This is a genomic window from Limnohabitans sp. TEGF004 (genome assembly GCF_027924965.1).
Lineage (GTDB): Bacteria > Pseudomonadota > Gammaproteobacteria > Burkholderiales > Burkholderiaceae_C > Limnohabitans.
The window spans coordinates 2,036,687-2,091,067 of the sequence record NZ_AP027056.1 but is presented as its reverse complement, the minus strand read 5'-3'; the positions used below and the strand labels follow the sequence as shown (position 1 = coordinate 2,091,067).

General features: G+C 56.3%; 67 protein-coding genes (2 of these 67 only partly in view). 52 read left to right on the top strand and 15 right to left on the bottom strand.

The features are described from left to right. On the bottom strand, positions 1–197 hold the start of the coding sequence (locus LINBF2_RS10205) for an Rne/Rng family ribonuclease (RefSeq protein WP_281888631.1). The gene continues 2,833 nt to the left of window position 1, outside the view; the window shows 197 of its 3,030 coding nt (coding positions 1–197); the start codon lies at positions 195–197; its stop codon lies beyond the left edge, outside the window. A 560-nt stretch (positions 198–757) separates the two neighbouring features. Here LINBF2_RS10205 and LINBF2_RS10200 point away from each other — a divergent pair. From LINBF2_RS10200 to LINBF2_RS10185, 4 genes are read left to right on the top strand one after another with little or no spacing between them, the layout of a single operon-like run. Further along, complete coding sequence (locus tag LINBF2_RS10200) at positions 758–1,771, top strand: RluA family pseudouridine synthase (protein WP_281888629.1); 1,014 nt, start codon at positions 758–760, stop codon at positions 1,769–1,771. Then, positions 1,768–2,433 (top strand): HAD-IA family hydrolase, encoded by a 666-nt coding sequence (locus tag LINBF2_RS10195; protein WP_281888627.1) that lies wholly within the window; start codon positions 1,768–1,770, stop codon positions 2,431–2,433. Before LINBF2_RS10200 ends, LINBF2_RS10195 begins: the two co-directional genes overlap by 4 nt. 5 nt (positions 2,434–2,438) lie before the next feature. After that, complete coding sequence (locus LINBF2_RS10190) at positions 2,439–2,822, top strand: Rieske 2Fe-2S domain-containing protein (RefSeq protein ID WP_104801350.1); 384 nt, start codon at positions 2,439–2,441, stop codon at positions 2,820–2,822. Between the two features lie 19 nt (positions 2,823–2,841). Continuing rightward, entirely contained in the window at positions 2,842–3,810 is a 969-nt protein-coding gene (locus LINBF2_RS10185; protein ID WP_104801351.1) for a S49 family peptidase, read from the top strand. A 109-nt stretch (positions 3,811–3,919) separates the two neighbouring features. Here LINBF2_RS10185 and LINBF2_RS10180 read toward each other — a convergent pair whose 3' ends face one another. Together LINBF2_RS10180 and LINBF2_RS10175 are read right to left on the bottom strand one after the other, a co-directional pair. Further along, positions 3,920–4,690 (bottom strand): SAM-dependent methyltransferase, encoded by a 771-nt coding sequence (locus tag LINBF2_RS10180; protein ID WP_281888625.1) that lies wholly within the window; start codon positions 4,688–4,690, stop codon positions 3,920–3,922. Then, entirely contained in the window at positions 4,687–5,292 is a 606-nt protein-coding gene (locus LINBF2_RS10175) for a Maf family nucleotide pyrophosphatase (RefSeq protein WP_281888624.1), read from the bottom strand. The genes LINBF2_RS10180 and LINBF2_RS10175 overlap by 4 nt, the downstream gene beginning before the upstream one ends. 26 nt (positions 5,293–5,318) lie before the next feature. On the opposite strand from LINBF2_RS10175, the gene LINBF2_RS10170 reads away from it, so the two are divergent. The 21 genes from LINBF2_RS10170 (at position 5,319) to LINBF2_RS10070 (ending at position 23,216) form a co-directional block, all read left to right on the top strand. Beyond that, positions 5,319–5,858: a YceD family protein gene (locus tag LINBF2_RS10170; RefSeq protein WP_281888622.1), complete on the top strand. Its 540-nt coding sequence runs from the start codon at positions 5,319–5,321 to the stop codon at positions 5,856–5,858. Positions 5,859–5,959: 101 nt separating this feature from the next. Next, on the top strand, positions 5,960–6,142 hold the full coding sequence (gene rpmF / locus LINBF2_RS10165) for a 50S ribosomal protein L32 (protein WP_100131470.1): 183 nt from the start codon (positions 5,960–5,962) through the stop codon (positions 6,140–6,142). Between the two features lie 75 nt (positions 6,143–6,217). Further along, positions 6,218–7,249, top strand: coding sequence for a phosphate acyltransferase PlsX (gene plsX / locus LINBF2_RS10160; RefSeq protein WP_104801355.1), 1,032 nt, complete (start codon positions 6,218–6,220; stop codon positions 7,247–7,249). Between the two features lie 12 nt (positions 7,250–7,261). Then, the gene (locus LINBF2_RS10155; RefSeq protein WP_281888621.1) at positions 7,262–8,263 is read left to right on the top strand and encodes a beta-ketoacyl-ACP synthase III; all 1,002 of its coding nucleotides are present in this window, start codon (positions 7,262–7,264) and stop codon (positions 8,261–8,263) included. Positions 8,264–8,304: 41 nt separating this feature from the next. Continuing rightward, positions 8,305–9,255 carry an ACP S-malonyltransferase gene (gene fabD, locus LINBF2_RS10150; protein WP_104801357.1) on the top strand — a complete coding sequence of 317 codons (951 nt, stop codon included), beginning with the start codon at positions 8,305–8,307 and terminating at the stop codon, positions 9,253–9,255. Positions 9,256–9,270: 15 nt separating this feature from the next. Next, a complete protein-coding gene (fabG, locus tag LINBF2_RS10145; RefSeq protein ID WP_108281955.1) occupies positions 9,271–10,014 on the top strand; it encodes a 3-oxoacyl-ACP reductase FabG in 744 nt (247 codons plus the stop codon). A gap of 91 nt (positions 10,015–10,105) precedes the next feature. Continuing rightward, positions 10,106–10,345, top strand: coding sequence for an acyl carrier protein (gene acpP, locus LINBF2_RS10140; RefSeq protein WP_104801359.1), 240 nt, complete (start codon positions 10,106–10,108; stop codon positions 10,343–10,345). A 17-nt stretch (positions 10,346–10,362) separates the two neighbouring features. Beyond that, positions 10,363–11,607, top strand: coding sequence for a beta-ketoacyl-ACP synthase II (fabF, locus tag LINBF2_RS10135; protein ID WP_281888617.1), 1,245 nt, complete (start codon positions 10,363–10,365; stop codon positions 11,605–11,607). Positions 11,608–11,617: 10 nt separating this feature from the next. Next, entirely contained in the window at positions 11,618–12,052 is a 435-nt protein-coding gene (locus tag LINBF2_RS10130; protein WP_281888615.1) for a hypothetical protein, read from the top strand. Positions 12,053–12,066: 14 nt separating this feature from the next. Next, positions 12,067–13,542, top strand: a complete 1,476-nt coding sequence (locus LINBF2_RS10125; RefSeq protein WP_281888613.1) for a DegQ family serine endoprotease — start codon at positions 12,067–12,069, stop codon at positions 13,540–13,542. Between the two features lie 459 nt (positions 13,543–14,001). Beyond that, complete coding sequence (gene lepA, locus LINBF2_RS10120) at positions 14,002–15,810, top strand: translation elongation factor 4 (protein ID WP_281888611.1); 1,809 nt, start codon at positions 14,002–14,004, stop codon at positions 15,808–15,810. Further along, positions 15,810–16,805, top strand: a complete 996-nt coding sequence (gene lepB / locus LINBF2_RS10115; RefSeq protein ID WP_281888609.1) for a signal peptidase I — start codon at positions 15,810–15,812, stop codon at positions 16,803–16,805. Before lepA ends, lepB begins: the two co-directional genes overlap by 1 nt. After that, positions 16,802–17,527 (top strand): ribonuclease III, encoded by a 726-nt coding sequence (rnc, locus tag LINBF2_RS10110; protein WP_281888607.1) that lies wholly within the window; start codon positions 16,802–16,804, stop codon positions 17,525–17,527. The genes lepB and rnc overlap by 4 nt, the downstream gene beginning before the upstream one ends. Then, positions 17,527–18,534, top strand: coding sequence for a GTPase Era (era, locus tag LINBF2_RS10105; protein ID WP_104801366.1), 1,008 nt, complete (start codon positions 17,527–17,529; stop codon positions 18,532–18,534). Before rnc ends, era begins: the two co-directional genes overlap by 1 nt. A gap of 16 nt (positions 18,535–18,550) precedes the next feature. Beyond that, a complete protein-coding gene (gene recO / locus LINBF2_RS10100) occupies positions 18,551–19,318 on the top strand; it encodes a DNA repair protein RecO (RefSeq protein ID WP_281891322.1) in 768 nt (255 codons plus the stop codon). Between the two features lie 8 nt (positions 19,319–19,326). Further along, complete coding sequence (locus tag LINBF2_RS10095; protein ID WP_281888605.1) at positions 19,327–20,076, top strand: pyridoxine 5'-phosphate synthase; 750 nt, start codon at positions 19,327–19,329, stop codon at positions 20,074–20,076. An 8-nt stretch (positions 20,077–20,084) separates the two neighbouring features. Continuing rightward, entirely contained in the window at positions 20,085–20,480 is a 396-nt protein-coding gene (gene acpS / locus LINBF2_RS10090; protein WP_281888603.1) for a holo-ACP synthase, read from the top strand. Positions 20,481–20,496: 16 nt separating this feature from the next. Continuing rightward, positions 20,497–21,594 carry a beta-N-acetylhexosaminidase gene (nagZ, locus tag LINBF2_RS10085; RefSeq protein ID WP_281888601.1) on the top strand — a complete coding sequence of 366 codons (1,098 nt, stop codon included), beginning with the start codon at positions 20,497–20,499 and terminating at the stop codon, positions 21,592–21,594. A gap of 37 nt (positions 21,595–21,631) precedes the next feature. Further along, positions 21,632–21,835: a hypothetical protein gene (locus LINBF2_RS10080; protein WP_281888599.1), complete on the top strand. Its 204-nt coding sequence runs from the start codon at positions 21,632–21,634 to the stop codon at positions 21,833–21,835. 29 nt (positions 21,836–21,864) lie between these two features. Next, the gene (locus tag LINBF2_RS10075; RefSeq protein ID WP_281888597.1) at positions 21,865–22,827 is read left to right on the top strand and encodes a Bug family tripartite tricarboxylate transporter substrate binding protein; all 963 of its coding nucleotides are present in this window, start codon (positions 21,865–21,867) and stop codon (positions 22,825–22,827) included. Between the two features lie 2 nt (positions 22,828–22,829). Further along, entirely contained in the window at positions 22,830–23,216 is a 387-nt protein-coding gene (locus LINBF2_RS10070) for a hypothetical protein (protein ID WP_104801373.1), read from the top strand. A 69-nt stretch (positions 23,217–23,285) separates the two neighbouring features. Here LINBF2_RS10070 and lysS read toward each other — a convergent pair whose 3' ends face one another. Beyond that, on the bottom strand, positions 23,286–24,827 hold the full coding sequence (gene lysS / locus LINBF2_RS10065; RefSeq protein ID WP_281888595.1) for a lysine--tRNA ligase: 1,542 nt from the start codon (positions 24,825–24,827) through the stop codon (positions 23,286–23,288). 109 nt (positions 24,828–24,936) lie between these two features. After that, positions 24,937–25,431, bottom strand: a complete 495-nt coding sequence (locus LINBF2_RS10060) for a YqaA family protein (protein ID WP_281888593.1) — start codon at positions 25,429–25,431, stop codon at positions 24,937–24,939. Between the two features lie 136 nt (positions 25,432–25,567). Here LINBF2_RS10060 and dusB point away from each other — a divergent pair, with 136 nt between their 5' ends. The 4 genes from dusB to LINBF2_RS10040 are packed head-to-tail and all read left to right on the top strand — an operon-like array spanning position 25,568 to position 29,766. Then, entirely contained in the window at positions 25,568–26,602 is a 1,035-nt protein-coding gene (gene dusB, locus LINBF2_RS10055) for a tRNA dihydrouridine synthase DusB (RefSeq protein WP_281888590.1), read from the top strand. Then, positions 26,595–26,831 carry a helix-turn-helix domain-containing protein gene (locus LINBF2_RS10050; RefSeq protein WP_104801377.1) on the top strand — a complete coding sequence of 79 codons (237 nt, stop codon included), beginning with the start codon at positions 26,595–26,597 and terminating at the stop codon, positions 26,829–26,831. Before dusB ends, LINBF2_RS10050 begins: the two co-directional genes overlap by 8 nt. A gap of 13 nt (positions 26,832–26,844) precedes the next feature. Beyond that, on the top strand, positions 26,845–28,431 hold the full coding sequence (gene purH, locus LINBF2_RS10045) for a bifunctional phosphoribosylaminoimidazolecarboxamide formyltransferase/IMP cyclohydrolase (protein WP_281888587.1): 1,587 nt from the start codon (positions 26,845–26,847) through the stop codon (positions 28,429–28,431). A 57-nt stretch (positions 28,432–28,488) separates the two neighbouring features. Next, positions 28,489–29,766 carry a DEAD/DEAH box helicase gene (locus LINBF2_RS10040; RefSeq protein ID WP_281891321.1) on the top strand — a complete coding sequence of 426 codons (1,278 nt, stop codon included), beginning with the start codon at positions 28,489–28,491 and terminating at the stop codon, positions 29,764–29,766. Between the two features lie 91 nt (positions 29,767–29,857). Here the strand turns inward: LINBF2_RS10040 and LINBF2_RS10035 are convergent, their stop codons facing one another. Genes LINBF2_RS10035 through LINBF2_RS10020 form a run of 4 tightly spaced genes read right to left on the bottom strand, consistent with a single transcriptional unit; the run spans position 29,858 to position 32,947 of the window. Continuing rightward, a complete protein-coding gene (locus LINBF2_RS10035; RefSeq protein WP_104801379.1) occupies positions 29,858–30,211 on the bottom strand; it encodes a DUF6172 family protein in 354 nt (117 codons plus the stop codon). A 51-nt stretch (positions 30,212–30,262) separates the two neighbouring features. Next, entirely contained in the window at positions 30,263–30,709 is a 447-nt protein-coding gene (locus tag LINBF2_RS10030) for a hypothetical protein (protein WP_281888584.1), read from the bottom strand. Next, the gene (gene hemL / locus LINBF2_RS10025; protein ID WP_281888582.1) at positions 30,706–32,001 is read right to left on the bottom strand and encodes a glutamate-1-semialdehyde 2,1-aminomutase; all 1,296 of its coding nucleotides are present in this window, start codon (positions 31,999–32,001) and stop codon (positions 30,706–30,708) included. The genes LINBF2_RS10030 and hemL overlap by 4 nt, the downstream gene beginning before the upstream one ends. A 13-nt stretch (positions 32,002–32,014) precedes the next feature. Further along, positions 32,015–32,947 carry a bifunctional hydroxymethylpyrimidine kinase/phosphomethylpyrimidine kinase gene (locus LINBF2_RS10020; RefSeq protein WP_281888580.1) on the bottom strand — a complete coding sequence of 311 codons (933 nt, stop codon included), beginning with the start codon at positions 32,945–32,947 and terminating at the stop codon, positions 32,015–32,017. A gap of 66 nt (positions 32,948–33,013) precedes the next feature. Between LINBF2_RS10020 and LINBF2_RS10015 the strand changes: the two genes are divergently transcribed. Together LINBF2_RS10015 and LINBF2_RS10010 are read left to right on the top strand one after the other, a co-directional pair. Then, the gene (locus LINBF2_RS10015; protein ID WP_281891320.1) at positions 33,014–33,166 is read left to right on the top strand and encodes a rubredoxin; all 153 of its coding nucleotides are present in this window, start codon (positions 33,014–33,016) and stop codon (positions 33,164–33,166) included. 5 nt (positions 33,167–33,171) lie between these two features. Continuing rightward, positions 33,172–33,819 carry a hypothetical protein gene (locus LINBF2_RS10010; RefSeq protein WP_281888578.1) on the top strand — a complete coding sequence of 216 codons (648 nt, stop codon included), beginning with the start codon at positions 33,172–33,174 and terminating at the stop codon, positions 33,817–33,819. A gap of 82 nt (positions 33,820–33,901) precedes the next feature. Here LINBF2_RS10010 and LINBF2_RS10005 read toward each other — a convergent pair whose 3' ends face one another. Then, entirely contained in the window at positions 33,902–35,344 is a 1,443-nt protein-coding gene (locus LINBF2_RS10005; protein WP_281888576.1) for a deoxyribodipyrimidine photo-lyase, read from the bottom strand. A gap of 67 nt (positions 35,345–35,411) precedes the next feature. On the opposite strand from LINBF2_RS10005, the gene LINBF2_RS10000 reads away from it, so the two are divergent. The 10 genes from LINBF2_RS10000 (at position 35,412) to LINBF2_RS09955 (ending at position 43,167) form a co-directional block, all read left to right on the top strand. Next, positions 35,412–36,131 (top strand): YqgE/AlgH family protein, encoded by a 720-nt coding sequence (locus LINBF2_RS10000; RefSeq protein ID WP_281888574.1) that lies wholly within the window; start codon positions 35,412–35,414, stop codon positions 36,129–36,131. Then, complete coding sequence (gene ruvX, locus LINBF2_RS09995) at positions 36,128–36,586, top strand: Holliday junction resolvase RuvX (RefSeq protein WP_281888572.1); 459 nt, start codon at positions 36,128–36,130, stop codon at positions 36,584–36,586. Before LINBF2_RS10000 ends, ruvX begins: the two co-directional genes overlap by 4 nt. Further along, the gene (gene pyrR, locus LINBF2_RS09990; RefSeq protein WP_281888571.1) at positions 36,583–37,086 is read left to right on the top strand and encodes a bifunctional pyr operon transcriptional regulator/uracil phosphoribosyltransferase PyrR; all 504 of its coding nucleotides are present in this window, start codon (positions 36,583–36,585) and stop codon (positions 37,084–37,086) included. The genes ruvX and pyrR overlap by 4 nt, the downstream gene beginning before the upstream one ends. Positions 37,087–37,092: 6 nt before the next feature. Then, positions 37,093–38,055 carry an aspartate carbamoyltransferase catalytic subunit gene (locus LINBF2_RS09985; RefSeq protein WP_281888569.1) on the top strand — a complete coding sequence of 321 codons (963 nt, stop codon included), beginning with the start codon at positions 37,093–37,095 and terminating at the stop codon, positions 38,053–38,055. Continuing rightward, positions 38,052–39,368, top strand: a complete 1,317-nt coding sequence (locus LINBF2_RS09980; RefSeq protein WP_281888567.1) for a dihydroorotase — start codon at positions 38,052–38,054, stop codon at positions 39,366–39,368. Before LINBF2_RS09985 ends, LINBF2_RS09980 begins: the two co-directional genes overlap by 4 nt. Then, on the top strand, positions 39,368–40,099 hold the full coding sequence (locus tag LINBF2_RS09975) for a lysophospholipid acyltransferase family protein (RefSeq protein WP_104801391.1): 732 nt from the start codon (positions 39,368–39,370) through the stop codon (positions 40,097–40,099). Before LINBF2_RS09980 ends, LINBF2_RS09975 begins: the two co-directional genes overlap by 1 nt. Positions 40,100–40,246: 147 nt before the next feature. Then, positions 40,247–40,534, top strand: a complete 288-nt coding sequence (locus tag LINBF2_RS09970) for a metalloregulator ArsR/SmtB family transcription factor (RefSeq protein ID WP_104801433.1) — start codon at positions 40,247–40,249, stop codon at positions 40,532–40,534. Positions 40,535–40,541: 7 nt separating this feature from the next. After that, entirely contained in the window at positions 40,542–42,119 is a 1,578-nt protein-coding gene (locus LINBF2_RS09965) for an ATP-binding protein (RefSeq protein WP_161499773.1), read from the top strand. Beyond that, the gene (locus LINBF2_RS09960; RefSeq protein WP_281888563.1) at positions 42,112–42,705 is read left to right on the top strand and encodes a response regulator; all 594 of its coding nucleotides are present in this window, start codon (positions 42,112–42,114) and stop codon (positions 42,703–42,705) included. Before LINBF2_RS09965 ends, LINBF2_RS09960 begins: the two co-directional genes overlap by 8 nt. Positions 42,706–42,783: 78 nt before the next feature. Next, entirely contained in the window at positions 42,784–43,167 is a 384-nt protein-coding gene (locus LINBF2_RS09955; protein ID WP_281888561.1) for a hypothetical protein, read from the top strand. A gap of 11 nt (positions 43,168–43,178) precedes the next feature. Here LINBF2_RS09955 and LINBF2_RS09950 read toward each other — a convergent pair whose 3' ends face one another. The 5 genes from LINBF2_RS09950 to LINBF2_RS09930 form a co-directional block, all read right to left on the bottom strand. Continuing rightward, a complete protein-coding gene (locus LINBF2_RS09950; protein WP_281888559.1) occupies positions 43,179–43,358 on the bottom strand; it encodes a hypothetical protein in 180 nt (59 codons plus the stop codon). 169 nt (positions 43,359–43,527) lie between these two features. Further along, complete coding sequence (locus tag LINBF2_RS09945; RefSeq protein ID WP_281888557.1) at positions 43,528–43,959, bottom strand: DsrE family protein; 432 nt, start codon at positions 43,957–43,959, stop codon at positions 43,528–43,530. Positions 43,960–43,967: 8 nt separating this feature from the next. Next, entirely contained in the window at positions 43,968–45,254 is a 1,287-nt protein-coding gene (locus LINBF2_RS09940) for an NAD(P)/FAD-dependent oxidoreductase (protein ID WP_281888555.1), read from the bottom strand. A gap of 13 nt (positions 45,255–45,267) precedes the next feature. Further along, entirely contained in the window at positions 45,268–45,603 is a 336-nt protein-coding gene (locus tag LINBF2_RS09935; RefSeq protein WP_236658019.1) for a c-type cytochrome, read from the bottom strand. Positions 45,604–45,749: 146 nt separating this feature from the next. Continuing rightward, positions 45,750–46,826 carry a YeeE/YedE family protein gene (locus LINBF2_RS09930; RefSeq protein ID WP_281888553.1) on the bottom strand — a complete coding sequence of 359 codons (1,077 nt, stop codon included), beginning with the start codon at positions 46,824–46,826 and terminating at the stop codon, positions 45,750–45,752. A 170-nt stretch (positions 46,827–46,996) separates the two neighbouring features. On the opposite strand from LINBF2_RS09930, the gene LINBF2_RS09925 reads away from it, so the two are divergent. The 11 genes from LINBF2_RS09925 to soxB all read left to right on the top strand — a co-directional run. Then, positions 46,997–47,914, top strand: coding sequence for an MBL fold metallo-hydrolase (locus LINBF2_RS09925; RefSeq protein WP_281891319.1), 918 nt, complete (start codon positions 46,997–46,999; stop codon positions 47,912–47,914). Beyond that, positions 47,914–48,399 carry a thioredoxin fold domain-containing protein gene (locus LINBF2_RS09920; protein ID WP_281888551.1) on the top strand — a complete coding sequence of 162 codons (486 nt, stop codon included), beginning with the start codon at positions 47,914–47,916 and terminating at the stop codon, positions 48,397–48,399. The genes LINBF2_RS09925 and LINBF2_RS09920 overlap by 1 nt, the downstream gene beginning before the upstream one ends. Further along, entirely contained in the window at positions 48,396–49,100 is a 705-nt protein-coding gene (locus LINBF2_RS09915; protein ID WP_281888549.1) for a Crp/Fnr family transcriptional regulator, read from the top strand. The genes LINBF2_RS09920 and LINBF2_RS09915 overlap by 4 nt, the downstream gene beginning before the upstream one ends. A 14-nt stretch (positions 49,101–49,114) precedes the next feature. Next, positions 49,115–49,429: a hypothetical protein gene (locus tag LINBF2_RS09910; RefSeq protein ID WP_281888547.1), complete on the top strand. Its 315-nt coding sequence runs from the start codon at positions 49,115–49,117 to the stop codon at positions 49,427–49,429. Between the two features lie 96 nt (positions 49,430–49,525). Then, positions 49,526–50,896 carry a sulfite dehydrogenase gene (soxC, locus tag LINBF2_RS09905; protein ID WP_281888545.1) on the top strand — a complete coding sequence of 457 codons (1,371 nt, stop codon included), beginning with the start codon at positions 49,526–49,528 and terminating at the stop codon, positions 50,894–50,896. Beyond that, the gene (locus LINBF2_RS09900) at positions 50,880–51,953 is read left to right on the top strand and encodes a c-type cytochrome (RefSeq protein WP_281888543.1); all 1,074 of its coding nucleotides are present in this window, start codon (positions 50,880–50,882) and stop codon (positions 51,951–51,953) included. Before soxC ends, LINBF2_RS09900 begins: the two co-directional genes overlap by 17 nt. A 26-nt stretch (positions 51,954–51,979) precedes the next feature. Continuing rightward, entirely contained in the window at positions 51,980–52,435 is a 456-nt protein-coding gene (soxY, locus tag LINBF2_RS09895) for a thiosulfate oxidation carrier protein SoxY (RefSeq protein ID WP_281888541.1), read from the top strand. 24 nt (positions 52,436–52,459) lie between these two features. Further along, the gene (gene soxZ / locus LINBF2_RS09890) at positions 52,460–52,771 is read left to right on the top strand and encodes a thiosulfate oxidation carrier complex protein SoxZ (protein WP_281888539.1); all 312 of its coding nucleotides are present in this window, start codon (positions 52,460–52,462) and stop codon (positions 52,769–52,771) included. 26 nt (positions 52,772–52,797) lie between these two features. After that, positions 52,798–53,592 (top strand): sulfur oxidation c-type cytochrome SoxA, encoded by a 795-nt coding sequence (gene soxA / locus LINBF2_RS09885; protein WP_281888537.1) that lies wholly within the window; start codon positions 52,798–52,800, stop codon positions 53,590–53,592. 12 nt (positions 53,593–53,604) lie between these two features. Further along, positions 53,605–54,258 carry a sulfur oxidation c-type cytochrome SoxX gene (gene soxX, locus LINBF2_RS09880; protein ID WP_281888536.1) on the top strand — a complete coding sequence of 218 codons (654 nt, stop codon included), beginning with the start codon at positions 53,605–53,607 and terminating at the stop codon, positions 54,256–54,258. A gap of 71 nt (positions 54,259–54,329) precedes the next feature. Next, a protein-coding gene (gene soxB / locus LINBF2_RS09875; protein WP_281888534.1) for a thiosulfohydrolase SoxB crosses the window boundary here: on the top strand, positions 54,330–54,381 show its 5' end (the start). The gene runs 1,685 nt beyond the window's last position; only the first 52 of its 1,737 coding nucleotides appear in the window; it begins with the start codon at positions 54,330–54,332; its stop codon lies off the right edge, out of view.

Here is a 54,381-nt window from a genome sequence, read left to right as displayed (position 1 = left end):
CCGTGGCGGTCTTCGCCGTAGTCCACAAAGCAAGCTTCGAGCGATGGTTCAACGCGGGTGACTACAGCTTTGTAGATGTTGCCTTTGCGCTGTTCGCGGCCTTCGATTTCAATTTCATAGTCGAGCAGTTTTTGGCCGTCGACGATGGCCAGGCGGCGTTCTTCCGACTGGGTTGCATTAATGAGCATCCGTTTCATGATGCGGTTCCTTCACGTGTCAAATCATCACAGGCCCATGACGGGCCAACGATGCCTGAGGGACGTCAGAGAACGAAGGGAATTGCCGCTGAGACCGTCACCTCCACGCTAATCAATGTGAGATCAGCGCAGGGGACGGTGGGTGGGCGCGTGGATAAGGGCAAGAAGTCGCGGTTGTCCTGTTGTCGAGTGCGTGGCTTGATGAGCCGTTGCAGGGGAGACAGGGCTGGTCCAGCTGGCAAAGGTGCGACGCGCAACGCTGCACACAGTCGGTGGCAAAAGCCACTCTGTGCAGAGTTCCATCAACATCAACATTGCCACAACCATCGTTTTTGCTTCTCGCAGTCATCCGTCATGGAGGCTTTTCAAAAAGAGCCTCCACGACTTGGGGTATTCCGTTTCAGTGTTTTCTGATCGTCGGCTCAACTTTTGGGGCGAGGGCCACTCAGTCTCTTGGGTACTGGGTCTGCGTCTCGGGCACAAAAGGGGCATCGACCTTACCGCGTTCGTCAGTACATGGTCTAATCTCTGTTAAATCAAGCACTTAGAGCAAAACGCTGGTGAATCACATTATAGGGGCTTCGGCCCCAACCCCCGCCCCCTCGGTAAAAACACTGACTGTCGACGAAGACTCGGCTGGTCAGCGCTTAGACAACTTCCTCATGCGCCACCTCAAGGGTGTGCCGAAAACCCACGTCTACCGCATCATTCGCTCCGGCGAAGTGCGGGTGAACAAGGGCCGCGCCTCGGCCGATCAACGGGTGGAGGCGGGCGATTTGGTGCGCTTGCCGCCTGTGCGCATCTCGGCTCAAGTGAAGGCCAAGGCCGATGCACCCGCTCCTGCCCGTGAATTTCCCGTCCTGATGGAAGACGAGGCCATGATGGCCATCGACAAACCGGCAGGCGTGGCTGTGCACGGCGGCAGTGGGGTGAGCTTTGGCGTGATCGAACAACTGCGACGTGCCCGTCCAGCCTCGACCAACCTAGAACTGGTGCACCGACTAGACCGCGAAACCTCGGGCGTGTTGCTGGTGGCCAAAAAGCGCAGCGCCCTCAAAAACCTGCAAGACCAGTTCCGCGACCGCGAAACGGGCAAAACCTATTTGGCCTTGGTGCTGGGCCTGTGGCCGTCCAACAAGAAGGTGATTGACTCGCCCTTGTTCAAGTACACCGTCGAAACTGGTGTGGGCGAGGGTGAACGCCGCGTCAAAGTGGTGGACAAGGACGATCCGAACGGCATGCGTTCCATCACTTTGGTGCGTGTGGCACGCACGGTGGGCCCGTACACGCTGCTGGAAGTCACCATCAAAACCGGTCGCACCCACCAAATTCGCGTGCACTTGGCCAGCCAAGGCCACCCGATTGCGGGTGACGACAAATACGGCGACTTCGAGCACAACAAACTCTTGCAGAAGATGGGCCTCAAGCGCATGTTCTTGCATGCCTGGCAGCTCAAGTTTCAGCATCCGCAAAGCCACCGCCCCGTCAGCTTGCAAGCGCCGCTGCCGCCGGAGCTGAAAAACTTTGTGGACGGCATTCAGCCGCCCATCATTCAACCGCACCTCGACGTATGACCACACGCCCGCGCCAGTTTGATTTGATTGCCTTCGATTGGGACGGCACGCTGTTTGACTCCACGCAAATCATCACCCGTTGCATTCAGGCCGCCGTAGTGGATGTGGGCGGCGTCAAGCCCACGGACGAGGCGGCGTCTTATGTGATTGGCATGGCGCTCATGCAGGCATTGGCCCATGCTGCGCCTGATGTGCCGCAAGACAAATACCCGCTGTTGGGTGAACGCTACCGTTTCCATTACATGAAGCACGCCAATGACATCGCCTTGTTTGATGGCGTCTTGCCTTTGCTGGCCGCTTTGCGCGAACGCCACCATTGGCTGGCAGTGGCCACAGGCAAAAGCCGCCGAGGCTTGGATGAAGCCTTACATACCAGTGAACTCAAAGGCGTGTTCGATGGCTCGCGCACGGCAGATGAAACAGCAGGCAAGCCCCACCCACGCATGCTGCACGAGCTGATGCGCGAATTTGGCGTGGAGCCCGGACGCACCTTGATGATTGGCGACACCACGCACGACCTGCAAATGGCCGTGAATGCGGGTTGCGCCAGTGTGGGCGTGAGCTACGGCGCACACGACCACGGCCAGTTTGAACCCTTGAACCCACGATTCATCGCGCACTCTGTGAAGGAGTTGCACGATTGGTTGTTGGCGAATGCGTAAAAGCCATGACTGACTTTGCTTCTCAAGTGATGCCCTTGTGCAACAGCGCCGACTTGGCCGATGGTGGCCGCGCTGTGCCGTTTGATGTGGTGTTTGCGGGCCAAACCTGCCGCGCCTTTGCCATTCGCTTTGAAGGCCAGCCGCATGCCTACCTCAACCGCTGTACCCATGTCGCGATGGAGATGGACTTTCAGCCGGACCAGTTTTTTGACGCGTCAGGCCGCTGGCTGATGTGCGCCACCCACGGGGCCGAGTACGCACCTGACACGGGTGAATGCGCCGGTGGGCCTTGCCGCGGTGGCTTGGTGAAAATTGAGCTTTTAGAAGCCGATGGCGTCGTCCACTGGCATACTGCGTACAACTTGAAACCTTTCGAATTTTTAGATTAATTTGCAAAAACTTACTGACATGTCTGAGCACCACGAAAACCAAGAAAAACCTAGCCACAAAACGGTCTGGGAGCGCGACACCTTGGAGCGCTTGGCATTTGCCACGCTTGCCGAGCAACGTGCCAGCCGTCGCTGGCGCATCTTTTTCCGCTTTGCTTGGTTGGCATTGGTGGCTGCATTGCTTTGGACGGGTATGCACAAAGGCGGTGTGACGGGTGCCAACCCCAGCCAGCCACACACGGCTGTGGTTGCTATCAAAGGCGAAATCGCCGATGGTGCCGATGCCAGCGCCGAGTGGGTGGTGACGGCATTACGCGCTGCGTTTGAAGACGAAGGCTCGCAAGCGGTGGTCTTGCAAATCAATTCGCCCGGTGGCAGCCCCGTGCAAGCAGGCATCATCAACGACGAAATTCGTCGCTTGAAAGAAAAACACAAAAAGCCGGTGTACGCCGTGGTGGAAGAGTCTTGCGCCTCTGCCGCTTATTACATCGCCGTGGCTGCAGATGAAATTTACGTCGACAAAGCCAGCATCGTGGGCAGCATTGGTGTGTTGATGGATGGTTTTGGCTTCACTGGTTTGATGGACAAACTCGGCGTGGAGCGCCGCCTGATGACGGCTGGCGTGAACAAAGGTTTCTTAGACCCGTTCAGCCCACAAACCAAGCAACAACGCACGCACGCACAAACCTTGCTGGACCAAATTCACCAACAGTTCATCCAAGTGGTGCGTGATGGTCGCGGCAAGCGTTTGAAAGAAACGCCAGAACTGTTCAGTGGTTTGTTCTGGAGCGGTGAGCAAGCGGTAGAGCTCGGTCTTGCTGATGGCTTGGGTAACCTTGACTACGTGGCTCGCGAAATTGTGAAAGCCGAAGACATCATCGACTACACCCGGCACGAAAACGTGGCCGAGCGTTTGGCCAAGCGCTTTGGCGCTGCCATTGGCGAAGGTGCGGTGCGTGCGTTGCAGACCATGCCTGCGGTGCGTTGATTTGCTTTGATCCGCGCTGATATTTAAAAAGTTGCGAGCGACTTGGTCGCTTCAGCTCAAAGCAAAAAGGCTCCGCGAGGAGCCTTTTTTTGATGCTGCATGTGCTGCGTTATTTACCAATCAAAAACACAGTGGGTTCACCCGAAATTTGGGCCTTGCCCGCACTGCGCCAAGCTTGCACAGTTTTGCAGTGCACTTGCATGCTGGCCATGGTCAAGCCGCTAGCGCGGGCTAAGCGGGTGTTGCCTTGCAGACCATTCACCAGTGCATCCCATAGGGCTTGGTTGCGATAGGGAGTCTCGATAAACATTTGGGTTTGGCCGTGTTTGGCGGCGAGGTTTTCTAGCTCGCGCAAGCGCTGCGTGCGGGCCGCAGCGTCTTGTGGCAAGTAGCCCACAAACGCAAAGTTTTGACCGTTCAAACCACTGGCGGCCAAGGCCAGCAGCAATGACACAGGGCCCACCAGCGGCACCACACGAATGCCCAGTTCGTGCGCGGCGCGCACCACCGACGAGCCGGGGTCAGCCACCGCAGGCATGCCCGCTTCGCTGACCAATCCCACATCGTGGCCTGCCAAAGCGGCTTTGAGCATGGGCTTGGCATCAAACTCGCCCGTGTGGTCGCCTTTTTTGTGCACCTCGCGGGGCAGTTCGGTGATGGTGTTTTCTTGAATGGTTTTAGCTAACGGCACATGGGCATCCACACGCTTTAAGAAGGCGCGGGTGCTTTTGGCGTTCTCGGTAATCCAGTGCGTCACGCCTGCTGCCAGGCGCAAGGTTTCTTGCGGCAGCACATCGGTGATGGGGGCTTGGGTGTCACAGCCAAAGTCCAGTGGTGTGGGTACGAGGTAAAGCGTGCCTTTTTGGGTTGCGGCGGTCATGGTTTCATGGCTCCTAACAAGTCAATGCCAGCGGCGCGCAGCAGTCGGGCGGTGCGGATCATGGGTAGGCCAATGAGGGCAGTGGGGTCGTCGTTGTCGATGGCGTCGAGCAAGGCAATGCCTAGGCCTTCGCTCTTGGCGCTGCCAGCGCAGTCGTAGGGTTCTTCGGCGCGCAAATAGGCTTCGATTTCGGCGTCACTCAGATCGCGAAAGCGAACCTTGATTTGCGCGAGTTCGGTTTGTTCAAACTGGCTGTCCATGCAGACCACGGACACCGCGGTTTGAAACACCACGGTTTGGCCGCGCATGCGTTGCAGTTGCAGCACGGCGCGTTCGTGGGTGCCTGGCTTGCCCAAGGGTTCGCCGTTCAGGTCAGCCACTTGGTCTGAGCCAATCACTACCGCGTTGGGGTGCAAGGTCGCCACAGCTTTGGCTTTGGCCAAAGCCAAACGGGTGGCAAGCGCGTGCGGGGCTTCGCCTGCCAGTGGCGTTTCGTCCACATCGGGGCTGACCACGTCAAAAGGTACACGCAAACGCTCAAGTAGTTCGCGGCGGTATCGTGAGGTAGAGCCCAAAATCAGGGCGCGTTGTGCAATAGACATGGGTGGATTCTCTTACACTGGCGCGCATGCAAACACCAAAGAACCTTCATGCCCTCGATGTCAAAGCCTTTGCCAAAGCGCAAATGCACCTTGAGGGTGACACACCCGTGGCAGAGTTTGAGCGCTTGGCCGCAGACTGCAGCGGCGAGGTGACGGGCCATGTGTCATGGTCAGCGCAAGGCGCCATTGACCCCGAGCAACGTGGCAAAGACGACGCTTGGTTGCACTTGGAAGCCAAAGCCACCGTGCCCTTGACTTGCCAGCGCTGCCTGCACCCTGTGCCAGTGGAGTTGCTGATTGAGCAAGATTTCCGCTTTGTGGCTGACGAAGCCACCGCATTGGCCGAAGACGATGAGTCAGATGAAGACCTGTTGGTCATGGAAGACAACTTCGACTTATTGGCCTTGATTGAGGACGAGCTGCTGATGAGCTTGCCCTTGGTGCCCATGCATCCAGCGTGTTTGAGTGAGCAGGCACCAACTTCGCAAGAAGAAGAGGCCATCTTGGCTGAGGTCAAACCCAACCCATTTGCCGTGCTGGCGTCGCTCAAAACGCGCAAGCACTGAAATCGTAGGAGTTGGGCTATAATCGTAGGCTTCGTGTCACGCTGACCCATGGTTGGTTTGTGGCCCAACGGTTAACCCACATTTAGTTCCAGGAGCCGATCATGGCTGTTCAACAAAACAAAAAATCTCCTTCCAAGCGCGGCATGCACAACTCGCACACAGCGTTGACAGCTCCCGGCACAGCCGTTGAGCCAACGACTGGTGAAATCCACTTGCGTCATCACATCAGCCCCACCGGTTTCTACCGTGGTCGCAAAGTGTTGAAGACCAAGTCTGAAGCTTAATTACTTCATTCTTCATTGGCCCGTGGCTGTCTTTGGCGCCTCGGGCTTTTGTTTTTTTGACGAGAAGAAACCTGCATGACCACTCTTGCTGTTGATTGCATGGGTGGCGACCATGGCCCGCGTGTCACGCTGGTAGCCTGTCGCCGTTTCTTGGATACGCACCCAGACGCGAAACTCTTGTTGGTCGGTCTGCCTGAGGCGCTATCGTCTTTTTCTCATCCTCGCGCTCAAGTGATTCCAGCCTCCGAAGTGGTGGGCATGGATGACCCCGTCGAAGTGGCCTTGCGCCGCAAAAAAGATTCGTCCATGCGCGTGGCGATTGAGCAGGTGAAGAGTGGTGCTGCCCAAGCGGTGGTATCTGCTGGTAACACGGGGGCATTGATGGCGATCTCACGCTATCTGCTTAAAACCATCGACGGTATCGATCGCCCGGCCATTGCGGGTCGCATGCCCGATTTCAAAGGTGGCGGCACGACGATGCTTGATTTGGGCGCCAACGTCGATTGCACGCCTCAGCATTTGTTGCAGTTTGCGGTCATGGGTTCGGCCTTGGTGTCGGTGCTCGACAACATTGAAAGCCCCACGGTGGGCTTGTTGAACATCGGCGAAGAAGACATCAAAGGCAATGAAGTCATCAAAAAAACAGGCGAACTGTTGCGAACTGCGGCTAACTCTGGTGATTTGAACTTTTATGGCAATGTCGAAGGCACAGACATTTACCAAGGCACGGTCAACTTGATCGTGTGCGACGGTTTTGTGGGTAATGTGGCTCTGAAAGCCAGCGAAGGCTTGGCGCATAAGATCAGTGAAACGCTGAAAAATTCGTTTACACACAACATCTTCACAAAAATTGCAGCTATTTTTGCCTATCCTGTACTTTCTGATTTCAAAGACAAGGTGGACCACCGCCGTTACAACGGCGCCGCGCTTTTGGGTTTGAACGGCATTGTTTTTAAGAGCCACGGTTCCGCCGATGATGTGGCCTTTGGTACTGCTTTGAACCGCGCGTATGATGCAGCCCACCATAACTTGCTCGAACGTGTGCGTTCACGCATTGCCCATGCGGCTCCTTTGTTAGCCCTAGGACAATCAGACGCCTCGGCCTGAGCCACCTGATTAATGACCCTTTTCTCCCGAATCACTGGCACCGGAAGTTTTCTCCCACCTCGCCGGTTGACCAACGCAGACTTGGTCGCAGAACTGGCCGCACAAGGTGTGGAAAGCTCTGACGAATGGATTGTTGAGCGCACAGGCATCCGCGCCCGCCATTTCGCGGCACCAGAGATGAACAGCAGCGACTTGGCTTTTGAGGCTTGCAAACAAGCACTCGACGCCGCGGGTCGCCGTCCCCAAGACATTGACCTCATCATTGTTGCCACGTCCACGCCGGACATGGTGTTCCCATCCACCGCCGCTATCTTGCAACACAAGCTGGCCCAGTTGGACGAAGACGCAGCCGGTATTGCTGGCGCTCCTGCGTTTGACGTGCAAGCGGTGTGCAGCGGGTTTATTTATGCGCTGACCGTGGCCGACGCCATGATTCGCGCGGGCAACGCCAAACGCGCTTTGGTGGTGGGTTCTGAAATTTTCTCGCGCTTGCTCGATTTCCAAGACCGCACCACGTGTGTGTTGTTTGGTGACGGCGCTGGTGCAGTTGTGCTTGAAGCCTCTGAGACGCCTGGCATCTTGGCGACCGACATTCATGCTGATGGCAAGCATGTGGGTATTTTGTGTGTGCCAGGCCATGTGCGCAACGGCAACATCTTGGGCGACCCTGTGCTCAAGATGGACGGCCAAGCTGTGTTCAAGCTGGCTGTCGGCTTGCTTGAAGGTGCGGCCCGCACCGTGCTGGACAAAGCTGGCTTGACAGAGGCTGACATCGATTGGCTGGTACCGCATCAAGCCAACATCCGCATCATTCAAAGTACAGCTAAGAAGCTGAAACTACCTATGGAAAAGGTCGTTTTGACCGTTCACGATCATGGCAACACCTCGGCGGCATCGATTCCGCTGGCGTTGGACAAAGCGGTGCGCAGCGGCCAGGTGAAGCCTGGTCAAACCCTCATGCTCGAAGGCGTGGGTGGTGGCTTCACGTGGGGCGCCGTGCTCGTCAAGCTGTAAGTCTGCGCAAGACTTGGTGTGACAAACTTTTCAAATACCTTATGACTTCATTTGCTTTTGTATTTCCAGGTCAAGGCTCTCAATCCGTCGGCATGCTCGACGCTTGGGGCGATAACCCTGTGGTTGCTCAAACTTTGGTTGAGGCATCTGATGCCATGGGCGAAGACATTGCCAAGCTGATCCACGAAGGCCCTAAAGAAGCTTTGGGCTTGACCACCAACACGCAGCCTGTGATGTTGGTGTCTGCCGTGGCGGCTTATCGCGCTTGGTTGGCTGAAGGTGGCGCTGTGCCATCTGTAGTGGCTGGCCACTCTTTGGGTGAGTACTCTGCTTTGGTCGCTTCTGGTGTGTTGACACTGGCGCAAGCTGCACCGCTGGTGCGTTTCCGCGCACAAGCCATGCAAGAAGCCGTGCCCGTGGGTACAGGCGCCATGGCTGCCATTTTGGGTATGACGGCTGCGCAAGTGATTGCAGGTTGCGCCGAAGCGCAAGCTACTTTTGGTGCAGGTTCTGCCGAAGTGGTGGAGGCTGTGAACTTCAACGACCCAGGCCAAACCGTGATTGCAGGCAGCAAAGCCGCCGTTGAAAAAGCGTGTGAAGTCCTCAAAGCCAATGGCGCGAAGCGCGCCTTGTCTTTGCCTGTGTCTGCACCTTTTCACTCCAGCCTGATGAAGCCTGCGGCGGATCGCCTGAAAGAAAAATTAGCTGCCACCAGCTTTGCCGCAGCGCAAATTCCGGTGGTGAACAACATCGACGTGACGGTAGAGACCGACGCCGACCGCATGCGTGACGCCCTCTACCGCCAAGCCTTTGGCCCCGTGCGTTGGGTCGAGTGCGTGGCCGCCATCAAGGCGCGTGGCGTGACCACCTTGGTCGAGTGCGGCCCAGGCAAGGTCTTGGCTGGCATGGTCAAACGCATTGATGCAGATTTAACAGGCTTGCCTTTGTTTGACCCCGCCAGCTTGGCTGAAGTCAAAACTGCGCTGGCTTAATTAGAAGAGAACAAGATGAGCGAACACAAACAACACATTGCCTTGGTGACGGGCGCTTCGCGCGGCATCGGTGCCGCCATTGCCCAAGAGTTGGCCCAACAAGGCTACTTGGTCATCGGCACGGCCACGTCGGACGACGGCGCTGCCAAAATTACCCAAGCTTTGTCTGCCCACGCAGGTTGCCGCGGTGCGAACCTGAACGTCAACGACTCAGCGGCCATCGACGCCTTGTTAGAACAAATCACCAAAGACCACGGCGCATTGCATGTGTTGGTGAACAACGCCGGCATCACCCGCGACACCTTGGCCATGCGTATGAAGGATGACGATTGGGATGCTGTGCTCGACACCAACCTCAAAGCCGTATTCCGCATGTCACGCGCCGTCATGCGTCCCATGATGAAGCAGCGTTATGGCCGCATCATCAGCATCACCAGCGTGGTGGGCGCATCTGGCAACCCAGGTCAAGCCAACTACGCGGCGGCCAAGGCCGGTGTGGCTGGCATGACCCGCGCATTGGCGCGTGAGTTAGGCAGCCGTGGCATCACGGTCAACTGTGTGGCTCCAGGCTTCATCGAAACCGACATGACGGCTTCATTGCCTGAAGAACAACAAAAAGCCTTGCTGGGCCAAATCCCGCTGGGGCACCTCGGCAAGCCTGCTGACATTGCACACGCTGTGGCCTATTTGGCTGGCGCACACGCCAGTTATGTGACGGGCCAAGAGTTGCATGTCAACGGCGGCATGTTCATGGCGTAAAGTCATTTGCATCAAAACAAGTAACAGAATCAATACGGTCAGTCCGTCCGGTTAAAATAGCGGTCTTATTCACAACCCTTAGAGGGAATCCATGAGCGATATCGAACTGCGTGTCAAAAAAATCATTGCTGAACAACTCGGCGTTGAAGAGTCTCAAGTTACCAACGAAAAAGCCTTCGTGGCCGATTTGGGTGCTGACTCCCTGGACACAGTGGAATTGGTGATGGCATTGGAAGATGAGTTTGGTATTGAAATCCCAGACGAAGATGCCGAAAAAATCAACACCGTGCAAAACGCGATTGACTACGCGTTGACCCACAAAAAAGCCTAACTACTAGGAAGCACCGCATGAGCCGTCGTCGCGTCGTCGTGACCGGCCTAGGTTGTATCAGCCCCGTGGGTAACACGGTGGCAGACGCTTGGGCCAATCTTTTAGCTGGTAAATCTGGCATTGCCAACATCACGCGTTTCGACGCGTCTGGCATCAATTGCCACTTTGCTGGTGAAGTGAAAGATCTAGACCTTGACCAATACATCCCTCCCAAAGAGGCGCGTGCTATGGACAAGTTCATTCATTACGGCATTGCTGCGGCGGTGCAAGCGGTTCAAGATTCAGGCCTCGCCACCTGCGAAGCCCTGAGCGAAGAAGAAGCGACGCGCATTGGCGTCGTGATCGGCTCTGGCATTGGCGGCTTGCCGCTGATTGAAAGCATGCATGACGAAATGTTGGCCAAAGGCCCACGTCGTATTTCGCCTTTCTTTGTGCCAGCGTCCATCATCAACATGATTTCTGGTCACGTGTCCATGCGTTACGGCTTTAAGGGCCCTAACTTGGCCGTGGTCACAGCCTGTACCACAGGCTTGCACAGCATCGGCGAAGCCGGTCGTCACATTGAGTACGGCGATGCCGACGTGATGATTGCAGGCGGCTCTGAGGGCTGCATGTCTCCCTTGGGCGTGGGTGGCTTTGCCTCCATGCGTGCACTGTCAACCCGCAACGACGACCCCGCCACTGCTTCGCGCCCTTGGGACCGCGACCGTGATGGCTTCGTCTTGGGCGAAGGTGCTGGCGTTATGGTGCTCGAAGAGTACGAACACGCCAAAAAGCGTGGCGCCAAAATTTACGCTGAACTCGGTGGCTATGGCCTGAGTGCAGATGCGGGTCACATGACTGCACCTAATATGGACGGTCCACGCCGAGCCATGCTCAGCGCTTTGCGTAACGCAGGCGTGAATGCGGATCAAGTCGACTACTTGAACGCACACGGTACATCCACACCTCTGGGTGACATCAACGAAACCAACGCTATCAAGGCAGCTTTGGGCGATCACGCCAAGAAGACGGTGGTTAACTCGACCAAGTCGATGACCGGCCACTTGTTGGGCGGCGCTGGCGGCATTGAGAGTGTGTTCACGGCTTTGGCGATTTATCACCAAAAGAGCCCACCCACCATCAACATCTTCAACCAAGACCCCGAGTGTGACTTGGACTACTGTGCCAATACAGCACGCGACATGAAGATTGATGTGGCCCTCAAAAACAACTTCGGATTTGGCGGCACCAACGGCGCGTTAGTTTTCAAACGCGTCTAAGGCTTTCGCCATGCACAACGCCCCATCGGTTTCATATCCGGTGGGGCGTTGTGCTTTTCAGCGTTGGCTTTATGCGTTTTTTATGGTGCTGACGTCGGCGGTGTTGTTGGCTTGGGCGTTCAACCAAGGTTTGACTGCAACTTGGTATTTGGCAGTTGCCGCCGCAGCGCTCGGCTTAATTTTGGGATCGCGTGTGCTGGGTCAAGCAGGAACGCTCACTTGGGATGGTCAGGTCTGGTGTTTGCATGACCAAGGCTTAGGTCTTGAAGATGCTTTGGGCGACGTGCATGTGGCGCTAGATGTGCAAAAAGCCTTGCTTTTACGTTGGCTACCCGCATCTGACACACTGCACGCCAAACCGCTTTGGTTGTGGCTGGGCTTGCAAGCCTCAGACAACCGTTGGCAAGATTTACGTCGCGCTGTGTACCAGCGCACCAATAAGTGATGAAGGAAACAAACATGGCACGACCATTGGTATTGAAACGTTCGCTCTCGCTGGGCTTGTTGTGCGCCTCTTTATGGGCCACGGGTCTTCAAGTGGCTCTGGTGCAGCCTGCCGCTGCGCAGATTGTGAAAGGCTTGCCTGATTTCACCGAGTTGGTGGAGCAGGTTGGGCCTTCAGTGGTGAACATCCGTACCTTGGAGAAAACCGCTGTGCGTGATGTGCAAGGCAATGAGCCCGATGCGGAGATGCAAGAGTTCTTTCGCCGCTTCTTTGGCGTGCCCATGCCTATTCCTAACAACCCCAACACACCTCGTCAGCAGCGTCGTGGCCAGCCTGAAGAGGCGCAGCCCAAAGGTGTGGGTTCGGGCTTCATCTTGTCAGCCGATGGCTTTGTGATGACCAATGCACACGTGGTTGATGGTGCTGACCAAGTGTTGGTCACTTTGCCCGACAAACGCGAGTTCAAAGCCCGCATCGTGGGCTCCGACAAGCGCACCGATGTGGCGGTCGTCAAGATTGATGCCACTGGCTTGCCCGCCGTGAAAATCGGCGATGTGAACCGACTCAAAGTGGGCGAGTGGGTCATGGCGATTGGTTCGCCCTTTGGTTTGGATAACTCGGTCACTGCAGGCATCGTGAGTGCCAAGCAACGCGACACGGGCGACTATTTGCCGTTCATCCAAACTGATGTAGCCATCAACCCCGGCAACTCGGGCGGCCCGCTCATTAACATGCGTGGCGAAGTGGTGGGCATCAACAGCCAAATTTATTCGCGCTCGGGTGGCTTCATGGGCATCTCGTTTGCCATTCCGATTGACGAAGCTGTGCGCGTGAGCGAGCAGCTGCGTGCCACTGGCAAAGTGCAGCGCGGTCGTTTGGGTGTGCAGATTGACCAAGTGAACAAAGAAGTGGCCGAGTCACTGGGCTTATCCAAAGCCCAAGGTGCTTTGGTGCGCGGCGTAGAGCAGGGCTCGCCTGCGGAGAAAGCGAGCTTAGAGCCCGGCGACATCATCTTGAAGTTCGAGGGCAAAGCCATCGAAAAGTCCACCGACTTGCCGCGCATGGTGGGCAACACCAAGCCAGGTACGCGCAGCGCCATACAGGTGTGGCGCCGTGGCAGTGTGAAAGACATGTACATCACCGTGGGTGAGTTCGAAGCCGACAAGCCTTTGAAGAAGGCGGCAGCCACAGAGAAGCCTCAAACAGGTAACGTCACCAAGGTGTTGGGTCTGACAGTGGGCGAGCTGACGGACGCGCAGAAGAAAGAACTCAAACTGCGTGGCGGTGTGCGTGTGGATGCTGTGGCTGAGCCTGCTTCACGTGCAGGCATTCAAGAGGGCGATGTGATTTTGGCGCTGGCTAACATCGAAACACTCAATGTGCAAACCCTTGAAGCCCTGACAGCCAAGCTGGACCGCAGCAAACCCGTGAGTCTGTTGATTCGTCGAGGCGAGTGGGCGCAATACACAGTCATTCGACCTGCGCGTTAAGTCCCTAGACTGAAGTCGGGAATGGTGAGAGTCACAAACTATTTTTGAGGTTGTGAAAAATAGTTTTTAAGTTGGTGCTTGCTAACTTAAATAATGTGTTCAAGCCCTTTTTGTATAGAATCGAGGGGCTGAATGCTCTTTTGCGATATATCGCAAGCCCAAAACTCCACGATACGGGATTGGTTGACAGACTCCACAGGTGCTCCACAGATCACCCACAAGTTGTCCAAAAACCCCTTTGTCAAAATGTTAATAAGTTGTGGATAAATTCATGTTGCGAACCCGCAACGAGGCCACGGTCATGTTGAGACCGCTGTGCAATTTGGGGTTTTTGCCTACAATGAACTCCCGACTTATGCAGTTGCCATTGCTTGTTGGTTCTGGGCGCGTCAGCACATGACGCGCCCTTTTTTCTTGGCGTATCTCCCTTTGAATTCAATCACTTAAGTGTTCCCGTTGATGAACAACATCAGAAACTTCTCAATCATTGCCCACATCGATCACGGCAAATCTACGTTGGCAGATCGTTTGATTCAGCGTTGCGGCGGGCTTGAAGAACGCGACATGTCCGCGCAAGTTCTTGACTCGATGGACATCGAAAAAGAGCGTGGGATAACTATCAAAGCGCAGACCGCTGCACTGCAATACAAAGCGAAAGACGGTCAGATTTACAACCTGAATTTGATCGACACACCGGGTCACGTTGACTTCTCTTATGAAGTGTCGCGATCACTCTCTGCATGCGAAGGCGCGTTGCTTGTCGTCGATGCTTCACAAGGTGTGGAAGCACAAACGGTGGCCAACTGCTACACCGCACTCGACCTCGGTGTGGAGGTGGTCCCCGTGCTCAATAAAATGGATTTGCCCAACGCAGATCCAGACAACGCGAAAGCAGAAATTGAAGACGTCATTGGCATTGATGCCACCGACGCCATTCCATGCTCAGCCAAAACAGGTTTGGGCATTGATGAAATCTTAGAAGCCGTGGTCGCCAAAATGCCGCCACCGCAAGGTAACAAAGACGCGCCACTGCGCGCCATGATCATCGACAGCTGGTTTGACAGTTACGTGGGCGTGGTGATGTTGGTGCGTGTGGTCGATGGCCGTTTGGGCAAGGGCGAACGTTTCAAGATGATGGCCACCGAGGCCGTCTACAACGCCGACAACCTCGGTGTGTTCACCCCCGCCAACGAGCCACGTCAGTCGCTCGAAGCCGGCCAAGTGGGCTACATCATTGCGGGTATCAAAGAGCTGCAAGCCGCCAAGGTGGGTGACACCATCACCTTGGAAAAGAAGTTGCCAAATAACTTAGGCCCTGCCGAGCAAGCCTTGCCTGGTTTTAAAGAAATTCAACCTCAGGTGTTCGCGGGTCTGTACCCCACCGAAGCCAACCAATACGACGGCCTGCGCGACGCGCTGGAAAAGCTCAAGCTCAACGATGCCTCATTGCAATACGAGCCAGAAGTGTCGCAAGCGCTGGGCTTTGGTTTCCGCTGCGGTTTCTTGGGCCTGTTGCACATGGAAATCGTGCAAGAGCGCTTAGAGCGTGAGTTTGACCAAGACCTGATCACCACCGCACCCAGCGTGGTGTATGAAGTGAAGATGCCTGACGGCGAAGTGGTCATGGTGGAGAACCCCGCCAAGATGCCGGATCAAGGCAAGTTGCACGAAATTCGTGAGCCCATCGTGACGGTGCATTTGTACATGCCGCAAGACTATGTGGGCGCAGTGATGACACTGGCCAACCAAAAGCGCGGCGTGCAAATGAACATGGCGTACCACGGTCGCCAAGTGATGTTGACGTACGAGATGCCTTTGGGCGAAATCGTTCTCGACTTCTTTGACAAGCTCAAATCAGTCTCGCGCGGCTATGCCTCGATGGACTATGAATTCAAAGAGTACCGCGCCTCTGACGTGGTGAAGGTCGACATCTTGCTCAACGGCGAGAAGGTCGATGCCTTGTCCATCATCGTGCACCGCACACAAGCCACTTACCGTGGCCGTGCTGTGGTGGCCAAGATGCGCGAGATCATCAGCCGTCAAATGTTTGACGTGGCGATTCAAGCCGCCATTGGCTCCAACATCATTGCGCGTGAAAGTATCAAGGCTTTGCGCAAAAACGTGCTGGCAAAATGCTACGGCGGCGACATCAGCCGCAAACGCAAGCTGCTTGAGAAGCAAAAAGCAGGTAAGAAGCGCATGAAGCAAATTGGTTCGGTGGAAGTTCCGCAAGAAGCCTTCTTGGCCATCTTGCAGGTGGAGGATTAATGGCTACGTTGACCGCATTCGTACTGGCAGCCTTAGTGGGCTACGCTGGTTCTTGGTATCTGGGCATGATCGAAGGCAACTTTGCCTTGCTCATGTTCATGGCCACAGTTGTCACTGGTATTTACTGGTTGGCTGAGCAGTTCTACTTCTTGCCCCAGCGCAAAGCTGCTGCTGATGCCCTGCAAGCCCAAGCCGACAAACGCACCGCCGAGTTGCATGCCCAAGGCATCACCCAAACCGATGTGAACGTGACCGAAGCCAAAGAGCGTCTGTACATGCAGCCTTGGTGGCTGGATTGGACAGCAGGGTTGTTCCCCGTCATCGCTGTGGTGTTTGTGTTGCGCTCGTTTCTATTTGAGCCTTTCAAAATCCCATCCGGTTCGATGATTCCCACCTTGCATGTGGGCGACCTGATTTTGGTCAACAAGTTTCATTACGGCGTGCGCTTGCCTGTGCTCAACACCAAGCTGACCGATGGCAACCCTGTGCAGCGCGGCGATGTGATGGTGTTTCGTTACCCACCCAAGCCTAGCTTGGACTACATCAAGCGTGTCATTGGCGTGCCCGGCGACGAAGTGGCTTACCTCAACAAGCAGCTCACCATCAACGGCCAGCCCGTCACCAAAGCACCGCGTGCTGATTTCTTTGAGCAAGACAGCATGCGCTACATCACGCAGTTTGAAGAAAAGCTGCCTGTGGGCTCCAAGCCTTCTGAGATGAAGGACATGCGCATCCACAACCTGCTGAACGACAAGGACCGTCCTTCGTTCATTCCGGGTGCGGAAGACTTTGCATTCAAAGATAACTGCCACTACACCGTCGAAGGTGTGACCTGCAAAGTACCCGCAGGCCACTACTTCATGATGGGTGACAACCGCGACAACTCACTCGACTCGCGCTACTGGGGCTTCGTGCCAGAGAAAAACATCGTGGGCAAAGCCTTCTTTGTTTGGATGAACTTTGGCAGCCTCTCGCGCATCGGCGCATTTCAATGACATCACGCTCACGCTCAGACCGACCCAGCCTGTCTCAACAACAAATCCTTGAGACGCTTCAAGCGCGCTTGGAGTACACCTTTCAAAACCCTGCGTTGCTCACGCAGGCGTTGACGCACCGCAGCTTCAGCTCTGACCACTATGAACGCTTGGAGTTTTTAGGCGACTCGGTGCTCAACTTGGCCGTGGCCAATATGCTCTACAAGCAGCTCGGCACTTTGCCCGAAGGTGATCTGTCCCGCGTGCGCGCCAACTTGGTCAAGCAAGACACCTTGCATCACTTGGCAGTTGAACTGGGCTTATCTGGCATCCTGCGCTTGGGCGAGGGCGAGATGAACTCAGGTGGCCAAAAGCGCCCCTCCATCTTGGCCGATGCCCTCGAAGCTGTATTGGGTGCGGTGTACCTCGACGCAGGTTACGTGGCCGCAGACGCTTTGGTGCAACGCATCTTTGCCAAGGTGGAAATCAACCCCGACATGCAAGCCGTGGGCAAAGACGCCAAAACTGAATTACAAGAATGGCTGCAAGCACGCAAGTTCAAGTTGCCCATTTACCGTGTGGTCGGCACCTTAGGCGCCGCGCACAAACAAACGTTTGATGTGGAATGTGAAGTTCCAGAACTAGCCCGCTGCGAGCGTGGCATTGGCGGCTCGCGCCGCGCAGGAGAGCAAGCCGCCGCAGCAGCCATGCTCCAAGTGATTAAAGACAACGGGCTCAAATAATGGCGACCACTCCAAACAACGAACAATCCCTCCAAGACATCGACGCCATGCTGGCCGCCAGCAAAGGCAACCGTGTGGTGGCCAGCCAAGCGGCGGTGGCTCCGGCTGACCAACGCTGTGGCCTGATCGCCATCGTGGGCAAACCCAACGTGGGCAAGTCGACCTTGCTCAACGCCTTGGTCGGTCAAAAAATCAGCATCACCTCACGCAAGGCACAAACCACGCGCCACCGTATCACGGGCATGCACACCGAAGGCGCGTCGCAGTTTGTGTTTGTGGACACGCCTGGTTTTCAAACCATTCACGGCAACGCCCTGAACAAGTCGCTCAACAAAACCGTCCAAGGTGCGGTGGGCGATGTGGACTTGGTGGTCTTGGTGGTCGAGGCAGGTAGCTTCACACCCGCCGACGAGCGCGTGCTGTCGCTGCTGGCCAAAGGCATTCCCACCCTGTTGATTGCCAACAAACTCGACACGATGAAAAATCGTGCCGACATCATGCTGTGGCTGCAAGCCATGCAAGAGCGTCACCCCTTCGCCGAAATCGTGCCCATGTCGGCCAAGAACGAAAAAGACGTGCAGCGCCTCTTAGGCATTTGCGAAAAGTACCTGCCCGAGCAAGCGTGGATGTATGCCGCTGACGAGCTGACCGACCGCAGCGAAAAATTCATGGCCGCCGAAATGGTGCGCGAGAAGTTGTTCCGCCTCACCGGTGACGAATTGCCCTATACCTCGACCGTCATCATTGACAAGTTCGAAGAAGAAAAGGGCAAGACCAAAGGTGTCAAGCGCTTGGTGCGCATTGCGGCCACCATCGTGGTCGAGCGCGATGGCCACAAAGCCATGGTCATTGGCGACAAAGGCGAGCGCTTGAAGCGCATGGGCATGGAAGCCCGCACCGAGCTAGAAAAACTCTACGACGCCAAAGTGTTCTTAGAGCTGTGGGTCAAAGTGCGCTCGGGTTGGGCCGACGATGCAGCGCGGGTGCGTAGCTTTGGCTACGAGTAAATCCAGCACCTTCACGATGTCGCGGGGCATTCCCCGCATTCAGGACGAGCCCGCGTTCGTGGTGCACCGCTACGACTGGAGCGAGTCCAGTTTGATTTTGGAAACCTTCACCCGCCACTTTGGTCGGGTGGCTTTGGTGGCCAAAGGCGCTAAAAAACCCAGCTCCAACTTTCGCCCTGTCTTGCTGCCCTTGCAGCCGCTGTACGTCAGCTATTCGGGCGATGCCGAAATTCGCACCTTGAAGGGCGCTGAATGGGTCGGCGGCCACATCATGCCCACGGGCGAGGCGCTGCTGTCGGGCTACTACATCAACGAGTTGTTGTTGCGCCTGCTGGCGCGTGACGATCCGCACCCCAGTTTGTTTGACCTGTACCGCCAAGTGGTGCAAGTGCTGGCCTCGGGCCACGAGGGCACGATTGCCCCCGCGCTGCGCGCCTTTGAGCTGCTGCTGTTGCGCGACATCGGCTTCTTGCCCGAGCTCAACGCCCAAACCTTGACCCTGAGCCCTTTGCAGCCCGACGCCTTGTATGTGCTGGTGGCCGAAGGCGGCTTGCGCACGCATAACGCACAAGACCGCACAGGCTTGGCTGGCGGCGTGTGGCTGCAGCTGCACGACAGCTTGTCGACAGACTCGCCATTCACCGCCACGCTGCGTTTGTGTGCCGAGATGCCCCCAGAGCAACGCAACGCCTTGCAGGGCCAGCTACGGGCCTTGCTGCACTACCATTGCGGGGTCAAAACACTGCGCACACGGCAGATGATGATTGACCTGCAATCCCTTTGATTTACGCAATGTCCAAACACACACAAACAGCCCTGTCGGTCAACCTCAACAAAGTGGCCTTGGTGCGCAATACGCGCCATTTGGGTATTCCCAGCGTCACACGCGCAGCCACGCTGTGCTTAGAGGCGGGCGCTGCGGGTATCACCGTGCACCCTCGTCCTGACGAGCGACACATCCGCGGTGGTGATGTGCATGACTTGGCGGCTTTGTTGAAAGCTTGGCCCGACCGCGAGTTCAACATTGAAGGCAACCCGTTTCACAACCTGATGGACTTTGTGCGCCAAGTGCGCCCCCATCAAGTGACCTTTGTGCCCGATAGCGAAGGCCAATTCACCAGCGACCATGGCTGGACCTTTCCGCAAGATGCCGAGCGCTTGAAGCCGCTCATTGACGAAGCCAAAGCTTTGGGTGCGCGCGTGAGCTTGTTCATGGACCCCATCCCTGAAGCGATGGCCGCGGCCAAAGCCGTAGGCGCTGACCGCGTGGAGCTGTACACCGAGAGCTATGCCTCGACTTACGGCACACCAAAACAAACCGAAGTGTTGGCTGCATTCAAAGCCACTGCCGAAGCTGCTTTGGCTGTGGGCCTTGGCATCAACGCCGGCCACGACCTGAACCGTGACAACCTTCACACCTTTCTCACCACCGTGCCCGGCGTCCAAGAGGTGTCGATTGGCCACGCCCTGATTGCTGATGCGTTAGAGATTGGCTACACAGAAACTGTTCGCGCGTACAACGCGTGCATGCCGCAGGCTTGAGGCGATCAATGATTTACGGCATCGGCACTGACATTTGCGACATTCGCCGTATCCGTGCGTCTTTGGACAAGCACGGCGAGCGCTTTGCGCAAAAAGTGCTGAGCGACAACGAGCTAAATACCTATCGCGCCCGCAGCGAGCGTTGGCCCGAGCGCGGTGTGCGTTATGTGGCCACACGTTTCTCGACCAAAGAAGCCTTCAGCAAAGCCATTGGTATGGGCATGCGCATGCCCATGACGTGGCGCTTGTGCGAAGTAGCCAAACTGCCCAGCGGCCAGCCCACCATCGTGCTGCACGGCGTGCTCAAAGAATGGTTTGAAGCCAAAGGCCTGAGCGCCCACGTCAGCGTGAGCGATGAGTCTGATTACGCGACAAGTTATTGTGTTGTTGAAAAGAACAACTAAAACAAACATTTGATTTATGTCTCACCATGCACCTTTCATTCTTGACATCGCAGGCACTCAGCTCACCGCAGCTGACCGCAAGCGTTTGAAGCACCCGCTCACGGGCGGCATCATTTTGTTTGGCCGCAACTGGGCCAATCGCCAACAGCTCACCCAGCTGTGCGCCGACATCAAGGCCGTGCGCTCTGACTTACTCATTTGCGTAGACCACGAAGGCGGGCGTGTGCAGCGCTTTCGCAACGATGGCTTCACACACATCCCACCCATGCGCGCTTTGGGCGAGCTGTGGATGACAGACCAAAAAGGCGTCACTGGGGAATTTAAGAACGGCAGCGGCGCAATGGCCGCCATGGACGCCGCCACCGCCAGCGGCTACGTGCTGGCCAGCGAGCTGCGCGCCTGCGGTGTGGACTTCAGCTTCACCCCCGTGCTTGACCTCGACCACGGCGAGAGTGGCGTGATTGGTGACCGCTCCTTCCATCGCGACCCGCGCGTGGCCACCACGCTGGCTAAGAACGTCATGCACGGTTTGTTACTGGCTGGCATGGCCAATTGCGGCAAACACTTTCCTGGCCACGGCTTTGTCAAAGCCGATTCGCATGTGGACATCCCTGTCGACAAGCGTAGCCTCAAAGCCATCTTGGGCGACTGTGCCTTGCCTTACCAATGGCTCACCACCACGCTCACCAGCGTCATGCCCGCACACGTCATCTACCCCAAGGTGGATGCCTTGCCCGCAGGCTTTTCGCCCCGTTGGTTGCAAGACATCTTGCGCGGTCAGCTGCATTTCAATGGCGCGATCTTTAGCGACGATTTGTCGATGGAAGGCGCACGCCGCATCGATGGCCGCTCGGTCAGCTTTGCCGAAGCCGCGGTGGCCGCACTGAATGCAGGCTGCGACCTTGTGCTCTTGTGCAACCAAAGCATTGGCGACGGCCATGCGGTGGACGAGATGCTGGAAGGTTTGACCGAACGCCTCGTCAAAAACCAATGGCACGCCAGTGACGCCAGCGAACAACGCCGTCGCACACTGCTGCCCAAAACTTCGCCGCTAGCTTGGGACGCGCTGATGACTCACCCCGCATACTTGCGGGCTTTGGACCTGTTGCCTTAATTCGCACGCACATCCACCACCACCCACGAAAGCTCACATGGCAACGCCTAATTACAACTACGAAAAACGCCAACGCGAGTTAGCCAAGAAGAAGAAAAAAGAAGAAAAACTGCGCGAGCGCGATGCCCGCAAAACTTCACCCGATGGTGAGTTTGGCCAAAACCCAGACATGAACGCTGAGCCAGACCACAGCCAAAATCCAGACGGCGTGGCACCTGCTGATAATCCCGATCAAGTTTGATCTATTTGTTTTCTCAAAGGAGTTCCGCCATGTTTCCTTCACGTCGTCACTTTGCCGTCCTAGCCTTGGCCTTGAGCTGCGGCTTGGCTGCTGCACAAAACGCCAAACCCATCAAGCTGATGGTGGGCTTTCCACCCGGCGGCGGCACCGATGCGGTGGCCCGCATCTTGGCTGACAAACTCAAAGACGAGTTGGGCACCACCGTGGTGGTCGAAAACAAACCAGGTGCAGGTGGCCAGTTGGCAGCCCAAGCCTTGAAGGCTGCACCTGCGGACGGCACGGTGCTGTTCCTCTCGCATGACCACACCATTTCCATCTTGCCTTTGGTGGTCAAGAACCCAGGCTACGAGCCTGCCAAAGACTTCGCCCCCGTGGCTGGCTTTGCCACCTTTGTGAACGCCTACGCCGTGTCGGGTGGCACACCTGCTAAGACATTCACCGAATACTTGGCTTGGGTCAAAACTCAAGGCGGCAAAGGCGCGGTGGGTATTCCTGCACCGGCCTCCACACCAGAGTTTTTAGTGAAAGTGGTGGGCGACAAGTTCAAGCTCGATTTGGTCTCTGCGCCATATCGCGGCAGCGCACCCATGATGGCCGACATGCTGGGCAACCAAATTGCTGCAGGCGTGGGCTCAGTGCCTGACTTCATTGAAAACCACAAGGCCGGCAAAGTGCGTGTGGTGGCCGTGTTGGGTGCCAAGCGCCAAGCCGCGTTGCCCGATGTGCCCACCTTTGGCGAACTGGGTTTGAGTGGCTTGGACGACATGCCTTACTACGGCATCTTCGCGCCCGCAGGCACACCGCAAGCCACCATCAATCACTTTGGCGTTGCTTTGTCCAAAGTGTTGGCCATGCCCGATGTGCACGACCAGCTCACCAAAATGGGCTTGACGGTGGGCTACATGAACTCACACCAGTTGGAGCAACGCGAACGTGCTTACACACAGGTGTGGACCAAGCTGATTAAGAACAGCGGCTTTCAGCCCCAATAAGCATGGCAATCCCCTGGCTCTCCGCACTCAAAGTCATCCCTTGGGGTGATGTGATTTCTCACGCGCCAGGCGTGCTTGAAAAAGCGCGCGATTTGATGGCGCGAAAACCTGCAGATGTAGCGCCATCGTCGATGGCCACACCCAACATGCACGATGACGTGCCGAGCTTGGGCGAGCTGAAAAACCGATTGCTTGCGGCTGCTGTGCAAATCGACGCGCTGCAACAGCGCCAAATACAACTCACCCAAACCGTGAGCGAACTGGCCGAGCAAAACGCTGGCTTGGTGTCAGCCGTGAGTGGCTTGCGTCAAACACTGCGCTTCATGGTGGTTGGGCTGGCGCTGGCTTTTGTGGGCCTAGGCGCGATCGCGTACAAACAGTTTTTCTAAATTGAATACGCCCAATAAAAAACGCCTCTAAGCGAATCGCTAAGAGGCGTTTTGTTTTGCGCAGCGTGTTTATGCTTCGCGGCGCAAAGCTGGGAACAAAATGACGTCGCGGATGCTGGGGCTGTCAGTCAGCAACATCATCAAGCGGTCAATGCCAATGCCGCAGCCGCCTGTTGGGGGCATGCCGTACTCGAGGGCGCGCACAAAGTCGTGGTCGTAGAACATCGCTTCGTCGTCGCCGCTGTCTTTGGCGGCCACTTGAGCGTGAAAGCGGGCGGCTTGGGTCTCAGCGTCGTTCAACTCGCTGAAGCCGTTGCCGAATTCGCGGCCTGTGATGTAGAGCTCAAAGCGCTCGGTCACATCGGGCTTGCTGTCGCTGGCGCGGGCCAAGGGTGAAATTTCCACGGGGTGCTCGCAGATGAAGGTGGGCTGCCACAGCTTGTCTTCTACCGTCTCTTCAAAGTACATCACTTGCAGACTGGCCAAGCTGCGTGTGCTGAGTTTGTCTTTCTCTTCTTTGAAACCGAGTTTTTGCAAAGCGTTGATCAACCATGTGATGTTGTCCACGTTGTCGCCAGCTTCGGTGTGCTTGAGGATGGCTTCACGAATCGTGAGGCGCTCGAAAGGTTGGCTCAGGTCCACCGCTTTGCCGCCGTAGGTCAGCAGCAAGGTGCCAGCGGCCTTCATGGCAGCGTCGCGCACCAGCTCTTCGGTGAAGTGCATCAGGTCTTGGTAGTTCCAATATGAGGCGTAAAACTCCATCATGGTGAACTCGGGGTTGTGGCGCACCGAGATACCTTCGTTACGGAAGTTGCGGTTGATCTCAAACACGCGCTCAAAGCCGCCCACGATCAAGCGCTTCAAATACAACTCAGGCGCGATGCGCAAGAACATTTCTTGGTCCAGCGCGTTGTGGTGCGTGGTGAACGGCTTGGCATTCGCACCGCCGGGGATGGGGTGCAGCATGGGCGTTTCGACTTCGAGGAAGTTGTGTTGCACCATGAAGTCGCGAATGCCGCTGACCGCGCGGCTACGCGCCACAAAGCGCTTGCGTGCGGTTTCGTCCGTCATCAAATCGACGTAGCGTTGGCGGTATTTGATTTCTTGGTCAGCCACGCCGTGGAACTTGTCGGGCATGGGGCGCAGGCTCTTGGTCAGCATGCGGATGCTGGTGGCGTGAATCGACAACTCGCCGGTGCGAGTTTTGAACAACTTGCCTTCGCAAGCCACGATGTCACCCAAATCCCAGTGTTTGAAATCGGTGTAGAGCTCTTCGCTCACGTCATCACGTGTGACGTAAATCTGGATGCGGCCTGTGCTGTCTTGCAGCGTTGCAAAGCTGGCCTTGCCCATCACGCGTTTGAGCATCATGCGGCCCGCCACTTTGGCGAACTGGCCTTCTTCGGTCAACACCTCGGCGGTCTTGTCGCCATGCAGCTCGTGCAAAGTGGCGGCGTGGTGCGCGGGTTTGAAATCGTTCGGGAAGGCAACGCCTTGGCCCTTGGCTTGACGCTCGCGCATGGCCTTGAGCTTCTCACGACGCTCGGCAATGAGTTGGTTTTCGTCGACGGGAGCGGCTTCTGGCGTGGCGGGGGTGTTGTTGTTAGACATTTAAAGAGGCGTGAGTAGGAGAAGGGCTGCCTTCGAAGGAAGGATGCAGCAAACCATGGATTTTAAGATTAACCCAGAGATGTAAATTTTTTCTGAAATAAGCGTTGAACTAACCAATTCCCCAATGCTGCGGAAACACCCAAAGCAACCCACCTGTCATCACCAAGTACCGCGCAAACTTGCCCACCGCCATGTACGCCACACAGGGCCAAAAGGGCAGGCGCAGCCAGCCGGCCACGGCGCACAACGGGTCGCCCACGCCAGGCAACCAACTGAGTAAGCACGCTTTGGGACCTAAGGCGTGCAGCCAGCGCAGAGCGCGGGCGTCTTGGGCGGATGTTTCTTTGTGGCGCAGTTTGTCGCGCACCTTGTGCGCGCCGTGGCCCATCCACCAACTGATAGCGCCGCCAATGGTGTTGCCAGCGGTGGCCACAAGAACAGCGGGCCAAAACAATTCGGGGTTGAGTTTGACCAAGCCAAACACCACAGGTTCCGAGCCCATGGGCAGCAAGGTGGCTGACACCAGCGACACCACAAACACGGTGCTCAGGCCGTATTCGGGCAGGGCCAAGGCGGCCAACACAGATTGCATCCAAATTTCCATGCCCGCCAGTGTAGTGACGACAAGTGCTCATTCTTCGCCAAGCCTTACAAAATGGTCATTTTTAGACCACATGCTGAAATTTTGGGCAGGTACAATGACGCCTCCTTTTTAAGCACCCCTCACTTCTTCCCACCCCATGCACATCGGTCCATACACACTGGCAAACAACCTGTTTGTCGCGCCGATGGCTGGCGTGACCGACCGGCCGTTTCGCATGTTGTGCAAACAGTTGGGCGCAGGCTATGCGGTGAGCGAGATGGTCACCTCGCGCAAAGACTTGTGGACCAGCCTCAAAACCTCGCGCCGCGCCGACCACACGGGCGAGAGCGGTCCCATCGCCGTGCAAATTGCAGGCACTGACGCGGCCATGATGGCCGAGGCGGCGGTGTACAACATTGAGCGCGGTGCACAAATCATCGACATCAACATGGGTTGCCCCGCTAAGAAGGTGTGCAACAAATGGGCGGGCTCGGCCTTGATGCAAGACGAGCCACTGGCCATGTCCATCGTGCAAGCGGTGGTCGATGCTGCGCAGCCCCACAACGTGCCCGTGACCTTGAAGATGCGCACCGGCTGGTGCGACGCACACAAAAACGCCGTGGCCTTGGCCCGCGCTGCCGAAGCCGCAGGCGTGCAAATGATCACCGTGCACGGCCGCACCCGTGAGCAAGGCTACAAAGGCTTTGCCGAGTACGACACCATCACCGCTGTGAAGCAAGCCGTGCACGTGCCCGTGGTAGCCAATGGCGACATTGATTCGCCCGAGAAAGCCAAAGAAGTTTTAAAGCTCACCGGCGCAGACGCGCTGATGATTGGCCGCGCCGCCCAAGGCCGCCCTTGGATATTCCGCGAAATCGCGCATTACTTGGCCACGGGCGAGCATTTGGCTCAGCCTTTGGTGGAAGAGGTGAGTCGCTTGTTGCTGGCGCACCTCGACGAGCACTACGCCCTCTATGGCGAGAGCACCGGCGTGCGCAGCGCCCGCAAACACATAGCTTGGTACATCCGCAGCTTGCCCGGTGGCGAGGCGTTTCGCCAACACATGAACACCCTAGAAGACAGCGCGTCGCAACACCGCGCCGTGGCTGCCTTCTTCGATGACTTGGCCGAGCGTCATGAGCGCTTGCCCGAACCTGTTTTATTAGTAGAACCCTTAGCTTTGCATGAGTAAAAAACACATTGAAGAGGTGGTACGTGCCAGCCTCGAAACCTATTTCCGCGACCTCAAAGGCACAGAGCCCGACAACATGCACGACATGATGGTGCGCGTCGTTGAAAAACCGCTGCTCGAAGTGGTGATGCAGCACGCCGACCACAACCAGTCACGCGCCGCCGAATGGCTGGGCCTCAACCGCAACACGCTGCGTAAAAAACTTCTCGATCACAAACTCATCAAATAAGACTGCGCCCCAAATGAAAGCACTCATCTCCGTCTCTGACAAAACCGGTATCGTCGAACTCGCGCGTGACTTGCACGCCTTGGGCGTGGGCCTCATCTCCACCGGCGGCACTGCCAAGCTCTTGGCCGAACAAGGCTTGCCCGTGACCGAAGTGGCCGAAGTCACCGGTTTCCCCGAAATGCTCGATGGCCGTGTGAAAACCTTGCACCCCAAAGTGCACGGAGGCTTGCTGGCGCGTCGCGACACGCCCGAGCACATGGCTGCTTTGAAGGCACACAACATCGACACGATTGATTTGCTCATCGTCAACCTGTATCCGTTTGAAGCCACCGTGGCCAAGCCCGGTTGCACACTGGCTGACGCGATCGAGAACATCGACATCGGCGGCCCCGCCATGGTGCGCTCTGCCGCCAAGAACTGGAAAGACGTGGGCATCGTTACCGACGCCAGCCAATACGCGGACGTGATAGCTGAGTTGAAAGCCACTGGCAAGTTGAGCGACAAACTGCGCTTTGCTTTGTCTGTGGCCGCGTTCAACCGCATCAGCCAATACGACGGTGCAATCAGCAACTACTTGTCGAGCGTGAACTTTGAAGCAGAAAAACTGAGCGAAGACTACGTGCCCGAACGCGCTCAGTTCAGCGGCCAGTTCAACGAGCAATACGTCAAAGTGCAAGACCTGCGCTACGGCGAAAACAGCCACCAGCAAGCTGCTTGGTACCGTGACCTCGCACCCGCTGCTGGCTCACTCGCCACCGGCGTGCAGCTGCAAGGCAAAGAGCTGAGCTACAACAACATCGCCGACGCCGATGCCGCTTGGGAATGTGTGAAGAGTTTCGACACCTCAGCCTGTGTGATCGTCAAACACGCCAACCCCTGCGGCGTAGCCGTGGGTGCAAACCCGCTTGAGGCCTACAGCAAGGCTTTCCAAACCGACCCCACCAGCGCGTTTGGCGGCATCATCGCCTTCAACCGCCCTGTGGACAAAGCAGCTGCCGAAGCGGTGAGTAAGCAGTTTGTCGAAGTGCTCATGGCCCCCGACTTCAGCGCCGAAGCGCTGGAAGTGTTCAATAGCAAAGTCAATGTGCGCTTGATGAAAATCGCGCTGCCCGCCAACTACGGCGACGTGCGCAACGCTTTGGAAACCAAACGCGTGGGCTCAGGCCTTCTGCTGCAAAGTGCTGACAACCACGAGTTGGCTTTGGCTGACCTGAAGATCGTCACCGTCAAACAACCCACCCCCGAAGAGCTGAACGACTTGTTGTTCGCCTGGAAAGTGGCCAAGTTCGTCAAATCCAACGCCATCGTATTCTGCAAAAACGGCATGACCATGGGCGTGGGTGCAGGCCAAATGAGCCGTTTGGATTCTGCCCGCATCGCCAGCATCAAGGCCGAAGCCGCCAAGCTCAGCTTGCAACACACCGTGGTCGCGAGCGACGCCTTCTTCCCATTCCGCGATGGCCTCGATGTGGTGGTGGATGCAGGCGCGACCTGCGTGGCCCAGCCTGGTGGCTCGATGCGCGACCAAGAAGTTATCGACGCGGCCAACGAGCGTGGCGTAGCGATGGTGTTCACCGGTGTGCGTCACTTCCGTCATTGATCGCCCACATTGAACATTGACCACACCAACGCGCCGCTTGATGCGGCGCAATCTATCCTGAGCTTTGCTGAGCTTGGCCTCAACACCGAGCTGCAAAGCTCTGCTGCTCAAGCAGGCTTTACAACGCCCACACCTGTGCAAGTCGAAGCCATTGGCCCTGTGCTCAATGGCCGCGATGTACTGGCCACTGCGCAAACTGGCTCTGGCAAAACGGCCGCCTACGTGCTGCCCGTGTTGCAGCTGCTCATGGCCACAGCCGTTTCGCGTGACGAAGCACCTAAGAAGCGCACCACCCAAGTGCTGGTGCTCGTCCCCACACGCGAGCTCGCCACACAGGTGAGCGATGTGCTGCGCGACTTGGCGCGGCCCCTCGCACAGTCCATCAAAGTGGGCACGTTGTTTGGTGGCGTGTCGATCAACCCCCAAATGATGAGCCTGCGCAGCGGTGCTGATGTGGTGGTTGCTACCCCCGGCCGTTTGCTCGACATCGTCGACCACAACGCTTTGAACCTCGGCCATGTGCAGCACCTCGTGTTGGACGAAGCCGACCGCTTGCTCGATCTCGGCTTTGCCGAAGAGTTGCAACGCATCTTGGCGCTGCTGCCTGCCAAGCGACAAAACTTGTTGTTCAGCGCCACCTTCGAGCCCGCGGTGCAAACCTTGGCCGAAGCGCTGCTGCACAACCCCGAGCGCGTCACCATTGCCCACACCGAAGCGCATGCGCCCGACATCGCGCAACGCGCAATTCAAGTGGACGAAAAAAGCCGCACGACCTTATTGCGCCACCTCATCAAAACCCACGAATGGAAGCGCGTGTTGGTGTTTGTGGCCACGCGCTACGCGTGTGAGCATGTGGCCAATAAGCTCTACAAAGCGGGCGTGTTTGCCACTGCGTTTCATGGCGAGATGAGCCAAGGCGCACGCCAAGATGTGCTGGCCGAGTTCAAGGAAGAGCGCTGGGAAGTGGTGGTCACCACCGACCTCGCGGCACGCGGCATCGACATTGCGCAGCTGCCCGTGGTGGTCAACTACGACCTGCCACGCTCAGCCACTGACTACACCCACCGCATTGGTCGCACAGGCCGTGCGGGCGCGAGTGGCGAAGCGGCAAGTTTTGTCACTGCAGCCACCCTGGCGCATTGGCAGCTGATTCAAAAGCGCGCCAAAGTGCAGTTGCCTGTGGAAGTGCTTGAAGGTTTTGAACCGACCGAAGTGCCGCCACCGGCATCACCACTGAATGACGGCACGGGCGGCATCAAAGGTTCACGGCCTAGTAAGAAAGACAAGCTGCGTGCGGCTGCAGCGGCAGCGCAAGCTGACTCATTAAACGAATAAGCATGGAGCTTTTGAACGAGCGAAAAAAAGCCACCTGAGAAGGTGGCTTTTTTGTGGTGGCTTGCCAATCAACGCAAGCATCCATCCATGATCAATCGTTGTTGTCATCATCCAAGCCGTCAAAGGCGTGGCGCTCTTGATGTTCCAGCGCTTCGCTGGCAGGGCGCTTGGTGCGCACGCCAGGCTTGGCCAGCAGCTCCACATAAAACTGCGTGGCTTGATTCGCCACAGCGTTGTCGATGCAGGTGATGACGTTGGCCAAGTGCACCACTTCGGCGGCTTCTTCGGTCAAGCCAAATTTGCAATCGAAGTCCCAGAAGTCTGCGCCTTCGGGTACATCGCGACGGCGCTCTCGCTTGAGGTATTTGCGAATGTCGTGCTTGATGGCTTCAAGCAAACGCTCTGGGTGTTTGCCTTCGACTTGGAGCTGGAATGTTTTTTTCATGAAAGTCCTTGTGGGGAAATGCGCCCGGGAAGGACGAGAGAAGAAAACGCCTTACGGCGCGATGTTGAATTTGAGTTGAAAGGCAATAGCGCTGTTGACGTTGTCGCTGACTTTGGGAATCAAGCTGATGTTCAAGCCGACGCGTCGACCTTCGATGGCCATGGTGGGCACCACTGCTGGAAACCAGCCACCGTTGCGCATTTTGGGATAGCCATCAAAGGCTCCTACTGCAGCGCCTGCTTTGAGCGCACCGACTTTGAATGGCATGACATACGCACCCACGTAATGCGAGGTGGCGCGGTTGCTGTTTTCAAATACACCCGCTGTGAGTGAGTAAGTGCTGCTGATGGTGGCCTCTACGCCAAAGCCCGTGTTGCTGTTGTTCAGGTTTTTTGATTTGTCGAAATGGTGCGAATAAAAACCTGGGTTGATCCAAATGTCAGCCAGCGCTGCAGGCGCAGCGGCCACAACGACTAAGGCGAGCAAAAGTTTTTTCATAGCTGTGCAAACACTTCAGCGGCTACGGCCACAGTTTGTGCAATATCAGCTTCAGTGTGTGCTGCGCTCACAAAGCCTGCTTCGTACAAAGCAGGCGCGATGTACACGCCACGGTCAAGCAAGCCGTGGAAGAGCTTGTTGAATTTGGGGCTGTCGCTGGTCATGACCTTGGCGTAGTTTTGTGGCAATTCGGGCAACAAGAAGAAGCCAAACATGCCGCCTTGGCTGTCTCCGCTGAATGGCACGCCTGCTTTGGCCGCTGCGGCGGTGAGGCCGTTGACCAAGCTTTGTGTGCGCGCACCCAATGCTTCATAAAAACCAGGCTTGGCAATTTCGCGCAAGGTGGCCAGGCCGCACGCAGTGGCCACAGGGTTGCCGCTAAGAGTGCCAGCTTGGTACACAGGGCCAGTAGGTGCCAGCTGCTGCATGATGGCGCGCGGGCCACCAAACGCGGCCAACGGCATGCCGCCGCCAATGACTTTGCCCAGCACGGTCACGTCGGGCTTGAAGCCGGGAATGAGTTTGGCGTACACGCTTTGGGCGCTGCCCAACGCGACGCGGAAACCGGTCATCACTTCGTCAAACACAAACAGTGCGCCGTACTCGGTGCACAGCTCGCGGCAGCGTTTCATAAATGGGACTGATGCACGCACAAAGTTCATATTGCCGGCGATGGGTTCAATCATCACGCAGGCCAGTTCTTTGCCGTGCAGCGCAAATGCTTCTTCGAGTTGGGCGATGTTGTTGTACTCAAGCACCAGTGTGTCGCGCACCACTTCGGGCGGCACGCCTGCGCTGGTGGGGTTACCAAACGTGGCGAGGCCTGAACCTGCTTTGACCAACAAAGCATCGCAATGGCCGTGGTAGCAACCTTCAAACTTGATGAACTTATTGCGGCCCGTCGCGCCACGTGCCAAGCGCAAAGCGCTCATGCCGGCTTCGGTGCCCGAGCTGACCAAGCGCACCATTTCCATAGAAGGCACATGCTTCAAAATTTCTTCGGCCAGTTCAATCTCGCGCTCGGTGGGCGCGCCGAATGAGAAGCCATCCAAGGCAGCTTTTTGCACGGCTTCCAACACCACTGGGTTGCCGTGGCCCAAAATCATGGGGCCCCAAGAGCCGATGTAGTCGATGTACTTTTGGCCGTTGGCATCCCAAAAGTAAGCGCCTTGTGCGCGTTGCACAAAGCGGGGTGTGCCGCCCACGGCGCGAAACGCGCGCACGGGCGAGTTCACGCCGCCGGGGATGACTTTGGCAGCACGGTCAAACAGGGTTTGGTTCAAATCGGTCATGGTTTTTTAGGATTCAATGTTTGGTTTCGTGGCGCGGCAGCGAGAAGTCTTCTGCCGTGGCTGGCAGGCCGTCGGTGTCTTCGTCTTCGGTGTCTTCTTCGGCCCAAAACATGCGGTCGGGCACGATGTGGCCCATGCCTGGGCGAAAGCCACTGTTGAGGCTTTGGTCGAGGTAGTTCAGCGCTTCGCGGGTGGCCAGCTCTAGGTCGGTGCCTGCAGCCAGTACGGCAGCCAGTGTGATGCTGAGGGTGTCGCCCGCGCCAGAGAACATGGCGTCAAAGCGTTCAAAGCGTTCGCTCACCATCACGGTGTGGGCGGTGGCCAAAGCGTTTTCAATGTGTTGGTCGGGATGGTTGATGCCCGTCACCAACACATAGGGCACGCCCACTTCGGCGGCGGCGCGTGCAATGTCACGTGGGCTGGGGCTTTTTTCGTTGCTCCAGTCGGGCAACAGCCAGCGCCACAAGGTGTTGTGGTTGCCCACCAGCACGGTGGTTTGGGGCAGTATGAGTTCGCGAAAGGCGTCTAAGTAAGCGTCAATCTTTTCGTCTTCCCACCACGAGAGGTTGGGCATATAAGCAATGACGGGTACTTCGGCGTAGTCAGTGCTGATTTCGGCAATCACGCTCAGGTTGTCTGGGTTGCCGCAAAAACCTACTTTGATGATTTGCACGCTCATGTCTTCCAGCACGCTGCGGGCTTGTTCGGCCACGGCGTCGTCGTCAAAGGCGATGTGGTCAAAAATTTCAGCCGTGTCGCGCATGTAGGCGCCCGTCACCACGGGCAGCGCGTGGGCGCCCACAGAACCGGCAGCTAAAACGTCAGCTGACAAGCCACCTGCACCGCTTGGGTCGTTGGCGTTGAACACCAGCACGCACGGGGGCGCGCCGCTGGTCTCGTCAGACAAGGCAATTTCGGTGGAGAGAGGGGTGTTTTCTGGCGCCATGAGTGGGTCGATACAATGCTTTTCATTCTATGCGTTGACGAAAGAAATACTGTGGCTAATACCTGGATGTGTCTGATTTGTGGATGGATTTATGACGAAGAGGCTGGTGCACCCGAACACGGCATTGCTGCTGGCACCGCGTGGGCCGATGTGCCCATGAACTGGACCTGTCCAGAATGCGGCGCACGCAAAGAAGATTTTGAAATGGTGCAAATCTAATCACCATGGACGTTCGTGCGCAGTTTGAAAGCCATGTGTTGGCCTTGCTGCGCCAGCGCCCAGCGGTGGATACGCATGCGGCCAGACAGTTGGAGCTGCTGTGTCAGCGTCAGCTAGACGCTGAGACCATGCCCGGCTGGCGCACTTTTTGGTCGCTGGCCACCCATTTTTTTGAAGGCTTGCGTTTAGCGCCCAATCGAAGCATTGAAGAGCCCGAGGCCAGCGCCACCTCGCAAGTGCTCAGCGGCTTGCAGCTGCGCGAGCAGTTCAACGAGCACGACAAACCCATCGAAGACAGCTTGCAAGTCATCAACCATCTGCTTTTTTTAGAGCAGGCCGATGTGATTTCGCAGCGCTTGGTCAGCCTCCTCAATGATTGGTCTGAGTCGCCTGAGTCCGACATGCCCGTCGAGGCGCAATTGGATGTGCAAACCATGGCCCAGCTCGCGCAAGATGTGCAGCTGACGGCGGTGCAACAAGTGGCCGATTCATTGGCGGTGCAACTGGCCCGCCTGCGTGCCAAGCGCGTGGCCGACGACATCAAAACCAGCCTGAGCGGCGCCCAAGAAGTGAGCCGCTTGCTGCAGCACTTTGCAGTGGGCAGCATGCGCGAGCCGCAGCCGCAAGTATTGGCAGCCCTCAAAGGCGAATAGGCTTTGATCTACTGCGACTAAAGAGAGTGACAGCGCTTACGCGCTGTCGGGGCGATTAGCCTTTGATCTCCTGCTTCGCTCCTTATTTCACCTTTTTCACGACTGCATACCGCTCCAGCGTGTGCGCACGCGCCTCGGCGTGATCGACGATGGGCCTTGGGTAATCGCGCCCCAGCACCAACCCCGCTTCTTCTAATTCCAAAGGTTTGGCCAACCACGGCGCGTGGATGGCTTTGTTGTTGAGCTTCGCCAGCGCGGGCACATAGCGGCGAATGAACTTACCTTCGGGGTCAAACTTTTCGCTTTGGTTGGTGGGGTTGAAGATGCGGAAGTAGGGCTGTGCATCGCAGCCGCTGGAGCTGGCCCACTGCCAGCCGCCGTTGTTGGCAGCGAGGTCAAAGTCATTCAGGTGCTCGGCAAAGTAGCGCTCGCCCCAGCGCCAATCAATGCCAAGGTCTTTGGTTAAGAAGCTGGCCACCACCATGCGCAGGCGGTTGTGCATGTAGCCGGTTTGGTTGATTTGCGCCATCGCTGCGTCCACCAGCGGGTAGCCTGTGCGGCCTTCGCACCAGGCGGCAAACAGCTCTTTGGCATGTTTGTGGTGGTCCCATTTGATGTCGTTGTATTCGGGCTTGAAGGCGCCCTTCACCACACGCGGGTGGTGGTGCAAGATTTGGTGATAAAAATCGCGCCACACCAGCTCCGACAGCCAAATTTCTGCACCGGTTGAGCCCACCAACATGCGCTTGTAGGCGGTGGATGCCAGTTGGCGAATCGACACCGTGCCAAAGCGCAAATGCACGCCCAAGTAGCTGGGGCCTTTGATGGCGGGGAAGTTACGGGTTTCGTCGTACTTGTCCATGCGGTCAAAGAAATCTTCAAACAGGGCCAAGCCGCCGGGACTGCCGGTGGGCACGTGGAGGCTGCTGAGGTTGGTGGCTTCAAAGCCAATGTCGGCCAAGCTAGGCACGGGCACTTGGTAGGCCTTGGGCCGCGCTGCCAAGGCTTTGATGTATTTGCCCACGGGGTAGGACTTCAAATAAAAGTCGTTCACCTTTTGCAGCCATGCGTTTTTGTAGGGCGTGAACACGCCGTAGGGCTTGCCCATTTGGGTCAGCACCTCGCTGCGCTCAAAAATCACATGGTCTTTGAAGGTTTGAAAACCAATACCAAAGTTGGCTAAGCCGCCACGCACTTGGGCATCGCGGGTCAATGCATCTGGCTCGTCGTCGTGGTTGGCAAACACCTCTTGCACGCCCAGTTCGTGGGCGAGGCGTGGCACTTCGTCAGCCGCTACGGCGTGGCGCACGATCAGGCCCGCACCGGCTTGGCCTGCCACGGCGTGCAGCTCGGCGTCCAGCGCCACCAGTGACTCGCGGATGAACTCCACGCGGCGGTCTGCGCGGGGCAGGCTGTCCAAAATAGCCTTGTCAAACACGAACACGCAATGCACTTGCTTGCAGCTTTTGAGCGCGTGAAACAGCGCTGCGTTGTCAAAGGCGCGCAGGTCGCGTCGAAACCACATCAGACCTTTGTCGACGTGAGGTGAATGAGGCGAGAGCTTAGGCATGTTCACCCTTTAAAATTGGCATATGACCGCTGATTCTCTCTCCATCAACCTGACGCATCATTTTTTGATTGCAATGCCCAGTTTGGAGGATGAGATTTTTGCCAAAAGTGTGGTCTATGTGTGCGAGCACAGCGAACGCGGGGCGATGGGATTGGTCATCAACAAACCTGGCGAGTTGTCGATGAAAGAGTTGTTTGAAAAAGTCGACCTGCCTTTGCATCGCCAAGACCTGATGAATGCCCCTGTGTTGCAAGGTGGCCCCGTGCATACCGAACGCGGCTTTGTGTTGCACGATGCCTTATGGAGTCATGAGGTGGAGCAAGTAAGCGAGGCTGTGGCGGTGACGCCACCAGCCACCGCTCCAGAGGCTACGCAACAAGAGGCAAATAAAGCTGCCACCGAAGCCGCCCAAGAAGCCGCAGCTTTGAGCGCCGTGAGCGACAAAGCATCTGTCTACGCCTCCACCATGACCATCCTCGATGGCCTGGAGATGACCACTTCCAAAGACGTGCTCGAAGCTTTGTCGATTGGCGCTGGCCCCAAACGCGTGCTGATTTCTCTGGGCTATTCAGCTTGGGGTGAAGGTCAGCTGGAGTCGGAGTTGGCTGAAAACAGTTGGCTGACTGTGGGCGCCGACATGGCGGTGATTTTTGACACACCCGTGGAGCAGCGCTACGCACGTGCCATGAAGCTGCTGGGCCTCGAGCCTTGGATGTTGTCCAACGAAGTGGGGCACTCATGAGCACGGCGCTTGATGTGACCACACAAGCGGCAGCACCTTTGGTCTCTGCACCAAAGCCAGCTGTACCAGCGCACTTTCAATCTTTCCTCGCGTTTGACTTCGGTGTCAAACGCACCGGCGTGGCCTATGGCAGCCGCATGTTGCGTGAAGCCCAACCGCAAGCCACGGTCAATGCCGAAGGCGATGCCCGTTGGGCCCTTATCACCAAACGCATTGCCGAGTGGCAGCCCGACGCACTGGTGGTGGGTGTGCCATATCACCCAGACGGTGCGGCGCACGAGAACACGGCCAAGGCCAAAAAATTTGCACGCCAACTCAACGGTCGCTTCAACCTGCCTGTGTTTGAAGTGGACGAGCGTTACAGCACCACCGAAGCAAAAGCCCAAGGCGCCAAAGATGCTGACGCTGCATCGGCTTGCATCATCCTCAATCAATTTTTTCGAGAGAACTTATGAGTACCCACGGAAACCTCATGCTGGATGCGGAGAGCTTGTACAAAGAGCTGCTCAAAGGTGTACGCAGCATGCTCACGCCCACCACACGTTTGGTGGGCATCACATCGGGTGGTGCTTGGTTGGCGGCGCGCTTGCAAAAAGATTTGAATCTCGAAGGTGAGGCCGGCAGCATTTCATCCGCCATGCACCGCGACGACTTTGCGCAACGCGGCTTGGCCGACGGTGGCCAAACCAAACTGCCGTTTGAAGTGAACGGTGCACACCTCATCGTGCTCGACGATGTGCTCTACACCGGCCGCACCATCCGCGCGGTGCTCAACGAGTTGTTCGATTACGGCCGTCCTGCCAATGTGCAGTTGGCCGTGTTGGTGGACCGCGGTGGCCGCGAGTTGCCCATTCAGGCCGACTACGCCGCTGCGCGTGTGGCACTGCCTGCCACCCAATCGCTGGCGCTGACCAAAGATGACAACGGCCAATTTAATTTTTCAGTGAAGGGCTGATTCCAAGTGCTTTACAAACGCAACCCCCAACTCAACAAAAACGGCGAGCTGATTCACCTGCTCTCCACTGAAGGTTTGTCGCGCAATATCTTGACGCACATCCTCGACACCGCAGCCAACTTCGTCTCGGTCAACGACCGCGAAGTGAAGAAGGTGCCACTCTTGCGTGGCAAGAGCGTGTTCAACTTGTTCTTCGAGAACAGCACACGCACACGCACCACGTTCGAGATCGCAGCCACGCGTTTGTCGGCAGACGTGTTCAACCTGGACATCGCGCGTTCATCCGCAGCCAAAGGCGAGTCGTTGCTCGACACCATCGCCAACCTGAGCGCGATGGCTGCCGACATTTTTGTGGTGCGCCACAGCGAGTCGGGTGCGCCTTACCTGATTGCCGAACACGTCGCGCCCCATGTGCACGTGGTCAACGCTGGTGACGGCCGTCATGCACACCCCACGCAGGGTTTGCTGGACATGTACACCATCCGTCATTACAAAGGTGACTTTGCCAACCTCACGGTAGCCATCGTGGGCGATGTGTTGCACTCACGTGTGGCGCGCTCTGACATTCACGCCCTCACCACACTCGGCTGTGCCGAAGTGCGCGTGGTGGGCCCCAAGACATTGGTGCCCAGCGACTTGTCGGCCATGGGTGTGAAGGTGTTCAACAACCTCGAAGAAGGCATCAAGGGTTGCGACGTGGTCATCATGTTGCGCTTGCAAAACGAACGCATGAGCGGCGCACTGTTGCCATCGAGCCAAGAATATTTCAAATCGTTTGGCCTCACGCAAGAGAAGTTGCAACTGGCTAAGCCCGATGCCATCGTGATGCACCCCGGTCCCATCAACCGTGGTGTGGAGATTGAATCTGCTGTGGTCGATGGACCGCAAAGTGTCATCTTGTCGCAGGTGACGTTTGGTATTGCTGTGCGTATGGCCGTGATGTCGATCGTGGCGGGGAATGAAGCATGAACATCCTGATTCAAAACGGTCGCGTGATCGACCCAGCCTCTGGTTTTGACCACGTGGCTGATGTGGCGGTGGCTGATGGCCATATCGTTGCCATAGCCAAAGCAGGTGAGAAGTTGCCCGCCAACTTCAAAGCCGATCAAACCATCGACGCCAAGGGCTGCATCGTCGCCCCCGGCTTGGTCGACTTGCAAGTGCGTTTGCGCGAACCCGGCTACGAACACGAAGGCATGCTGGCTTCCGAGCTCATGGCCGCTGTGGCCGGTGGTGTGACCAGCCTCGTGTGCCCACCCGACACCGACCCCGTGTTGGACGAGCCAGGCTTGATTGAAATGCTCAAGTTCCGCGCCGAGAAACTGCACCGCGCACGCGTGTTCCCACTGGGCGCACTCACCCGTGGTTTGAAGGGCGAAGTGCTAACCGAAATGTCAGACCTCACCGACGCAGGTTGCGTGGGCTTTAGCCAAGCTGAAGTGCCTTTGGAAAACACCCAAGTGTTGCAACGCGCTTTGCAATACGCATCAACTTTTGGCTACACCGTGTGGCTGCGCCCGCAAGAAATGCATTTGGGCAAAGGCGTGGCAGCCAGCGGCCCGCTCGCCACCCGTTTGGGTTTGGGCGGCGTGCCAGTGGCCGCAGAGACTATTGCCTTGCACACCATCTTTGCGCTGATGCGCAGTACCAAAGCCCGTGTGCACCTGTGTCGCATCTCTAGCGCTGAAGGCGTCGAGTTGGTGCGTGCTGCTAAGAAAGAAGGTTTGGCAGTGACGGCTGACGTGAGCATCAACTCACTGCACCTGAGCGACCACGACATTGGCTACTTCGACAGCCGCGCACGCGTGACGCCTGTTCTGCGCCAACAGCGCGACCGCGATGCCTTGCGTGCCGCCTTGGCCGATGGCACCCTGGATGCCTTGGTGTCTGACCACACACCGGTCGACAACGATGGCAAGGCCCTGCCATTTGCCGAAGCCGAATCGGGTGCGACGGGCTTAGAGCTGTTGCTCAGCCTCTCACTCAAGTGGGCGCAAGACAGCAAGGTCAGCGTGTTGCGTGCGCTCGATGTGCTGACCGCACAGCCCGCCAAAGTGTTGGGCAAAGTGCAAGGTCAAAGCACCAGCTTGGGCCAGTTGCATGTGGGCGGCGTGGCCGACCTCGTGGTGTTTGATCCAGCGGTCGAATGGCACGTCACACCCGATGCACTGCACAGCCAAGGCAAGCACACACCGTTTGCGTTTGACATGACGGGCATGTCTTTGCCCGCGCGCGTCAAAGCAACCTTGGTGGCGGGCCGCGTGGCTTACCAAGCGGCTTGATGCGCAGCTTGCACGCCAGTGCCAAGTTCCTGCGTGTCATCGTGCAGGTCTTGTGTGGCTATTGGATGGTGCGCACCGCATTCCCCAAACTCAGCGACGAGCAACAAGCCCGCGCGGTCGAGGTGTGGGCGCGTGGCATGTTGGCCATCATTGGCATTGAAGTGCGTGTCAAAGGTCATCCAGCGCAGGGCCCTGTGTTGATGGCGGCCAACCATATTTCGTGGCTCGACATCTTGGTGATGCACGCCGCTTGCCATTGCCGCTTTGTGGCGAAGTCTGAAATCCGCGATTGGCCTTTGGTGGGCGCGCTCACCACAGGCGGTGGCTCGCTCTACATCGAGCGTGGCTCACGTAACGATGCCATGCGCGTGGTGCACCAAATGGCTCGTGCTTTGTGTGAAGGCCAAGTGTTAGCGGTTTTCCCAGAGGGCGTAACGGGCGACGGCATCACGGTGTTGCCGTTTCATGCCAATTTGTTGCAAGCCGCCATTTCTGCCGAAGCACCGATTCAACCCGTGGCGCTGCAGTTCATGGATGCACACACGCAAGAACGCAGCTTGGCCCCTTGCTACCACGACCATGACACCTTGATCAGCTCGTTGTGGCGCACGCTGTGTGCGCCACCTTTGGTTGCGCAAGTGCGCTATGGTGACAAGCAAAACGCCGATGGTCGCAACCGCCGCGAGTGGGCGCAAAGCTTGCAAACTTCAGTCGCTGATTTGTGCAAGTGATATCCTTTTAAACCTATGGCAACCAAAAAGACCACTCCATCCCCCGTCAAAGCAAAAACGATCACCCAAGCTGTGGCCGCCAAAACAGTGAAGACCTCTGCGAAGGCGTCGAAAAAAGCTGTCACCGAAGGCGCAGATTTGGATGTGATGTTTGATTTGGCTGCCGAGACCTTTCGTGTCATGTCAGCGCCTATGCGGTTGAAAATCATCAACTGCTTGTGCAACGAAGAAAAAAACGTGGGGCAGTTGCTTGAAGAAATCGACACCACGCAACCCAATATGTCGCAGCACTTGAACACCTTGTTCAAAGCCAAAATTTTGGGACGTCGCCGCGAAGGGGTGCAAATTTATTACCGCATCATCAATGAGCGCGTCGTCACGCTGTGCCGTGCGGTGTGTACGCAAATCGCCATTGACAGCGATTTGTCACATTGAACATGGGATGCTGAACCTCAAAAAAATCGCCATCGCGCTGGTTTTTTCGTGCTTGTTTTTTGCGGTTGACAAGCTCAGCTACATCCACCCCATTGGTGACCTGAACATCACGCCGTGGAACCCTCCTGCGGCGCTGGAGGTGTTGTTTCTTTTTTGGGCTGGCAATTCATGGATGACATGGGTTTATCTCACGTTGTGCCTGTCTGACAGTTTGGTTCGTGGCACTTTGTTTTTGTCACCTGCCATGGTGCTGGGCAATGCGGTGTTGGTGACCTGCTACGCGGCGATCGCTTTCACGTTGCGATGGGCGTTGGCAGAGCGCACGGCGCTGCGCAATCGGCATGATGCTTTCGTGTTGGGCAGTGTGATTCTTGGTGGCGCCTTGCTCACTGCCATGGCGTATGTGGGCACGCAGACTTGGATTGGTGTGTTGTCACCGCATGATTTCTTAGGCGCGGTGCATCGCTTCTTCATTGGTGATTTGTTGGGCTTGATGGTGTTGTTGCCGTTATTTTTTGTCGCGGCTGACAAGCGACGTCATGCGCAATACCTGCACATGTTTCGCAGTGTTTTGTTTTGGGCGCTCATGCTGGGCTTGGCCATTTGTTTGTGGCTGATTTTTACATTGCCCATTGAAGACCAGATGAAGTATTTCTTCTCGCTGTTCTTTGTGTTGGGTTTGATTGCTGCGACGTATTCGCTGCCGGGTGCCACGTTGGTCGCAGCGCTCATCCAGTTGCCTTTGGTGTTCTCTGCCACGCGCGTGGGTGTGCAACCGGCTGATTTGATGGACATGCAAATTGTCATGCTCAGTTTGTCATTGACGGGGCTCATCATTGGCACAGTGGTGGATGAACGCTTGCGCACAGAAGAGCGCTTGCGTGACAGTTTGCAACTGGTGGCGGCGGGTGAGTTGGCTGGGTCCTTGGCGCATGAGCTGCACCAACCCATGAGTGCTTTGAGTGCTTATGCGGAATCGGCGCTCATGCTGACCGAGTTGCAAAAAGAAAAAATGACAGATGCACAGCAAACGCAACTTGTCACCATGCTGCGCAATGTGGTGAATGAGGCCTTGCGCGCGACAGACATTGTGCGGGGCTTGCGCAGTTATTTCATTTCGGGCGCATCGTCTTTGCAAGACACCTCAGTCAGGCACTTGGTGGATGAGTGCGTGGCGCGTTTCGCCCAAAAAGCGGCCAAGGCAGAGGTTGCTTTGGTGACGGCCTACACACACCGTGAAGACCATGTGTTGGTAGACCGTGTACAGATCAGCACCGCTTTGGGTAATTTGCTGAAGAATGCCATTGATGCCTCGCCCTCTGGGGGGCAAGTCACGGTACACATCAGTGCAGATGAAAAGCAGATGCTGAGCATCCGTGTGATCGACCACGGTGCCTTGTTAGATGCCGATGCGGCTGACCAAGTGTTCAGGCCCTTTTATTCAAAGAAAAAAGATGGCTTGGGTTTGGGTTTGTCGGTGAGTCGCTCATTGGTTGAAAATAACGGGGGTGTGTTGCGTTACCAAGCGCACCCTGAGAAATGTTTTCAAATCCTTCTTCCCCTTGGAGATTGCGTCGATGAATGAGAGCCGTTTGGTTTGTATCGTGGACGACGATGCGTCTGTGCGCGATTCCTTGTCCATCATGCTCGGGCTCAAAGGGTTTGATTGCCGTACCTACGAAAGCAGTGAGGCTTTTCTCAGCGCTGCGCCTGATAAGCCTTGCTGCTTGGTTTTGGATTTGAATATGGCTGGCATGAGTGGGCTGGATTTGCAGGAGAAGTTAGGCGGTCTGCCTCACTCTGTCGAGGTGATTTTCCTCACGGCCTTTGCTGATGTGGATGTGATGCGCCGCGCCTTTTTGAATCAAGCGGTGGACTTTCTTGAAAAACCGGTCGTCATGCCGGTGTTGCTTGACGCCATTGAACGTGCGTTTGAGCGGCTCAAATCTAATGCGGTGGCGACCGTTCGAACCCAGTCGTTTGAAACGCTGACGCCTCGTGAGCGTGAAGTGATGACGGCGATTGCCCAAGGCATGACACATCGCGAGGCGGGTGCTTTGCTGGGTATCAGCCCACGCACGGTGGAAGTGCACAAAGGACGCGTGATGGAGAAACTAGGTGCCAAGACCTTGGCCGAGCTGGTTCGCATGAACATCGAGCGTGCCCATTAATTCTTTTGGGTGTACGGCCTAGCCCGTACGTGGCTTATCGAATTTTCAAAATTGCGAATTGTTTCTACAGTCATCTCTATGACTGATCCGCAACAAGGTGCAAAGCTTGCACCTGTCAAACTCAAATATTTAGATTTTTTATTGGCCGTACACAAGGCGCGTCAATCGGATCAAAAACCTTTGTTGATTCCACCCGATGAGCAAAGGCTGCTCGAAATCATTGCGGTTCGATCTGCGATGCATCAGCCTTTGTCCATGATGCAGGCCTTGGAATTGCGTGATGAATTGTTCCTGAGTCCCTCTGCGGTGAGCCGCAAGATTGACAACTTGCGCGATGCTGAATTGATCCGTGTGGTTGTCGACACGGTCGACCGCCGTGTGAAATTCATTGAGCCAGCAGAGAAAGCGCTGGCACATTTTGAATATTTGGGAACTTTGATGCCTCTATCTACCGTGGGTTGATTCACCTCGCCTCAGGCATAAAGCGAAATCATCAGCACGGTGAAAACGACCAATAAGAAGATAAAAAATCCAGCCACATCTTTGTAGTACATCTGCTGCTCGTTGATGGGGTCTTCTTGAGTTCTCGTTGGGCGTGCAAGCGCTTGTTGCTTCTTTTTCTTCACGAGAACTTGTGTCACAACGGGTGTCATGTAAGGCTTTCTTTGGTGTGGAACAAATGCACGGGTTTGCAGATGCCTCACTGTAGAAAAAATCACAGCATTTGAAAATTCGATGACTCACGTACGGGCAACACCGTATATCTGAGCTTGAAATGAAAAGAGCCGCGAATGCGGCTCTTTGGATGGACGCATCAGAGCCTTAAGGCTTGAGATACACGTAACCTTCTTTGGCTTGCAAGCGTGCCACTTCGGCTACGCCTGATGGCACGATCTTGGCATCCATCGACACTTTGTTGGCGTCAATGTTGCGTGAGGTCAACGTGTTGTTACACACGCGAAATTGCACGCCTTTGCCCGACAAGTCAGACACCATGCCGCTGAACTCGCGGCCTTTGTTGTCTTTGGCGCCATCCAACAAAAAGTCGATGCCCGAGCCATGTGTGACCACCACAATTTTGGCTGTGGCGTCTGCGTTCAAGTGGTTGCGCACATTGCCCAAGATGGCAGCAGCGGTGTCCACGCCGGTGTTGACGTGGTAGACCACTTTGATGTCTTGTGCTTGCACCGAGCCAAAGCTCAATGCCAGCAGCAAAGTAGCGAAAGTGTGGGAGAGGTATTTAAAGATGTTCATGAAATTTCTCACATCAAGCTGTCGGCCCAAATGTTTTGCGCCCAGTTCCACGCGTAAATGCCTTCCAGTTCGTTAGGCGCAGCAGACACACCGCCCGAACCTGGCACAGTTTTGTACGTCTTGTCTTTGGCATCGTATTGGTGAACAGAAGCGACGTGCACCACCAGCTTGTCGTTCACAAAGCTGTAGCAGGTGTTGCTGAGGAATGGTGCTGGGTTGACCGGCATGTCCGACAACTGCGCCACGATGGCGGCGGCTGTGACCTTGCCATGTGAGTTGGCCATGTGGCCAGACTTGGGCATGAGTGGGGCCAACATGATGGAGTCGCCGATGACGTGAATGTCTCTGGCTTGCGTGGACTCAAAGGTTTGGTAGTGCACACCGCACCAGCGTGCGTTGACGTTGGCCAGGCTTGATTGCACGGCAATGCCACCGGCGCGCATGGCGGGCAATACGTTGAGCACGTTGGCTTTGACATCGTTTTGCACATCAAACTTCAAGGTGTTGGTCTTAGCGTCCACCGCCACGACTTTGTGCTGCGGCATGTATTCCAAGATGCCCTTGTAGTTGTCAGCCCAGAACTTCTTGAACAGCGGACCTTTGGATGTGACGTCTTGGTTGGCATCCAAGATCAGCACTTTGGATTTTGGTTTGTGTTGTTTGAAGTAATGGGCCACTTGGCTGGCTCGTTCGTACGGGCCGGGTGGGCAGCGGTAGGGCGCTTCAGGAATGGTGATGGCATACACGCCGCCGTCGTCCATTGACTCCAGTTGCTTGCGCAGGGCCAAGGTTTCTGGGCCGCCTTTCCAAGCTTGCAATATTTGGCCTGAGGCTTGCGCTTCTTTCAGACCTTCGATGGTGTTGAACATCAAGTCAATGCCTGGCGACATGACGAGTTTGTCGTAACGGATGCTGGGGCCACTGGCCAAAGTCACCGTCTTTTTGATGGGGTCCACACTGGCCACGTAGTCACGCACGATGTTGACACCGTGTTTGCCAGAGAGCTTGTCGTAGGGCGTGGTGATGTCAGCCATGGTCTTGCTGCCACCAATCACCAAGTTGGAGATGGGGCAGGACACAAACGCACCACTGGGTTCAATCATGGTGACATCGATTTGGTAGTTCGACAGCATGCGTACGTACTTGGCAGCTGTTGCGCCACCGTAGCCGCCGCCCACCACAACCACGCGTGCTTTTTCGGGCACGCGGCCCACTGATGCGCAACCGACCATGCTGCCCAGTGCGCCAAAAGAACCAAGAGCCATAGAGGCTTGAACAAAACTGCGACGTTTCATGATGAATCCTTGATCAGCGCTTGGTAGCAGCGTAGTAATTGGCGATGGTGTCGATTTGGGCATCGGTCAGGCCTTTGGTGATTTGGTGCATCACTGTGGCAGGACGTGTACCTTCTTTGAAGGCTTTCATTTGCAACACCATGTAGTCTTTGGGCATGCCAGCCAACGAGGGAATGGCTGAGCCTTCGATGGTGCGGCCTTCGGTGCCATGGCAGTTGGCACACATGGCAGCGGTGGCGCGGTTGTGCAGCTGCGTGGCTTTGTCTTGGGCGTGTGATGCGACGCTTGTAGCCAGCATCAAGGCTGTGGCAGCCAGCAGACGCAGCAAGTGGGGAGATGTTGTTTTCATCGAAACCTCGTTGAGCGAATTAAATTAATCAGTGATCGGTAATATATCCAGAATGGCAAAACGCCATCACGGGGTTAACCCAGTGATGGCGTTTGGCCAGTACGTTGAAAACTATAACGTAAGAATTCGAATCAATCAGTCACCACTCAAGGTTGCACCAACGTGGGTGCGCTCGCTGGCGGCTGATCCATCCATCGGTCAACCAAGCCTGCGCCCATCCACATGCCCATCAAGGCGAGCCAAGCGGTCAGCGCAAAAATGGCGCCACCCGTCACGCCAGCACCGACCGCGCAACCGCCAGCCAGCATGGCGCCAAAACCCATGAAGATGGCACCCACGATGTAGCGGCGCATGGCATAGCCGTCTTTGAATCCTTCGAGTTTGAGCTCTTTGCCCAACCACGCCGCAAAGAATGAGCCCAAGAAAACACCCGGTAACAAACCAAAGTCAAAGCCAATTGCCGGGGGATTGGGGGCCAGCACGCGCATGAGCCACTCGGCGGATGGGCCGCTGAAGGTGATGCCTTGGATGTGCACCACTTCAAACGAGGCTTGAGACACGCTGTACGAAAACCACCAAGCCATGGCCACGCTCAGGCCTGTGCCAATGCCGCCTATCCACATCCATGCCCGCTGCGTGGTGCGTGTGGTGAAGTACAGCGCCGCCAACAGCCAAACGCACCCGATGACCAAGCCTGCGGTGTGGCTCAGACCGAGCATGGCCAGCAGGTCACGGCTGCTGCCGCCCTCCACCGTCCAAAGGTTGGTGATCTCTTGACGCAAGGGCGAAAGTGCGCCTGACAGCGCTGACTGCGCCGTGACGGCAAATACCAAGCCCGATAGCAAAGCACGCAAGTTGCCGTTGGCTGACAAGATGAGCAAACGGCTGGCACACCCACGCGTCATGATCATGCCTGCACCAAACAACAAGCCGCCAACCAGTGCGCCGGACAAGCTGCCCCGTGTGGCCAGCTGACGTGCTGTGCTGACATCCAGGTTGCCTAAAACAATCAGGCTTTGAATGGCAATGACTGCGGCAGAAAAAGTGAGCAACCAAACCGAGAGTTTTTCGCCAAATTGATGGTGCCAAAACTCCACAACCGCCGCACGCAGGCAAAACTTAGAGCGCTGGGCAAAAAAACCAAACAACAGGCCAATGACCCAGCCGCCAACGGCTAAGACAACGGATTCACCATAAGTTTCATTCAGTGCAGTGAGATTCATATGATTTAGTCTACGCTTATATTTGGACTATGCTAAGTGCTCTGGTTGAGGCGATGCTTGACGTATGTCAAACCCTAGACTGGCTTGCTGTTTGAGGAGAAGTGATTGTGAAACTGGCTTTTGTGCGCCAACTTTGCGTGAGTTGGTTTTGTGGCTGCTTAGGTCTTGCCGTGTCGGTGCAAGCGCAAACCTCTGCGCCTGCTGTTGCGGTGGCCAAACCTTTGATGCAAGCCAAGCAAGTCGTGCCCAACGTCTATTACGTCCAAGGCGTTTCAGAGATGGGGTCGTCGGCCAATCAAAACTTCATCTCCAATGCGGGCTTCGTGGTCACGCCTGCGGGCGTGGTGGTGGTGGATGCCTTGGGTTCGCCTGAGTTGGCGCGTCGCTTGGTGGTTGAAATTACCAAAGTCACGCGCAAGCCAATCCACACCGTGGTGTTGACCCATTACCACGCGGATCACATTTACGGTTTGCAAGTGTTCAAAGATTTGGGGGCACGCATCGTGGCGCACGGTGCCGCGCGTGAGTACCTCACATCAGACACAGCGCGTTTGCGTTTGGAGAGTTCGCGTCAAGAGCTCTGGCCTTGGGTGGATGAGAAGACACGCTTGGTGCCTGCGGATGAGTGGCTGAGCGGCCCTCAAGTTTTGACAGTGGGTGGTGTGCGCTTTGACATTCAACCCGTTGGTCCTTCACACACCGCCGAAGACTTGGTGGTGTATTTGCCGCAGCAAAAAGTTTTGTTCGCTGGCGACTTGGTGTTTCGTAACCGCATTCCATTTGTGGGCCAAGCCGACAGCCGCCACTGGATAGAGGCCATGCAGAGTTTGCTCAAGTTTGACGCGCGTTGGGTGGTGCCAGGCCATGGCCCGATCTCTAACGATCCCAAGGGCGATATGACCCTCACGCGCGATTACTTGTTGTATTTGCGTGAGGCCATGGGGCGCGCTGCCAAAGACATGGAGCCCTTCGAAAGTGCCTACGCGAACACAGATTGGTCGAAGTTCGAGAAAATGCCTCTTTTCAAATCCGCCAACCGCATGAACGCTTACAACACGTATTTGTTGATGGAACAAGAAGCCAAGTGATGCGCGCCACAAATTTTCCTCGTCGCCAGGTCTTGCAAGGTCTGGCCTTGTGTATGGCGGGTATGACCACGTGGGATGCGATGGCGGCACCAGTTGCTTTGCCCACGACTGATTCATTGCAGGCTTCGTTGGCACAAGCGCTGCAGGCTAAACAGCCCTTGGTGGTGATGGTCAGTTTGCATGGCTGTCCGTTTTGCAAAGTGGTGCGTGAAAACTATTTGCATCCTTTGCTCGCATCAGGTTTGCAGGTCGTGCAAGTGGACATGCGTGACAACCGCGCTTTGATTGATTTCGACGGCACGTCACTCACGCAGGATGCGTGGGTGCGCAAGCAAGGCATCAAGCTGGCGCCTACGGTGTTGTTCTTTGGTGCTCAAGGGCGTGAGGTGGCGACGCGTTTGAAGGGCGCATACCTGCCCGATTTCTACGGCGCTTACTTGGATGAGCAGTTGGCTGTGGCTCGTCGTGTGGTGACTGGTAGATGATCCCCATTCAAACCGAATCAGCTTGGCGGGGCACCTCGGATTGCCGTAATTGCGGTATCCGCGAGATGGTGTTGTTTGCCGACTTGAACGAACAAGACTTCAACCTCATCCACGCGCCCATTGACGACTTGGTCTATCAACCGGGTCAAGCTTTATATGAAGCATCAGACCAAGCGCTTGGTGTGTTCACGTTGCGCAAGGGGCTGATCAAGCTGGTACGCGTCACAGCAGATGGCCGAGAGCGCGTGGTGCGTGTGTTGTTTCCGGGCGATGTGGTGGGCCTTGAAGCTTTGGCGACGGGTCGTTATGACAGCCAAGCTGTTGCATTGAGCGAGGTGTCGCTGTGTCGTATCCCATTGGAGGTGGTGCATCAATTGGGCGCTAACAGTCCGCGCTTGCATCGCAAATTGATGGAGAAATGGCAAAGTGCTTTGAAGTTGGCGGATGATTGGTTAGCCGAGCTTAATTTTGGCAGCGCGCGCCAACGCGTGTTGCACTTCATTCGCAAAATGCATGAAGTATCAGAAGATGGCTCCGCCACCTTGTTTGGTCGAGATGACATGGGTGCCATGATGGATCTCAAGCTTGAAACCGTCAGCCGCGAAGTGACCGCCTTGGTGCGTGCTGGCGTGATGACGCCGCTCGACAAACTGGGCCGACATTACCAAGTGTTGCAACCTGAGCTTTTGCAAGAAAAGTAACGAGGAGAGATGTCATGAGAAAGTTTTTGTTCTTGATTTTTTTGACAGCTGCAGGTAAGGCCAACGCACAGCAGCACCCACTATTCAAAGATGCAGACCTCAAAGCGGGCGAAAAGCTGATTGCCGAAAACCAATGCAACGAATGCCACATTCGACGCGTGGGCGGCAATGGCAGTGCCATCTATAACCCCAAAGGCCGCATCAACACGGCAGGTGCCTTGCGTGGCATGGTCGAGTACTGCAACACCGAGCTCAACTTGGGATTTTTCCCTGAAGATACCAATGCTGTTGCCGCTGTCCTGAACAAACAGCATTACAAATTTCGTTGAGCTAATTCGGTTTATGGCGTAAACCCGATGGATGCCCTATCAGAGATGATTTATATTAGCGGGTATTGATATATAACTGATGTGGAAGGACTGTCTGTGAAAACACCAGATGGCACTCAATCGGGTCGCATTCAAAAAGCGCCCGAAAATTTTTTAGACCGTGACGGCATTCGTACCGTCATTGCCGAGAGCAAGACGGGCCGACGCAACTTCATTCGCAGCGCATTTGCTGCTGCGGCTGCAGGTGCAGCGGCACCGATGGCGTTGGCTCAGGGCAACCCTGTGCCAACAGAGGGCGGTGACCCAAACATCTTGAACCTGCCCGAGCACGCCACAGGCTTGGGCCAAGGCGTGGCCGCCAACAACGGCTACGGCGTACCTTCAAAGTTCGAGTCCAACGTGCAACGTCGTCAAAGCCCAGGCTTGACACAAACCACGCAAGCTTCGGTGTCGTTTGCACCGCTGCAGTCCTTGTTCGGCATCGTCACACCAAGCGGTTTGCACTTTGAGCGTCACCACCAAGGTTGGTGGGACATCGACCCATCCAAGCACCGCTTCATGATCAACGGCATGGTGAAAACACCCAAGGTGTTCACCATGGACGAAATCATGCGTTTGCCTTCTGTGTCGCGTTTCCACTTCATCGAGTGCGGTGCGAACACCGCGGTCGAGTGGGGCAACGTGGCTGTGCCCACGGTGCAATACACACACGGCATGGTGTCGTGCAGCGAGTTCACAGGCGTGCCGCTTATCACCTTGCTCGAAATTGCAGGCGCAGATCTGAAGAACGGCAAGTTCGTGTTGGCCGAAGGTGGCGACGGTTCATCCATGACCCGCACCATCCCCATGAGCCTGATCTTGTCAGGTGAAGTGCTGGTGGCTTATGGACAAAACGGCGAAATGCTGCGTCCAGAAAACGGCTACCCATTGCGCTTGATCGTGCCTGGCATTCAAGGCGTGAGCTGGGTCAAGTACCTACGCCGCATTGAAGTGGGTGACAAGCCTTACGCTGCCAAAGACGAAGCTGTGCATTACATGGACTTGATGCCCGATGGTCAGCACCGTCAGTACACCAACATCCAAGAATGCAAGAGCGTGGTGACCACGCCTTCTGGCGGCCAAGTGTTGCTGGACAAAGGCTTCTACAACATCACTGGCTTGGCTTGGTCGGGCCGCGGCAAGATTCAAAAAGTCGACGTGTCTGTGGACGGTGGTCGCAACTGGCGTCAAGCCCGTTTGGAAACGCCAGTGCTCAGCAAAGCGCTGACACGCTTCAACATCGATTGGGTGTGGGACGGCAAGCCCGCCATCATCCAAAGCCGTGCCACTGACGACACGGGTTTCGTGCAACCCACATACAAGCACCTCCGTGCTGCGCGTGGCACCCGTTCGATTTATCACAACAACGCCATCCAATCGTGGTTGGTGCAAGAAAACGGTGAGGTCAAGAATGTCCAAGTTTCGTAAAGTCATCTTGACCACAGCTTTGTTGGCTGCTGCTGGTTTTGCCAGCGCACAAAGCACAGCCTACCCAGGCGTGGGTCGTCCAGCGACAACCAAAGAAGTGGCTGCGTGGGACATCGATGTGCGCCCTGACTTCAAAGGTTTGCCAGCGGGCTCAGGTTCGGTCGCCCAAGGCCAAGACTTGTGGGAAGCCAAGTGCGCCCACTGTCACGGTGTGTTTGGTGAGTCCAACGAAGTGTTCAGCCCTTTGATTGGCGGCACAACCAATGACGACATCAAAACAGGCAACGTGGCCAATTTGAAGCGCGCTGATTTCCCTGGCCGCACCACCATCATGAAGGTGGCCACGGTGTCTACGCTGTGGGACTACATCAACCGCGCCATGCCATGGACAGCGCCTAAGTCACTCAAGCCTGACGAGGTGTATGCGGTCACCGCTTACCTGTTGAGCTTGGCCGATGTGGTGCCTGAAAACTTTGTGTTGTCAGACAAAAACATCGCTGAAGTGCAAAAGCGCATGCCCAACCGAAACGGCATGACCACCCAGCACGCGATGTGGGCAGGCAAAGAGTTCAACGGCACTGCCAAACCAGACACCGCTAACGTGGCGTGCATGAAAGACTGCATTCCCGAAGCCAAAGTGGCGTCGATGCTGCCCGATTACGCACGTAACGCACACGGCAACTTGGCTGACCAAAATCGTTTGGTGGGACAACAACATGGTGCGAACACAGCAGTGCCTGAAAATAAATCAGCCGCTACGGGTTCCTCAGCCGCGGCCCCTGCTGCGCCCAAACCCGCAGCCAAAGTGGCTGATCCCGCGTTGGCTTTGTTAGGCAAACACAACTGCACGGCCTGTCACGCACAGAACACCAAAGTGGTGGGTCCCAGCTTTTCCGACATAGCCAAAAAGTATCCAGGCAAGGCTGAGTACTTGACAGGCAAAATCAAGGCAGGCGGCGCAGGCGTGTGGGGGCCTATCCCCATGCCTGCACAATCTGCCCCCGAGGCAGACATCAAACTGATTGCCAACTGGCTCGCTGCCGGTGCGGCAAAATAACATCCAAGTATTTTTAGGAGCACTACATGCAAACTCGTCGCGAGACCCTCAAGCACAGCGCCGCTGTGGCAGGCCTCTTGGCCTCTACTGGCCTGTTCCCTCAATACGCGCAAGCGTTTGACAAAGCAGCCTTCGACGCCAAGAGCGTGGCCGAAGCCGTCAAAGCCATGGGTGGCGCAGCCCCCGTGGAAAGCAAAGACGTCACCATCACGGGTCCAGACATCGCTGAAAACGGCGCTGTGGTGCCATTGGGTGTGAGCACAAGCTTGGGCAACGTCAAGCGCGTCTTGTTGTTGGTTGAGAAAAACCCATCTGCTTTGATCGCTATGTTCAACGTGTCGCCTGAAGTGGAAGCCAACTTCTCTACACGCGCCAAGATGGGCCAATCGTCTGACGTGTACGCCATTGCGATCATCAACGACGGCAAAGCTTTCTTCGCCAAGAAGGAAGTCAAAGTGACACTCGGCGGCTGCGGCGGCTAATTTAGAAATTTCAGGAGAAACACCATGGCAGATCCAATGCGCATTCGCGCTCAAGCAGCTGGCGACAAAGCAACTATCCGTGTCTTGATGAGCCACGAAATGGAATCCGGTCAACGCAAAGACGGCACCGGCAAAACCATTCCCGCCTGGCACATCCAAGACGTGACCGCGACTTTGAACGGCAAAGTTGTGATGACCGCCGAGTGGGGCCCCGCTGTGTCTAAGAACCCTTTCTTGCAATTCACCATCAAAGGCGCCAAAGCCGGCGACAAAGTGGGCATCACTTGGAAAGACAACAAGGGCGACACACGCTCTGACGAAGCAACCGTTTCGTAATCAACAAGAACGCAGTGGAGACACGAATGAAGAATCTAGTAATCGCTTTAGGGCTCATCGGCTTGTCGGCCGCTGCGTTCGCCCAAAAGTCGTCGACCGACAGCATCGCGGAATACCGCGCCATGTTGCAAGACGGCAACCCTGCTGAGTTGTTTGAAGCCAAAGGTGAAGACCTGTGGAAGCAAAAACGCGGCCCCAAAAAAGCATCGCTTGAAAAATGTGATTTGGGTAAAGGCGCAGGCGTGGTCAAAGGTGCGTGGGTCGAGTTGCCCCGTTACTTCTCGGACACCGGCCGAGTGCAAGACCTTGAGTCACGTTTGGTGACGTGCATGCAAGAGTTGCAAGGCTTCAACGGTGAAGAAATTGCCAAGACACCTTTTGGCCGAGGCGAGCAAAGCAATGTCACCGCATTGGCGACTTGGATTGCTGGCGAATCCAAAGGCATGAAGTTCAACCTCTCACAAAGCCATGTGGAAGAACGCAAGATGTATGAAGTGGGCCAACGCCTGTTCTTCATGCGCGGCGGCTCACACGACTTTGCCTGTGCGACGTGCCACAGCCAAGACGACAAACGCATCCGTTTGCAAGACTTGCCCAACCTAACCAAGAACCCCGGTGCAGGCGCTGGCTTTGGTGCTTGGCCCGCTTACCGCGTGTCCAACGGTCAAATGTGGGGCGCCCAGTTGCGCTTGAACGATTGCTACCGTCAACAACGTTTCCCTTACCCCTTGTTTGGCAGCGATGCCACCATCGCCTTGGGCGTGTACATGGGTGTGAACGGCAAAGGTGGCGAAGCCATCGCGCCTGCGATCAAACGATAAGGACAACGCAAAATGAACCGCACATATCAAATCGCTTTGGGCGCTGCCGCAGTGGCCTTGTTGACTGCATGCACCACGCCCATGCCTTCGAGCGCCGACCTCGATAAATTGACACAAGACGTTTTGGGTCGCTCATTCCGCGATCAAGGCCAAGCCAAGCTCGACCGTTTGAACCTCGACGAAGACAACCGCTTGTGCGCCGAAGCCGACCGTACCGGCGTAGCTTTGGATGCCAAAGTGTCTGCCGAGATTGAAGCCCGCAACATGAAAACCATCAAGGCACCTGCCGATGGCAAATACTTGGGCGACTTCAAAGAAGGCGAAAAAGTGGCACAAAGCGGTGCTGGTAAAACTTGGACTGACAAGGCCGACTCGGTCAATGGCGGCAATTGCTACAACTGCCACCAAATCAGCAAGACTGAGTTGTCCTACGGCACCTTGGGACCAAGCTTGTACAACTACGGCAAGATCCGTGGTGTGACAGATCCCAGCAGCGCAGCGGCTAAGCCGATCGTGGAATACACCTGGGGCAAGCTGCAAAACGCGCGTGCTTACAACGCGTGTTCCAACATGCCGCGTTTTGCACACAAGGGCATCTTGACAGAAGCTCAAATCAAAAACGTGATGGCTTTGTTGCTCGACCCAGCGTCGCCTGTCAACAAGTAATCTCTAAATGGCCGCAGCATGAGCTTTTCATCTGCGGCTTTTTTACGCAAGTTAAATAAGTAGGTGCTGATATGAACTTAACCAAACGCGAATTCATGCAAGTCATGGGTGCTGGCTCCATGG

Coding starts and splice junctions, on each gene's coding strand:
- hemL (WP_281888582.1), bottom strand. CDS start 32,001: ATGACCGATTTGAACCAAACCCTGTTTGACCGTGCTGCCAAAGTCATC.
- LINBF2_RS09945 (WP_281888557.1), bottom strand. CDS start 43,959: ATGAACATCTTTAAATACCTCTCCCACACTTTCGCTACTTTGCTGCTG.
- dusB (WP_281888590.1), top strand. CDS start 25,568: ATGCACATCGGTCCATACACACTGGCAAACAACCTGTTTGTCGCGCCG.
- LINBF2_RS10010 (WP_281888578.1), top strand. CDS start 33,172: ATGGACGTTCGTGCGCAGTTTGAAAGCCATGTGTTGGCCTTGCTGCGC.
- LINBF2_RS10125 (WP_281888613.1), top strand. CDS start 12,067: ATGGCACGACCATTGGTATTGAAACGTTCGCTCTCGCTGGGCTTGTTG.
- LINBF2_RS10170 (WP_281888622.1), top strand. CDS start 5,319: ATGCAAACACCAAAGAACCTTCATGCCCTCGATGTCAAAGCCTTTGCC.
- acpS (WP_281888603.1), top strand. CDS start 20,085: ATGATTTACGGCATCGGCACTGACATTTGCGACATTCGCCGTATCCGT.
- LINBF2_RS10080 (WP_281888599.1), top strand. CDS start 21,632: ATGGCAACGCCTAATTACAACTACGAAAAACGCCAACGCGAGTTAGCC.
- LINBF2_RS09920 (WP_281888551.1), top strand. CDS start 47,914: ATGCGCGCCACAAATTTTCCTCGTCGCCAGGTCTTGCAAGGTCTGGCC.
- LINBF2_RS10190 (WP_104801350.1), top strand. CDS start 2,439: ATGACTGACTTTGCTTCTCAAGTGATGCCCTTGTGCAACAGCGCCGAC.
- lysS (WP_281888595.1), bottom strand. CDS start 24,827: ATGTCTAACAACAACACCCCCGCCACGCCAGAAGCCGCTCCCGTCGAC.
- LINBF2_RS10185 (WP_104801351.1), top strand. CDS start 2,842: ATGTCTGAGCACCACGAAAACCAAGAAAAACCTAGCCACAAAACGGTC.
- rnc (WP_281888607.1), top strand. CDS start 16,802: ATGACATCACGCTCACGCTCAGACCGACCCAGCCTGTCTCAACAACAA.
- LINBF2_RS10020 (WP_281888580.1), bottom strand. CDS start 32,947: ATGGCGCCAGAAAACACCCCTCTCTCCACCGAAATTGCCTTGTCTGAC.
- LINBF2_RS10060 (WP_281888593.1), bottom strand. CDS start 25,431: ATGGAAATTTGGATGCAATCTGTGTTGGCCGCCTTGGCCCTGCCCGAA.
- LINBF2_RS10030 (WP_281888584.1), bottom strand. CDS start 30,709: ATGAAAAAACTTTTGCTCGCCTTAGTCGTTGTGGCCGCTGCGCCTGCA.
- LINBF2_RS09970 (WP_104801433.1), top strand. CDS start 40,247: ATGTTTGATTTGGCTGCCGAGACCTTTCGTGTCATGTCAGCGCCTATG.
- plsX (WP_104801355.1), top strand. CDS start 6,218: ATGACCACTCTTGCTGTTGATTGCATGGGTGGCGACCATGGCCCGCGT.
- LINBF2_RS10075 (WP_281888597.1), top strand. CDS start 21,865: ATGTTTCCTTCACGTCGTCACTTTGCCGTCCTAGCCTTGGCCTTGAGC.
- LINBF2_RS10050 (WP_104801377.1), top strand. CDS start 26,595: ATGAGTAAAAAACACATTGAAGAGGTGGTACGTGCCAGCCTCGAAACC.
- LINBF2_RS10155 (WP_281888621.1), top strand. CDS start 7,262: ATGACCCTTTTCTCCCGAATCACTGGCACCGGAAGTTTTCTCCCACCT.
- soxA (WP_281888537.1), top strand. CDS start 52,798: ATGAAGAATCTAGTAATCGCTTTAGGGCTCATCGGCTTGTCGGCCGCT.
- LINBF2_RS10035 (WP_104801379.1), bottom strand. CDS start 30,211: ATGAAAAAAACATTCCAGCTCCAAGTCGAAGGCAAACACCCAGAGCGT.
- lepB (WP_281888609.1), top strand. CDS start 15,810: ATGGCTACGTTGACCGCATTCGTACTGGCAGCCTTAGTGGGCTACGCT.
- LINBF2_RS10005 (WP_281888576.1), bottom strand. CDS start 35,344: ATGTGGTTTCGACGCGACCTGCGCGCCTTTGACAACGCAGCGCTGTTT.
- LINBF2_RS10180 (WP_281888625.1), bottom strand. CDS start 4,690: ATGACCGCCGCAACCCAAAAAGGCACGCTTTACCTCGTACCCACACCA.
- LINBF2_RS10015 (WP_281891320.1), top strand. CDS start 33,014: ATGTGTCTGATTTGTGGATGGATTTATGACGAAGAGGCTGGTGCACCC.
- LINBF2_RS10000 (WP_281888574.1), top strand. CDS start 35,412: ATGACCGCTGATTCTCTCTCCATCAACCTGACGCATCATTTTTTGATT.
- LINBF2_RS09935 (WP_236658019.1), bottom strand. CDS start 45,603: ATGAAAACAACATCTCCCCACTTGCTGCGTCTGCTGGCTGCCACAGCC.
- LINBF2_RS09955 (WP_281888561.1), top strand. CDS start 42,784: ATGACTGATCCGCAACAAGGTGCAAAGCTTGCACCTGTCAAACTCAAA.
- acpP (WP_104801359.1), top strand. CDS start 10,106: ATGAGCGATATCGAACTGCGTGTCAAAAAAATCATTGCTGAACAACTC.
- era (WP_104801366.1), top strand. CDS start 17,527: ATGGCGACCACTCCAAACAACGAACAATCCCTCCAAGACATCGACGCC.
- LINBF2_RS09950 (WP_281888559.1), bottom strand. CDS start 43,358: ATGACACCCGTTGTGACACAAGTTCTCGTGAAGAAAAAGAAGCAACAA.
- LINBF2_RS09975 (WP_104801391.1), top strand. CDS start 39,368: ATGCGCAGCTTGCACGCCAGTGCCAAGTTCCTGCGTGTCATCGTGCAG.
- LINBF2_RS09930 (WP_281888553.1), bottom strand. CDS start 46,826: ATGAATCTCACTGCACTGAATGAAACTTATGGTGAATCCGTTGTCTTA.
- purH (WP_281888587.1), top strand. CDS start 26,845: ATGAAAGCACTCATCTCCGTCTCTGACAAAACCGGTATCGTCGAACTC.
- LINBF2_RS10175 (WP_281888624.1), bottom strand. CDS start 5,292: ATGTCTATTGCACAACGCGCCCTGATTTTGGGCTCTACCTCACGATAC.
- soxZ (WP_281888539.1), top strand. CDS start 52,460: ATGGCAGATCCAATGCGCATTCGCGCTCAAGCAGCTGGCGACAAAGCA.
- ruvX (WP_281888572.1), top strand. CDS start 36,128: ATGAGCACGGCGCTTGATGTGACCACACAAGCGGCAGCACCTTTGGTC.
- nagZ (WP_281888601.1), top strand. CDS start 20,497: ATGTCTCACCATGCACCTTTCATTCTTGACATCGCAGGCACTCAGCTC.
- LINBF2_RS09965 (WP_161499773.1), top strand. CDS start 40,542: ATGCTGAACCTCAAAAAAATCGCCATCGCGCTGGTTTTTTCGTGCTTG.
- LINBF2_RS10195 (WP_281888627.1), top strand. CDS start 1,768: ATGACCACACGCCCGCGCCAGTTTGATTTGATTGCCTTCGATTGGGAC.
- LINBF2_RS09900 (WP_281888543.1), top strand. CDS start 50,880: ATGTCCAAGTTTCGTAAAGTCATCTTGACCACAGCTTTGTTGGCTGCT.
- LINBF2_RS09910 (WP_281888547.1), top strand. CDS start 49,115: ATGAGAAAGTTTTTGTTCTTGATTTTTTTGACAGCTGCAGGTAAGGCC.
- fabF (WP_281888617.1), top strand. CDS start 10,363: ATGAGCCGTCGTCGCGTCGTCGTGACCGGCCTAGGTTGTATCAGCCCC.
- LINBF2_RS09980 (WP_281888567.1), top strand. CDS start 38,052: ATGAACATCCTGATTCAAAACGGTCGCGTGATCGACCCAGCCTCTGGT.
- soxX (WP_281888536.1), top strand. CDS start 53,605: ATGAACCGCACATATCAAATCGCTTTGGGCGCTGCCGCAGTGGCCTTG.
- lepA (WP_281888611.1), top strand. CDS start 14,002: ATGAACAACATCAGAAACTTCTCAATCATTGCCCACATCGATCACGGC.
- pyrR (WP_281888571.1), top strand. CDS start 36,583: ATGAGTACCCACGGAAACCTCATGCTGGATGCGGAGAGCTTGTACAAA.
- LINBF2_RS10130 (WP_281888615.1), top strand. CDS start 11,618: ATGCACAACGCCCCATCGGTTTCATATCCGGTGGGGCGTTGTGCTTTT.
- LINBF2_RS09940 (WP_281888555.1), bottom strand. CDS start 45,254: ATGAAACGTCGCAGTTTTGTTCAAGCCTCTATGGCTCTTGGTTCTTTT.
- soxY (WP_281888541.1), top strand. CDS start 51,980: ATGCAAACTCGTCGCGAGACCCTCAAGCACAGCGCCGCTGTGGCAGGC.
- LINBF2_RS10070 (WP_104801373.1), top strand. CDS start 22,830: ATGGCAATCCCCTGGCTCTCCGCACTCAAAGTCATCCCTTGGGGTGAT.
- LINBF2_RS09915 (WP_281888549.1), top strand. CDS start 48,396: ATGATCCCCATTCAAACCGAATCAGCTTGGCGGGGCACCTCGGATTGC.
- recO (WP_281891322.1), top strand. CDS start 18,551: ATGTCGCGGGGCATTCCCCGCATTCAGGACGAGCCCGCGTTCGTGGTG.
- rpmF (WP_100131470.1), top strand. CDS start 5,960: ATGGCTGTTCAACAAAACAAAAAATCTCCTTCCAAGCGCGGCATGCAC.
- LINBF2_RS10095 (WP_281888605.1), top strand. CDS start 19,327: ATGTCCAAACACACACAAACAGCCCTGTCGGTCAACCTCAACAAAGTG.
- fabG (WP_108281955.1), top strand. CDS start 9,271: ATGAGCGAACACAAACAACACATTGCCTTGGTGACGGGCGCTTCGCGC.
- LINBF2_RS09960 (WP_281888563.1), top strand. CDS start 42,112: ATGAATGAGAGCCGTTTGGTTTGTATCGTGGACGACGATGCGTCTGTG.
- fabD (WP_104801357.1), top strand. CDS start 8,305: ATGACTTCATTTGCTTTTGTATTTCCAGGTCAAGGCTCTCAATCCGTC.